Origin of the sequence: Planococcus sp. APC 3906, from assembly GCF_030407685.1 — a bacterium.
Classification (GTDB): domain Bacteria; phylum Bacillota; class Bacilli; order Bacillales_A; family Planococcaceae; genus Planococcus; species Planococcus koreensis.
This window is the reverse complement of sequence record NZ_JASDCW010000002.1, coordinates 55,833-111,649: the sequence shown is the minus strand read 5'-3', so window position 1 is coordinate 111,649 and position 55,817 is coordinate 55,833. Positions and strand designations below refer to the sequence as shown.

At 48.2% G+C, this 55,817-nt stretch carries 59 protein-coding genes and 1 other annotated feature (2 of these 60 cut by a window edge); of the genes, 21 read left to right on the top strand and 38 right to left on the bottom strand.

Features of this window, described 5'->3' with window-relative positions:
• The 4 genes in view from glgA to glgB are tightly spaced (at most 2 nt apart) and all read right to left on the bottom strand, a layout consistent with a single transcriptional unit that may run on beyond the window.
• On the bottom strand, positions 1-1,299 hold the 5' portion of the coding sequence (gene glgA / locus QMA09_RS01940; protein WP_290211812.1) for a glycogen synthase GlgA. 138 nt of this gene lie to the left of the window's left edge; only the first 1,299 of its 1,437 coding nucleotides appear in the window; it begins with the start codon at positions 1,297-1,299; its stop codon lies beyond the left edge, outside the window.
• Entirely contained in the window at positions 1,296-2,318 is a 1,023-nt protein-coding gene (locus QMA09_RS01935) for a GlgC family sugar phosphate nucleotidyltransferase (protein ID WP_290211811.1), read from the bottom strand. The genes glgA and QMA09_RS01935 overlap by 4 nt, the downstream gene beginning before the upstream one ends.
• Positions 2,315-3,463, bottom strand: a complete 1,149-nt coding sequence (locus tag QMA09_RS01930; RefSeq protein ID WP_277751543.1) for a glucose-1-phosphate adenylyltransferase — start codon at positions 3,461-3,463, stop codon at positions 2,315-2,317. The genes QMA09_RS01935 and QMA09_RS01930 overlap by 4 nt, the downstream gene beginning before the upstream one ends.
• A gap of 2 nt (positions 3,464-3,465) precedes the next feature.
• Positions 3,466-5,343, bottom strand: a complete 1,878-nt coding sequence (gene glgB, locus QMA09_RS01925) for a 1,4-alpha-glucan branching protein GlgB (protein ID WP_290211810.1) — start codon at positions 5,341-5,343, stop codon at positions 3,466-3,468.
• Positions 5,344-5,776: 433 nt separating this feature from the next.
• Here glgB and QMA09_RS01920 point away from each other — a divergent pair, with 433 nt between their 5' ends.
• Positions 5,777-6,310, top strand: a complete 534-nt coding sequence (locus QMA09_RS01920; protein ID WP_483313538.1) for an SCO family protein — start codon at positions 5,777-5,779, stop codon at positions 6,308-6,310.
• A 3-nt stretch (positions 6,311-6,313) separates the two neighbouring features.
• Entirely contained in the window at positions 6,314-6,643 is a 330-nt protein-coding gene (locus QMA09_RS01915; RefSeq protein WP_290211808.1) for a hypothetical protein, read from the top strand.
• Positions 6,644-6,731: 88 nt separating this feature from the next.
• Here the strand turns inward: QMA09_RS01915 and QMA09_RS01910 are convergent, their stop codons facing one another.
• The gene (locus QMA09_RS01910; RefSeq protein ID WP_290211807.1) at positions 6,732-7,772 is read right to left on the bottom strand and encodes a lactonase family protein; all 1,041 of its coding nucleotides are present in this window, start codon (positions 7,770-7,772) and stop codon (positions 6,732-6,734) included.
• 314 nt (positions 7,773-8,086) lie between these two features.
• Here QMA09_RS01910 and QMA09_RS01905 point away from each other — a divergent pair, with 314 nt between their 5' ends.
• Positions 8,087-8,995, top strand: a complete 909-nt coding sequence (locus tag QMA09_RS01905) for a proline dehydrogenase family protein (protein ID WP_135503352.1) — start codon at positions 8,087-8,089, stop codon at positions 8,993-8,995.
• Positions 8,996-9,046: 51 nt separating this feature from the next.
• On the opposite strand, the gene QMA09_RS01900 is transcribed toward QMA09_RS01905, so the two are convergent.
• A complete protein-coding gene (locus QMA09_RS01900) occupies positions 9,047-9,985 on the bottom strand; it encodes a ring-cleaving dioxygenase (RefSeq protein WP_290211806.1) in 939 nt (312 codons plus the stop codon).
• Between the two features lie 120 nt (positions 9,986-10,105).
• The gene (locus tag QMA09_RS01895) at positions 10,106-10,750 is read right to left on the bottom strand and encodes a hypothetical protein (RefSeq protein ID WP_135503355.1); all 645 of its coding nucleotides are present in this window, start codon (positions 10,748-10,750) and stop codon (positions 10,106-10,108) included.
• A gap of 191 nt (positions 10,751-10,941) precedes the next feature.
• Between QMA09_RS01895 and QMA09_RS01890 the strand changes: the two genes are divergently transcribed.
• Positions 10,942-11,943, top strand: a complete 1,002-nt coding sequence (locus QMA09_RS01890) for an alpha/beta hydrolase (RefSeq protein ID WP_290211805.1) — start codon at positions 10,942-10,944, stop codon at positions 11,941-11,943.
• A gap of 80 nt (positions 11,944-12,023) precedes the next feature.
• Here the strand turns inward: QMA09_RS01890 and QMA09_RS01885 are convergent, their stop codons facing one another.
• Positions 12,024-12,425 carry an acyl-CoA thioesterase gene (locus QMA09_RS01885; RefSeq protein WP_290211804.1) on the bottom strand — a complete coding sequence of 134 codons (402 nt, stop codon included), beginning with the start codon at positions 12,423-12,425 and terminating at the stop codon, positions 12,024-12,026.
• A 206-nt stretch (positions 12,426-12,631) separates the two neighbouring features.
• Between QMA09_RS01885 and QMA09_RS01880 the strand changes: the two genes are divergently transcribed.
• Positions 12,632-13,885: an MFS transporter gene (locus QMA09_RS01880; protein ID WP_290211803.1), complete on the top strand. Its 1,254-nt coding sequence runs from the start codon at positions 12,632-12,634 to the stop codon at positions 13,883-13,885.
• Positions 13,886-13,922: 37 nt separating this feature from the next.
• Here QMA09_RS01880 and QMA09_RS01875 read toward each other — a convergent pair whose 3' ends face one another.
• The 7 genes from QMA09_RS01875 to QMA09_RS01845 all read right to left on the bottom strand — a co-directional run bounded on the left by QMA09_RS01875 (position 13,923) and on the right by QMA09_RS01845 (position 20,178).
• A complete protein-coding gene (locus QMA09_RS01875) occupies positions 13,923-14,903 on the bottom strand; it encodes a proline dehydrogenase family protein (protein ID WP_290211802.1) in 981 nt (326 codons plus the stop codon).
• Between the two features lie 303 nt (positions 14,904-15,206).
• A complete protein-coding gene (locus QMA09_RS01870; RefSeq protein WP_135503364.1) occupies positions 15,207-15,821 on the bottom strand; it encodes a PH domain-containing protein in 615 nt (204 codons plus the stop codon).
• A gap of 139 nt (positions 15,822-15,960) precedes the next feature.
• Positions 15,961-16,458 carry a TspO/MBR family protein gene (locus QMA09_RS01865; protein ID WP_290211801.1) on the bottom strand — a complete coding sequence of 166 codons (498 nt, stop codon included), beginning with the start codon at positions 16,456-16,458 and terminating at the stop codon, positions 15,961-15,963.
• Between the two features lie 32 nt (positions 16,459-16,490).
• Positions 16,491-17,798: a DUF4139 domain-containing protein gene (locus QMA09_RS01860; protein WP_290211800.1), complete on the bottom strand. Its 1,308-nt coding sequence runs from the start codon at positions 17,796-17,798 to the stop codon at positions 16,491-16,493.
• Positions 17,799-17,949: 151 nt separating this feature from the next.
• Positions 17,950-18,177 carry a hypothetical protein gene (locus QMA09_RS01855; protein ID WP_290211799.1) on the bottom strand — a complete coding sequence of 76 codons (228 nt, stop codon included), beginning with the start codon at positions 18,175-18,177 and terminating at the stop codon, positions 17,950-17,952.
• 7 nt (positions 18,178-18,184) lie between these two features.
• The gene (locus QMA09_RS01850; RefSeq protein ID WP_135503369.1) at positions 18,185-19,849 is read right to left on the bottom strand and encodes a formate--tetrahydrofolate ligase; all 1,665 of its coding nucleotides are present in this window, start codon (positions 19,847-19,849) and stop codon (positions 18,185-18,187) included.
• 182 nt (positions 19,850-20,031) lie between these two features.
• Complete coding sequence (locus QMA09_RS01845) at positions 20,032-20,178, bottom strand: hypothetical protein (protein ID WP_290211798.1); 147 nt, start codon at positions 20,176-20,178, stop codon at positions 20,032-20,034.
• Between the two features lie 163 nt (positions 20,179-20,341).
• Here QMA09_RS01845 and QMA09_RS01840 point away from each other — a divergent pair, with 163 nt between their 5' ends.
• Together QMA09_RS01840 and QMA09_RS01835 are read left to right on the top strand one after the other, a co-directional pair.
• Entirely contained in the window at positions 20,342-20,941 is a 600-nt protein-coding gene (locus QMA09_RS01840) for a bifunctional transcriptional activator/DNA repair enzyme AdaA (protein ID WP_290211797.1), read from the top strand.
• A complete protein-coding gene (locus QMA09_RS01835; RefSeq protein ID WP_290211796.1) occupies positions 20,925-21,452 on the top strand; it encodes a methylated-DNA--[protein]-cysteine S-methyltransferase in 528 nt (175 codons plus the stop codon). Before QMA09_RS01840 ends, QMA09_RS01835 begins: the two co-directional genes overlap by 17 nt.
• Positions 21,453-21,478: 26 nt before the next feature.
• On the opposite strand, the gene QMA09_RS01830 is transcribed toward QMA09_RS01835, so the two are convergent.
• The 3 genes from QMA09_RS01830 to QMA09_RS01820 form a co-directional block, all read right to left on the bottom strand.
• Positions 21,479-22,090: a TetR/AcrR family transcriptional regulator gene (locus QMA09_RS01830; RefSeq protein ID WP_290211920.1), complete on the bottom strand. Its 612-nt coding sequence runs from the start codon at positions 22,088-22,090 to the stop codon at positions 21,479-21,481.
• A gap of 100 nt (positions 22,091-22,190) precedes the next feature.
• Positions 22,191-22,781, bottom strand: coding sequence for a DUF4825 domain-containing protein (locus tag QMA09_RS01825; protein ID WP_290211795.1), 591 nt, complete (start codon positions 22,779-22,781; stop codon positions 22,191-22,193).
• Positions 22,782-22,882: 101 nt separating this feature from the next.
• On the bottom strand, positions 22,883-23,278 hold the full coding sequence (locus QMA09_RS01820) for a hotdog fold thioesterase (protein WP_135503378.1): 396 nt from the start codon (positions 23,276-23,278) through the stop codon (positions 22,883-22,885).
• A 399-nt stretch (positions 23,279-23,677) separates the two neighbouring features.
• On the opposite strand from QMA09_RS01820, the gene QMA09_RS01815 reads away from it, so the two are divergent.
• Positions 23,678-24,934 (top strand): C40 family peptidase, encoded by a 1,257-nt coding sequence (locus QMA09_RS01815; protein ID WP_290211794.1) that lies wholly within the window; start codon positions 23,678-23,680, stop codon positions 24,932-24,934.
• Between the two features lie 86 nt (positions 24,935-25,020).
• Here QMA09_RS01815 and QMA09_RS01810 read toward each other — a convergent pair whose 3' ends face one another.
• Entirely contained in the window at positions 25,021-26,202 is a 1,182-nt protein-coding gene (locus tag QMA09_RS01810) for an acetyl-CoA C-acetyltransferase (protein WP_135503382.1), read from the bottom strand.
• Positions 26,203-26,228: 26 nt separating this feature from the next.
• Entirely contained in the window at positions 26,229-27,731 is a 1,503-nt protein-coding gene (locus QMA09_RS01805; RefSeq protein WP_290211793.1) for a class I adenylate-forming enzyme family protein, read from the bottom strand.
• 314 nt (positions 27,732-28,045) lie between these two features.
• Here QMA09_RS01805 and katA point away from each other — a divergent pair, with 314 nt between their 5' ends.
• The gene (gene katA / locus QMA09_RS01800; RefSeq protein ID WP_290211792.1) at positions 28,046-29,512 is read left to right on the top strand and encodes a catalase KatA; all 1,467 of its coding nucleotides are present in this window, start codon (positions 28,046-28,048) and stop codon (positions 29,510-29,512) included.
• 100 nt (positions 29,513-29,612) lie between these two features.
• Here katA and QMA09_RS01795 read toward each other — a convergent pair whose 3' ends face one another.
• A complete protein-coding gene (locus tag QMA09_RS01795; RefSeq protein ID WP_290211791.1) occupies positions 29,613-31,010 on the bottom strand; it encodes a protoporphyrinogen oxidase in 1,398 nt (465 codons plus the stop codon).
• Positions 31,011-31,168: 158 nt separating this feature from the next.
• Between QMA09_RS01795 and QMA09_RS01790 the strand changes: the two genes are divergently transcribed.
• Positions 31,169-31,729: a nitroreductase family protein gene (locus QMA09_RS01790; RefSeq protein ID WP_241666169.1), complete on the top strand. Its 561-nt coding sequence runs from the start codon at positions 31,169-31,171 to the stop codon at positions 31,727-31,729.
• Between the two features lie 160 nt (positions 31,730-31,889).
• On the opposite strand, the gene QMA09_RS01785 is transcribed toward QMA09_RS01790, so the two are convergent.
• The 5 genes from QMA09_RS01785 to QMA09_RS01765 form a co-directional block, all read right to left on the bottom strand.
• Entirely contained in the window at positions 31,890-32,264 is a 375-nt protein-coding gene (locus tag QMA09_RS01785) for a VOC family protein (protein WP_135503390.1), read from the bottom strand.
• Between the two features lie 158 nt (positions 32,265-32,422).
• The gene (gene coaW / locus QMA09_RS01780; protein WP_135503392.1) at positions 32,423-33,226 is read right to left on the bottom strand and encodes a type II pantothenate kinase; all 804 of its coding nucleotides are present in this window, start codon (positions 33,224-33,226) and stop codon (positions 32,423-32,425) included.
• 194 nt (positions 33,227-33,420) lie between these two features.
• Positions 33,421-34,956 carry a solute symporter family protein gene (locus QMA09_RS01775; RefSeq protein WP_135503394.1) on the bottom strand — a complete coding sequence of 512 codons (1,536 nt, stop codon included), beginning with the start codon at positions 34,954-34,956 and terminating at the stop codon, positions 33,421-33,423.
• Positions 34,953-35,357 carry a DUF485 domain-containing protein gene (locus QMA09_RS01770; protein WP_135503396.1) on the bottom strand — a complete coding sequence of 135 codons (405 nt, stop codon included), beginning with the start codon at positions 35,355-35,357 and terminating at the stop codon, positions 34,953-34,955. The genes QMA09_RS01775 and QMA09_RS01770 overlap by 4 nt, the downstream gene beginning before the upstream one ends.
• A gap of 188 nt (positions 35,358-35,545) precedes the next feature.
• Positions 35,546-36,541 (bottom strand): S8 family peptidase, encoded by a 996-nt coding sequence (locus QMA09_RS01765; protein ID WP_290211790.1) that lies wholly within the window; start codon positions 36,539-36,541, stop codon positions 35,546-35,548.
• Between the two features lie 216 nt (positions 36,542-36,757).
• On the opposite strand from QMA09_RS01765, the gene QMA09_RS01760 reads away from it, so the two are divergent.
• Positions 36,758-37,837 carry a saccharopine dehydrogenase family protein gene (locus QMA09_RS01760; protein ID WP_290211789.1) on the top strand — a complete coding sequence of 360 codons (1,080 nt, stop codon included), beginning with the start codon at positions 36,758-36,760 and terminating at the stop codon, positions 37,835-37,837.
• 72 nt (positions 37,838-37,909) lie between these two features.
• Here QMA09_RS01760 and QMA09_RS01755 read toward each other — a convergent pair whose 3' ends face one another.
• The 3 genes from QMA09_RS01755 to QMA09_RS01745 all read right to left on the bottom strand — a co-directional run bounded on the left by QMA09_RS01755 (position 37,910) and on the right by QMA09_RS01745 (position 39,941).
• Positions 37,910-38,659, bottom strand: coding sequence for an ABC transporter permease (locus QMA09_RS01755; RefSeq protein ID WP_135503402.1), 750 nt, complete (start codon positions 38,657-38,659; stop codon positions 37,910-37,912).
• Positions 38,656-39,387 carry an ABC transporter ATP-binding protein gene (locus QMA09_RS01750; protein WP_290211788.1) on the bottom strand — a complete coding sequence of 244 codons (732 nt, stop codon included), beginning with the start codon at positions 39,385-39,387 and terminating at the stop codon, positions 38,656-38,658. The genes QMA09_RS01755 and QMA09_RS01750 overlap by 4 nt, the downstream gene beginning before the upstream one ends.
• 62 nt (positions 39,388-39,449) lie before the next feature.
• A complete protein-coding gene (locus QMA09_RS01745; RefSeq protein ID WP_290211787.1) occupies positions 39,450-39,941 on the bottom strand; it encodes a ferritin in 492 nt (163 codons plus the stop codon).
• A 265-nt stretch (positions 39,942-40,206) separates the two neighbouring features.
• Here QMA09_RS01745 and QMA09_RS01740 point away from each other — a divergent pair, with 265 nt between their 5' ends.
• Genes QMA09_RS01740 through QMA09_RS01730 form a run of 3 tightly spaced genes read left to right on the top strand, consistent with a single transcriptional unit; the run spans position 40,207 to position 42,627 of the window.
• Positions 40,207-40,968 carry a GTP cyclohydrolase II gene (locus tag QMA09_RS01740; RefSeq protein WP_135503409.1) on the top strand — a complete coding sequence of 254 codons (762 nt, stop codon included), beginning with the start codon at positions 40,207-40,209 and terminating at the stop codon, positions 40,966-40,968.
• Complete coding sequence (gene ribD, locus QMA09_RS01735; RefSeq protein ID WP_290211786.1) at positions 40,955-42,058, top strand: bifunctional diaminohydroxyphosphoribosylaminopyrimidine deaminase/5-amino-6-(5-phosphoribosylamino)uracil reductase RibD; 1,104 nt, start codon at positions 40,955-40,957, stop codon at positions 42,056-42,058. The genes QMA09_RS01740 and ribD overlap by 14 nt, the downstream gene beginning before the upstream one ends.
• Positions 42,055-42,627 carry a 5' nucleotidase, NT5C type gene (locus tag QMA09_RS01730; protein WP_135503413.1) on the top strand — a complete coding sequence of 191 codons (573 nt, stop codon included), beginning with the start codon at positions 42,055-42,057 and terminating at the stop codon, positions 42,625-42,627. Before ribD ends, QMA09_RS01730 begins: the two co-directional genes overlap by 4 nt.
• 42 nt (positions 42,628-42,669) lie before the next feature.
• On the opposite strand, the gene QMA09_RS01725 is transcribed toward QMA09_RS01730, so the two are convergent.
• From QMA09_RS01725 to QMA09_RS01705, 5 genes are all read right to left on the bottom strand, one after another.
• A complete protein-coding gene (locus QMA09_RS01725) occupies positions 42,670-43,035 on the bottom strand; it encodes a nuclear transport factor 2 family protein (protein WP_135503415.1) in 366 nt (121 codons plus the stop codon).
• Between the two features lie 114 nt (positions 43,036-43,149).
• Positions 43,150-43,443: a hypothetical protein gene (locus tag QMA09_RS01720; RefSeq protein WP_290211785.1), complete on the bottom strand. Its 294-nt coding sequence runs from the start codon at positions 43,441-43,443 to the stop codon at positions 43,150-43,152.
• 86 nt (positions 43,444-43,529) lie between these two features.
• Positions 43,530-44,468, bottom strand: a complete 939-nt coding sequence (locus QMA09_RS01715; RefSeq protein ID WP_356778771.1) for an NAD(P)/FAD-dependent oxidoreductase — start codon at positions 44,466-44,468, stop codon at positions 43,530-43,532.
• A 106-nt stretch (positions 44,469-44,574) separates the two neighbouring features.
• On the bottom strand, positions 44,575-45,684 hold the full coding sequence (gene hisC, locus QMA09_RS01710; protein WP_135503421.1) for a histidinol-phosphate transaminase: 1,110 nt from the start codon (positions 45,682-45,684) through the stop codon (positions 44,575-44,577).
• Between the two features lie 117 nt (positions 45,685-45,801).
• Positions 45,802-46,686, bottom strand: coding sequence for a DMT family transporter (locus QMA09_RS01705; protein ID WP_290211784.1), 885 nt, complete (start codon positions 46,684-46,686; stop codon positions 45,802-45,804).
• A 147-nt stretch (positions 46,687-46,833) separates the two neighbouring features.
• Between QMA09_RS01705 and QMA09_RS01700 the strand changes: the two genes are divergently transcribed.
• Complete coding sequence (locus QMA09_RS01700; RefSeq protein WP_135503425.1) at positions 46,834-47,562, top strand: SurA N-terminal domain-containing protein; 729 nt, start codon at positions 46,834-46,836, stop codon at positions 47,560-47,562.
• Between the two features lie 48 nt (positions 47,563-47,610).
• Here the strand turns inward: QMA09_RS01700 and QMA09_RS01695 are convergent, their stop codons facing one another.
• On the bottom strand, positions 47,611-47,889 hold the full coding sequence (locus QMA09_RS01695; protein ID WP_135503427.1) for a DUF6509 family protein: 279 nt from the start codon (positions 47,887-47,889) through the stop codon (positions 47,611-47,613).
• Positions 47,890-48,059: 170 nt separating this feature from the next.
• On the opposite strand from QMA09_RS01695, the gene QMA09_RS01690 reads away from it, so the two are divergent.
• Both QMA09_RS01690 and QMA09_RS01685 read left to right on the top strand, forming a co-directional pair.
• On the top strand, positions 48,060-48,707 hold the full coding sequence (locus QMA09_RS01690) for an SDR family oxidoreductase (protein ID WP_135503429.1): 648 nt from the start codon (positions 48,060-48,062) through the stop codon (positions 48,705-48,707).
• 87 nt (positions 48,708-48,794) lie between these two features.
• Entirely contained in the window at positions 48,795-49,181 is a 387-nt protein-coding gene (locus tag QMA09_RS01685; protein WP_241666170.1) for a nucleotide excision repair endonuclease, read from the top strand.
• 64 nt (positions 49,182-49,245) lie between these two features.
• Here the strand turns inward: QMA09_RS01685 and QMA09_RS01680 are convergent, their stop codons facing one another.
• Complete coding sequence (locus QMA09_RS01680; protein ID WP_290211783.1) at positions 49,246-49,668, bottom strand: GNAT family N-acetyltransferase; 423 nt, start codon at positions 49,666-49,668, stop codon at positions 49,246-49,248.
• A 123-nt stretch (positions 49,669-49,791) separates the two neighbouring features.
• Between QMA09_RS01680 and QMA09_RS01675 the strand changes: the two genes are divergently transcribed.
• The gene (locus QMA09_RS01675; protein ID WP_290211782.1) at positions 49,792-50,646 is read left to right on the top strand and encodes a dimethylarginine dimethylaminohydrolase family protein; all 855 of its coding nucleotides are present in this window, start codon (positions 49,792-49,794) and stop codon (positions 50,644-50,646) included.
• Positions 50,647-50,691: 45 nt separating this feature from the next.
• Here QMA09_RS01675 and QMA09_RS01670 read toward each other — a convergent pair whose 3' ends face one another.
• Complete coding sequence (locus tag QMA09_RS01670) at positions 50,692-51,282, bottom strand: anthranilate synthase component II (RefSeq protein WP_290211781.1); 591 nt, start codon at positions 51,280-51,282, stop codon at positions 50,692-50,694.
• Entirely contained in the window at positions 51,279-52,619 is a 1,341-nt protein-coding gene (trpE, locus tag QMA09_RS01665) for an anthranilate synthase component I (protein ID WP_290211780.1), read from the bottom strand. Before trpE ends, QMA09_RS01670 begins: the two co-directional genes overlap by 4 nt.
• 74 nt (positions 52,620-52,693) lie before the next feature.
• Positions 52,694-52,905 (bottom strand) — a binding site (T-box leader).
• A gap of 209 nt (positions 52,906-53,114) precedes the next feature.
• Here trpE and QMA09_RS01660 point away from each other — a divergent pair.
• The 3 genes in view from QMA09_RS01660 to QMA09_RS01650 are tightly spaced (at most 18 nt apart) and all read left to right on the top strand, a layout consistent with a single transcriptional unit that may run on beyond the window.
• A complete protein-coding gene (locus tag QMA09_RS01660) occupies positions 53,115-54,380 on the top strand; it encodes an ABC transporter substrate-binding protein (RefSeq protein ID WP_290211779.1) in 1,266 nt (421 codons plus the stop codon).
• Between the two features lie 4 nt (positions 54,381-54,384).
• Positions 54,385-55,260, top strand: a complete 876-nt coding sequence (locus QMA09_RS01655; RefSeq protein ID WP_290211778.1) for a carbohydrate ABC transporter permease — start codon at positions 54,385-54,387, stop codon at positions 55,258-55,260.
• A gap of 18 nt (positions 55,261-55,278) precedes the next feature.
• Positions 55,279-55,817 carry the 5' portion of a carbohydrate ABC transporter permease gene (locus tag QMA09_RS01650; RefSeq protein ID WP_290211777.1) on the top strand. The gene runs 271 nt beyond the window's last position, so 539 of the gene's 810 nt are visible here — the first part of the coding sequence; it begins with the start codon at positions 55,279-55,281; its stop codon lies beyond the right edge, outside the window.

Sequence of the window (55,817 nt, the reverse complement as noted above, 5' to 3'; positions counted from 1 at the left end):
AGCAGCTTCAAAGCTTTCATTTGCAGAAAAATCACTTAAAAATCCGTTGCCGGTTTTTGCTGCGGTGTCGTATTCGACTACCGTGTCTTTTAATCCACCTGTTTTATTGGCTACAGGGACAGTGCCGTAGCGCATCGAAATGAGCTGGCTCAGCCCGCATGGCTCGAAATGAGAAGGCATTAGGAACAGGTCGGCTCCGGCGTAAAGAAGATGGGCAAGGTCTTCGTCAAAGCCGATGTATACAGCGGCTTTTTCAGGAAACTCGGCAGCCAGGTTTTTGAAAAGCTGGGCAACTTCTTCATCACCGGATCCCAGTAAGATGAATTGTACATCTCTTTCCTTCAACAGCTTCGGCAGCAGCTCCTGCAGAACGTCCATCCCTTTTTGTTTTGTGAGACGGGAAACGATCGCCAATAACGGGATATCCCCCCTCACCGGAAGATTGAACCGTTTTTGGACGGCGCGCTTATTGACCGCTTTCCCTTCCATCGAAGTTTCGTCGTATTCCATTTCAATCACCAAATCGGTAGCCGGATTGTAGAACTCGGTGTCCAGCCCATTCAAAATGCCGACGAGGCTTTCGCCCTTCTGCTGCAGCAAAGTTTCCAGCCCTTCGCCGTAGCGGGCGGTCAAAATCTCTTCTCGGTAAGTCGGGCTGACTGTCGTCACTTGATCTGCAAACAAAATCCCCGTCTTCAGGATATTGAAATAGCCTTTCCACTCGGCCGTCCCGTCCTCATAATATGCCCCATCCATCTCATACTCCTCAGTCAATACGCTTTTTGGCGAATTCCCTTGGAATTGAAGGTTGTGGATGGTCAATATGGTTTTTATGCTGCTATTCATCGCCGCGTAGCGCGGATCTTTTTTCATCAAGAATGGGATAAGAGCCGTGTGCCAATCATGCAAGTGCAAAATGTCCGTTTGCGCTCGCTGGTTTTCTACGACTGCAAGTACTGCCCGGCTGAAGAACGCAAAACGCGTATGGTCGTCCGGTTGGCGGTAAATCAGATCCCTGTCAAAATAGGCGTCGTTTTCAATGAAAATGTAATCGACTCCCTTCAGCTCATAGCTGAAGGTCCGGCAACGGTGATTTTGCCCTTTGAAAGGCACTTCCACTTCTTCTCCCAACGTGAATTCCTTTTGGTATTCCTGTGGGATCAAACTGTATTTCGGCAAGACGACCGTTACTTCACAGCCAATTTCCACCAGCGCTTTCGGCAAGGCACCCATTACATCTGCCAAGCCTCCCGCTTTTACAAAAGGCACACATTCTGCGGCCGCCATTACAATTTTCATCTGACTTCCTCCTTCAAAATCCGTTCCCCTTTGCGCAGCACAATCGGCTCTTCCGCCGTCCCCTTAAGTACTGTCCCCGCTTCGATAAAGACATTTTTATCAGCGATGACGTAGGCCAAATCGCAATTTTCTTCAATCGTGCATTTCTGCATGATGATGCAATGGTCGGCCTTCGTGTTTTCCTTAATGACGACAGCCCGGCTGATGATGCTGTCGATGACAGTCCCTCTGATTGTCGAACCATTCGCCACTAACGCACGCTTAACAGAAGAACCTTTCATATAGCGCGTAGGCGGTTCATCTTTCACTTTGGTGTAAATCGGGCGTTCCGGAAGAAACAGTGCATTGCGTTTTTCGGGCTCCAGCAAATCCATGGATGCTTTGAAATAACTGTCGATTGAATCAATGACAGCGCAGTAGCCTTCGTATTCATAGACCCCGAATTTATAGCTGCTCTTTTTCCTTCTGACACAATCTTCTACGCTGAACACCTGAGTTTGCCGATAATTTTTCAGTAATTCAATCAGCAGGCTTCTTTTCAGGATATAGCTTCTAAGAGGCTGTCCGTTGCTTACCGCCTCTGTTACATCCGCACCGGACGCAATATGTGATTCCAGCATGTCTTCGTAATCTATTTGGGAAACCGTAAAACAGTTTGTGATCACTGCGTATTCCTGGCGGCTTCTTTCAAAAAAGACCATATGCTCCTCCAGCGCCGCGAATCCCCCGACGCTCATCTGGCCGCTGTCTTTAGTCGAAACCGGCAAGAAGAACAGACCGTCTTTCCGGCGGTCAAGGTCCCAGCTTTTCCCTCTCCCGATATGGTCCATCAATGAAACAAACGGATAGGAAGGGAAAACGCCTACGGATGTGATGCCTGAGTTAACGATGTTGGATAAAGTGAAATCGATGAGCCGGTACCGGCCGGCGAACGGGATGGACGCGGCTGAACGGTACAAGGTCAAGTCTTCCAGACCCGGCAATTTTACAGTGGCATCAATAATTGCTACTAATTTCATACTTCAGCACTCTCCTTCCATTCATCGATCATTTCTTGCGTCAAAAGGATGATTTCTCCTTCAGGATCGCCCATTTCAAAGTTTTTCGGGATTACCAGGTCAGGCGGGATGATCGTTCTAGCCAGTTTGGCGCCAGCGCCGATTACCACACAGTTCATGACGACGCATTCGTAAAGGGATGCACCTTGTTCAATGTGGACTTCCTGGAAAATGATCGACTTTTCGGCTTTGCCTTCAATAACACAGCCTTCGTTGACAAAGACTTCCTGCAATTCCCCTGTTTCCGTCACCACTTGAGGCGGCAATTGCCGATTGGAGGAAAAGATTCGCCAGCCCGGATCATGCAAATTCAAACCTGAATGGGCGTCCAGCAAATCCATATTCGCCTCCCACAGGCTTTCAACAGTCCCGACATCTTTCCAATAGCCTTTAAATGGATATGCGACCAATTTCTCGCCCGCTTCGAGCATCAACGGAATGATATTTTTCCCGAAATCATGGGAAGAGTTTTCATTGCCATCATCAATGGTCAAATATTTCTTCAGCTTTTGCCAATTGAAAATATAGACACCCATCGACGCCAAATTGCTTTCCGGCTCTTTCGGTTTTTCAACAAATTCTGTGACGTTCATATCTTCATCCGTGTTCATGATGCCAAAGCGGCTCGCTTCCCCCCAAGGCACTTCAATGACTGAGATGGTGGCATCCGCTTTATGTGATTTATGGAATTCCAGCATTTTTTGGTAATCCATCTTGTAAATATGGTCACCGGACAGGATGAGGACGTATTCCGGATCTTGCTCCATCAAATACGTGAGATTTTGATAGATGGCATTGGCGGTGCCGTTATACCATTTGATGCCATCCATTTCTGCGTACGGCGTCAACATCGTCACACCGCCATTTCTTCTATCCAAATCCCATGGTGTGCCAAGGCCGATATAGCGGTGCAGCATATGCGGCTGGTACTGGGTAAGGACGCCGACTGTGTGGATCTCCGAGTTGACGCAATTCGATAAAGGAAAATCGATAATCCGGTATTTTCCGCCAAATGGAATCGCCGGCTTCGCGATATTATAGGTCAATGATTTCAAACGGCTTCCCTGGCCGCCAGCCAGCAGCATCGCAACTACTTTGTTTTTCAAATTCATCCACTCCCATCTTTTTTTGTTTTCCAGACACTCATTGTATAAGCGGGCAAGTCGATGGCGATGGAATAATCCTGTCCATCCCATGGTTTTTCGCGGGTATTGTGGACCGTTCCGAGCCGTGGCTCCTTGCCGCCATAAGCGCTGTCATTCGTCGTAAAAACTTGTTCGTACGGGGAATCAACAGGAACTCCCACTTCAAATTTACTGTAGCTGCGGTCCGAGAAATTGCAGACGATGATGCATTCGTCTTCCGGATTCCGCCCCCTGCGGATAAATGCAAGAACGCTTTGCTCATGGTTATGCGGATCCAGCCACAAGAATCCATCCCGATCATCATCAAGCTCATGCATTGCTTTTTCAGTCCGGTAGAACACCAGCAACTCCTTGGTGAACAGCGCTATCTGGCGATGGGCTTTGTAATCGAATAAATACCAATCCAACTCCGGCTGAAATGCCCATTCTTCGCCATGTCCGAACTCTTGACCCATGAACAGCAATTTCTTTCCGGGATGGACTGCCCAAAAACCGAGCAGCAAGCGCAATTGCTGGAATTTCTCTTCCAGGTTCCCTGGAAATTTATGGAGCAAAGATTTTTGTCCATCCACCACTTGGTCGTGCGAAAAGATGGAGATATAGCGTTCCTCATAGTAATAAGTCAACGCAAAACTCAGCATATGGTGGATATCCCCACGTTCAGCGGGCGGGGTCTGCATATAGCCCAGCGTATCGTGCATCCACCCGAAATTCCATTTATAGTGAAAGCCGATGCCGCCATCTTCCACTTCGCCAGTTACTTTCGGATAATGCCAGGCATCTTCGGCAATGAGAAGCGCTGCTGGATGCCGCTCCCGCAAGCGGGTCGTCAACCTCTTCAAAAATGACGCCCCTTCTTCGTTCGGGACCCGGCTTTCGTCATTCGGCACATACAAGAGCTTCATCAGCGCATCCATCCTGAACCCGTCGAACTTGAATTCTTCCAGCCAATAATGTGCGCTTGATAACAGGAAGCTAACGACTTCCCCCCGCCGAACATCGAAGTTCAATGTACCCCATTCCGGGTTGAACCGCCGTTCCTCTCGGGAATCCTCATAGAGAACAGTGCCATTGAACAATGCGAGTCCATGAATATCCTGGCAAAAATGCCCTGGCACCCAGTCCAGAAAAAGACCAACTCCATTTTCCGCACATTTGGAAACGAAAAATTTCAAGTCATCCGCTGATCCATACCGGCTTGTCGGCGCAAAATAGCCGGTTGTCTGATAGCCCCACGATTCATCGAGCGGATGCTCGGTAATCGGCAAGATTTCAATGTGGGTGAAACCCTGCCTTTTGATATAAGGAATCAATTCCCCGGCCAATTCACGATACGTCAGGAATTTACCGTCTTTTGCTTTTTTCCACGTACCGATGTGCAGCTCATAAATCGCCATCGGTTTTTCAAAATGCCCTTTGGACTGGATCGACTTATAATTCAGCGCTGATTTGGACCATTCGTGCTTGGAACTTCCAGCAACTACGGAGCGATTAGCCGGCCTGACTTCCCCGGCGCGGGCAAAAGGATCTGATTTCGTCAAGATTTCCCCTTGAAGGGTTTCGATTTCATATACGTAAACGGCATCTGCCATTCTCCGGGGTATCCGGACCTGCCAAATGCTGGCGTCTCTTGGATGAGGTTCCATCGGATATCGCCCGTCCGCCTCCCCCGCAACAATGCTGCAAAGAACCGAAACACGCTTTACGTCCGGTACCCAGACAGTGAAAACCGTTTCATCCCGATCAGCATGAGACCCAAAATACAAATAAGCGTCCATCATATGCCCATTGTGGAAATCTGCTAATTTTTCATCCGTCAGCTCTGTTTTGCCACTGCCCAAAAAAACACCTCCCAAAACTGGGGCATATTATTCTTCATCGCCATCCCATACAGGACTTTTTCCATTCACTTGCGTTTTTCATTTTTAATCCCAGCAGCCCCTCTCCTGACTACTGCCGGGTATACACGTCTATACCCATCGCACTTTAAATGCACTCCGGAATACAGCAAATATATAGATAATAGTATTCTGCACAATAGGCTATAATTCCTTGTAAAAAATCGGAATTTAAAAAAAGCTTTGAAAATACAGGAGGCAAGGAGCAGATTCCCTTTCACTTTTCGTTCTTAATATTTACACATAAAAAGCATTTCAAGGTCTTGTCCGAATGCGGTTATTGTTCTACCCTTAAGGCATGCGTGTTTAATATAGAAAGGATCTGGATCATTTGAGTAAAAAATTCTGGATTATTGCGTTCTTGCTGCTGCCTCTTATGCTTTCCGGTTGCGGCAATGGCATTGAAGACCCACTTGATTGGGAAATAGAAGATTTCACTTATACAAATCAGGAAAACGAAGAATTCGGCCTTGCAGATTTAGAAGGCGAAGTTTGGCTGGCTGATTTCATCTTCACGAATTGCACGACTGTTTGTTTGCCCATGACTTCGAATATGGTGGAGCTGCAAAAGCAATTCAAAGAAGAGGGCCTCGACATTAAGATCGTTTCTTTCAGCGTAGATCCGCTTGTCGATAAACCGGAAGTATTGAAATCCTACGCTGAAAATTATGGTGCCGATTTTGCATCGTGGAATTTGCTGACCGGCTATACTCCACAGTCCATCGACAAATTCGCCATGGAAAATTTTCGCACCATCGCCAGAAAACCGGAAGATTCCGATCAAGTGCTCCACGGCACGGAATTCTATCTCGTGGATAAAAACGGAGTTGTCATGAAAAGCTATAACGGTGTCAATCCTGTTGTTGAAGATATCATCTCTGACGCAAAAATCCTGCTGGCGGAGGAATAGGCCTTGAACAAGAAAACTTTAGGGGTTGCCGCTATTTTCCTGGTATCCGCAGCCTTGATCGCTTTGCTTTTCTTGCCGCGGGAAAATAATCCATCGCCTGATGAGCGTGTGGTATTGGAACACACATACCGCACATACATCGCACCTTCATGCTTTGAAGAATCAAATCCGACTAATTTCATCGAAGACAGTACACTCCAGCAAGCACGTAAACTCGGCTACCCGCCTGATACCGTATGTACTGAAAAGGCGTTTCAAGGCAATCGTGACAGCTTCTTCATCGATTTCCTGAAAGAGCTGGAAATTTTGGAAAATGACACGCCTGATTGGTAAGAACAAAAGCGGACAGCAAAACGGCTGTCCGCTTTTTTCTGCTGTCAGCCACCAGCGAATCCGCTTATTCAAAGGTGCCTGCACTTTTTTAGCGTGTTCCTGCATACTTTACGCAAACCGGCGCTTTCGTCCGTACCGCTTTTCCATCAAATTTCGGCATTCCCGCATTATCAATCTTCAGCACCGTCAGAGACCCGGATTTTTCGTTTGCCGCAATAAGCCATTCAGCTCCAGGTGCCAAGGCGAAATGGCGCGGCCCTTGACCGCCGGTTTCTGCAAACCCCAATGCATTCAATGTTCCCTCGCCTCCGATCGAGAAAGCGGCAATGCTGTCATGCCCACGGTTTGAAGCATACAGGAACTTGCCATTTTCCGAGACCGCCACTTCAGCGCTTGTATTTTGTCCGTGCCAGCCTTCGGGCAAGAGTGACAGGGTCTGCAGCTTATCAATGCCTGCCCCTTCACTTATTCCATAAACAGCCAGCGTCGAGCTCAGTTCTTCCAACACGTAAAAAACCTTCAGAGATGGGTGGAAAGCTACATGGCGAGGCCCTGCACCAGGCGCCGATTCAATCACGCGCTGGTATTCGAGCTTGCCGTTTTGACGGTCCATTTTATAAATGTGAATCTTGTCGATGCCGAGATCGGGCACCAGAAACAGCTGTGTCCCTGGAATCTGGGAAACGGAATGCGGATGGGCTGCATCCTGCCGGTGTTCATCGGGCCCTGTCCCTTCATGTGCGGCTGAATCTGCCAAAGCGCCGATTACTCCATCCTCATCCAGCGGAAAGACATTTACGTTGCCTCCGGAATAATTAACAGACAGCAGCCATTTGCCTGATTCATCAACAACCGCATGCGCCGGATGGGCACCGTTAGACGGCTGCCGGCTGATTTCCGTCAACGTTTCCGCTACTAGTCCGAAGCGCCACGACACAAGTTCCCCATCGTTCGTTTCGCTGCAGGCAATGAATAGCTCTCCCGCCGGGTGGAACGCCAAGTACGAAGGGCGTTCCACTCCCCGTGCCCCTGTCTTTTCCATCAAACTCCCGTCCGCCGGGTTGAACTGCCACAGCTTGATGCCCGGCTCATCGGCCCTGGAATATGAACCTGTCAAAAAATACTGCATCTATCCGCCCCCTCAAACTGTATATCATTTTAGAATATTCCGTCTTTTTCAAGTATACGGGAACTGCCCGCATCTTTCAATTTCATCCAGGCGATTTAAAGTTAGGAAGAAGGGCGCCCATCGACTATAATAAGAAGTGGGATTCTGTAAACGTTTTCCCATTCCGGCAATGCTGTAAAACGATGCTTTGCCTAATCGGCGAAGAACAAAACAGCGGATTACCAAACTCATGTTTTAAATAAGAAATCATGGCGGCAGCTGCGTCTTTTATTTCGGAAGGCTTCAGGCATCCGAAAAGTATAGGAGGAAAAAAAGTGGGGTTAACTAAAGACTTTTTTATTGCTTTGTCAAAGAACCAGGTTCTGAATAGCGGGGCGAAAAAATGGGGGCTCAAATTGGGCGCCAGCAAAGTGGTCGCAGGCACAGACATCGACAGCATGCTGAAATCGGTCAAAGAATTGAATGCCGACGGAATCAGCGCCACAATCGATAATTTGGGCGAGTTCGTATACAGCCGGGAAGAAGCGCTGGAAGCGAAAAAAAATATCCTCGCAACGTTGGAAGCGATACAACAGCACGGCGTTTCCGCCCATATGTCCGTCAAGCTGACGCAAATCGGCTTGGACGTCGACCCTGGATTTTGCTTGGAAAATATGCGTGAAATCGCTGAAGCGGCTGCACGTTACGCCATTTTCATCAATATTGACATGGAAGATTACAGCCATCTCCAGCCGACACTCGATATCCTCCACACACTGGTGAAGGAATTTGATAACGTCGGCACGGTCATCCAAGCTTATCTGTATCGTTCTGAAAAAGATTTAGAGCTTCTGAAAACGGTTCGCTTGCGCTTAGTCAAAGGCGCTTATAAAGAAATCTCAGAAGTGTCCTACCAAAGCGCGCAGGACATTGACAGCAATTATTTGAAACTGATCAAGATCCGCTTGCAGCAGCCAGGCTTCACGTCGATTGCAACCCACGACCACGTGATCATCGATGAAGTAAAACGGTTTGTTAAAGAACACAACATCCCGCTCGACCGTTTCGAGTTCCAGATGCTTTACGGTTTCCGTACGGAACTTCAAAAGCAATTGGCACAGGAAGGCTACACATTCACCGTCTATGTGCCGTTCGGCGAAGATTGGTACGGCTACTATATGCGCCGTCTGGCAGAGCGTCCACAGAACATCAACCTGGCACTGAAAAGTTTTGTCTCCAAATAAAACAAAGAGCGCGCTTCGGAAGTTCGGCTTCCGAAACGCGCTTTTCTATTTTCAATCCACTTCGCGGATTTCCAGCGGAGCCAGATCCTGCTTCAGCCGATTGCGGTATTGTTCGTATTGTTTAGGCAGCATCAGCTCCTGCCCCATTGCTTCCTGCGTTTCATCCACCGCAAAACCTGGTGGGTCAGTGGCGATTTCAAATAACAGGTCGCCGTATTCACGGAAATAGATGGCATTGAAATAATTCCGGTCTTGTACAGGCGTTACACCAAGGCCATACGCTTCAATTTGATGCTTCCAGTCTAATTGGTCTTTGTCATCTTTCGCACGCCAAGCGATGTGATGGACCGTTCCGACGCCAATCTGCCCGATTCCCACAGGCGCCAATTTCACATCGACGGTATTCCCGAGTTCGGCCGGGGAGCGGAAACGCAGCATGCTGCCGTCTTCACCAATTTTTTGAAGGCCCATCACCGTTTGGAGCAGCTCAGCAGTTTTTTCAGCATTGGACGTATATAAAACAGCCCCAGCGAAACCTTTGACCGCTGTTTCCGGCGTCACTTCACCGAATCGCCAATCGTTCGCCTTGCCTTCCGCGCGTTCCACCAGTTCCAACTGCAAACCGTGCGGATCATTGAAAGCCAAATATTGCTCGCCAAAACGCTCAACTTTTTTAACCGCTACGCCGAATTTAGCCAATCTCTTTTCCCAAAATTCCAAAGCATTCGGTGGAACAGCGTAAGTCGTCACGCCGACTTGCCCGTCGCCGATTTTCCCTTTATAGGCATTTCCCCAAGGGAAAAATGTAATGATGGTCCCCGGCTCGCCTGCAGAATTCCCGAAATAAAGATGATACGTTCCCGGGTCATCAAAATTAATGGTCTTCTTAACCAAACGCAGCCCCAACACACCTGCATAGAAATCAGCATTTTCCTGTGCCTCTCCTACAATCGCGGTGATATGGTGTATGCCTTCCGTCTGTTTTGCCATGAACAACCAGCTCCCTTACTTTTGCTATGGATTTATTTTACCATCCAAATATCTCGAATTCAAGACACTTACTGCCCGCCGCATGTGCCGAAGCAGCCAGCAAGGCGGAGGGCCGCTTTCCTACACATTCTTTCCTTCTTTCTTTAACTCTTCTTTCAGCTCTTTGATTTCTTCTTCCTTTTCTTCCTTTTCTTCCACTTCACGTTCTTTAATCTCTTCCACTTTCTCCATTTCCTGCTGGTATTCTTCTTCCACTTCCGTTGTCGACGGCAGGAAAGGCTCATCGTTGTAATCGGTGCGCCTTCCGTAGCGCAGCATTTCGTAGATGATCATGCCATTATTGGGCTTGCCGTTGGCGGTCTTCATCGGCACTGCATCAAATAGCACAAAATAGAAGACATAGAAGACGAACCGGTTCCAAAACGTCGCGTAATCTTGCAGCATGCCATTTGCGAGCATGGCGTTAATGGTAACGGCTACGGCAACATTGACCAGTATCGGGCTGGCGTATAAGGCGACATAGGAAAAGCGGCTTGTCCTTTTCAGCGAATCGTAGGAGTACCAGCTATATAAATGATAGTACTTTCTAATGTCAAATATCCAAAACTTCATAATTCGCGGGCCTGAGCCGATTGTGAGGCGCGGATTCTGTACACCGACAATGGGGCTGATGACCAAATATCCAATTTCTCTTATAAAAACGACTATCGGTAAAATAATGAATGCTGATATGACCAAGGCTATCAAATCGGTTAATCCGAACATTTTTCTCACTTCCTCTTTTTGCGTTCAATTCTTAATACCCGGCATCTGCAGAATCGAATCTTATCCAAATTATCAAATTAATCATCTATATCAGCTAAGTTAGTACAATCGACCCTATCTTTCCTCCTATACTCCTAGATAAGATAGGATAAATATTTAAAAGCAATATCACTTCATAAAGGATGTGGACTATGGCCCGCCTGCATAAAAATTTAAGCCCACATAAACGGATTATCTCTTTCTCTTTTATTGCGTTGATGCTGGCAATGGTCATTTCAGAATTATTCATGACTTCTTTTGACGCATCTGCTTCAAAAAAACCAATCAGCTCTTCTGTCTACACCGCTCCGCCAAATCTTGCAGCTATTGAAGAAAATGTTTTGGCAGCAGAAAACCTGGTTTATAGCGACCTGGAAGATAGTGTCCTGGACATCTATTATCCGAAAACAATTGATAAAGCGCTTCCTGTCATCCTGTGGATTCACGGAGGCGGATATATCGGCGGCACGAAAGACATGCGCAAGAATTACGGCATGGCATTGGCTAATGCTGGCTATGTAGTGGCCAATATCGATTACGCCCTTGCCCCTAAGCAATTGTATCCTGGACCTATCATTCAAGCGAACGAAGCTCTTGAATATCTGCAAGTGAATGCAGCCCAGTATGGCGGCGACATGTCCCGCATTTTTATCGGCGGCGATTCCGCTGGTGCGCAGATTTCCAGCCAACTGGCGGCAACCATAACCAACCCTGCCTTGGCCTCTGCCGTCAGCATAAATCCTGCGATTGACCCCGACGCACTGCGCGGCACCATACTTTTCTGTGGTTTATACAATATGGAAACAGTCAGGGCCACCGCTTACCCGCGCATTGATCTGTTTTTGAATACTTATACGGGAACCGAACGCTTTGAAGACTTCGGCCGCATCAATGAGTTATCGACGGTCGGCCATGTCACCGCCGCTTACCCGCCTGCATTTATCAGCGCTGGTGATGCTGATCTCCTGGCTTCCCAGTCGGTTGAGCTTGCCGATACTTTGAAGGCAAAAGGCATTGCCGTTGATGAGGTATTTTTCGAGGGCAGCGGAAAAGGGCTTGGCCACCAATACCAATTCACATTACACACCGAAGAGGCACAGGCGACTTTCGAGAAGACGCTGGCATTCCTGTCCGCACAGTCTGAGCCTAAGTAAATACCAAAGGAAAAGGAATCCCCGAGAGCGTGTAAACCGGCTTTCAGGGATTCCTTTTTTAGAGATGATCCAAGACTGCATTAATGCTGTTCTTCGTACCAATGGTTTTCCAATTCCTTGCGGATGCTATCAGGAATGCTTTCAGACTGTTGCTCTTCCAAATTATAATTTACATAGACCACTGTATTTTTTGCGCATAATTCGTTCTTTTGATACAGCTCTTCGTAAAGTTCCAGGCTGCTGTTGCCGATGTTTTTAATCCAGGTTCTGATTTCCACATCTTCTCCGAAGTATATTTGCCCAATGAATTCCAAAGTCGTTTTGACAATGACGAGTTTCCATTTGGCAAAATCGTGATCTGGTGTGAACAGGCTGAATAGTGGATTTCTCGCGGCCTCGAACCAGACCGGGAGAGTTGTGTTGTTGATATGGCCCACCGCATCTGTTTCTGAAACCCGCGGCGTCAAAATTGTGCGATACATGAACATCCTCCTTTTAGCTGATTATGCTTCTAGTCTACCATTAGCAGACCCCAATCGCTTTTCGATGGCTGCGTACTTTCTTCAAATTTCAAGTCTGCATTTTTCGCTTTGGCCTGCCTGCATTGAAATCAGGCATTGATTTACAGGATAGAAAGCCATATATTTAGAGAAGCGAAATATTTACGTATCGAAATGGGTGAAACTTAATGATTCTTTGGGCAAACGAATGGAAAATGAAAATCTTGTCCTTCAACCGCAACGTTAAATTGTTCATGCTGGCGAATGTCCTGCTGCAAAGCGGCTTGGGTGTCTTCATGGTCATGTATAACCTCTACATAAAAGAGCTGGGCATGCCCGAAACGGTGAACGGCAACGTCATATCCATGACTGCCGCAGCCGCGGCAATCATGCTGATTCCAGCAGGCTTCCTCAGCGATAAATTCGGCCGCAAATGGATGCTTCTCGGCGGCGGCGCAGCCGGTGCTGCAACATTGTTCTACCGCAGCTTTGCAGTCGATGAAACACAATTGGTGGCTGCTGCTTTCTTCACAGGCTTATTCATGGCATTCGTGCAGGTATCCGGAATTCCATTCCTCGCCGAGCATTCCAAATCCTCCGAGCGCGTCCATCTGTTCAGTGTCTATTTCGCCTTAATGACATTGGCAAATGTAGCAGGCAGCCTGTTGGGCGGTGCAGTATCGGATATTTTCCAATGGCTTTTGGCAATGAATGCGGTGAATGCCATCCGCTGGTCGCTGTTTGCCGGCGCCCTTCTTTACACGGCTGGGCTTATTCCCTTGCTGCGGTTGGACAACAAGCCGCCCCCTCTGAAAGAAAAAGTGAATACGCGCATCGATATTGACATCGACGATGCTGGTTTAAAGAAAAACCTGGCAGCTGTTTTTCACTTCTCATTTGCCAGCCTGCTAATCGGGCTGGGTTCAGGTTTGGTCGTCCCTTATTTGAACCTCTACTTTGCAAACCGTTTCGATGCTTCAAATTCGTATATCGGCCTTATCCTGGCTTTCGGCTCTGCGATGACCGTCGTGGCGATGCTGATTGGTCCTCTGCTGGTTGCGAAAGTGGGGAAAGTGAAAGCGATGCTCCTCTTTCAGCTGCTGTCTATCCCGTTTCTCATTTTAACTGCCTATACAACTTCGCTGCTGCTGGCGTCCCTCGGCTTTCTGCTGCGCCAAGCATTGATGAATGCCGGGAATCCTATCCAAAGCGCCATTGCAATGGAAGTCGTCCATGATAAATACAAAGGGCTCGCCAACTCCGTCAATCAAGTAGTATTCAATATCGGCTGGGCTACAATGGGGCCGATCGCTGCTGGCTTGGTGATCGCATTTGGATCTTATTGGGGATATGCCTACGCATTCACCATCACTTCCGGTCTCTACCTGATTTCCGCCAGCTATTTTTATTTCATTTTCGGCAAACGAAAACTCCAGGAATAACAAAAAAGGATGGCCCGGTTATGGGCCATCCTTTTCGTTATCTTCTTTTTTTGCTTTTCTTCGTCATACGGCCGAGCAGGAATGCTCCCGCAGCAAGTCCGATCGCTTTGTTGGTGCGTTTGTTGAACACTTGTTTGACAACAAGATTCAAGTTTTGCGGGCGCTCTGCCAGGCGGCGCATGAAATAGCCGTACCAGTCGTCGCCGAATGGCACATAAACACAGAAGTGATAGCCTCTATTCGCCAAGTCCAATTGCATGTCTTTACGGAATCCATAAAGCATCTGGAATTCGAATTTATCGCGCGAAATGCTGTTCTTTTCCACGAAGTCGATAACGTGGTTGATGATGTTGTGATCGTGCGTCGCAATAGATGTGAACTTTCCATTGAGCAAATGATATTCGATCAGCTTGATGAAATTCGCGTCGATTTCCTCTGCAGTCTGGTAAGCATATTCAGCCGGCTCTTTGTAAGCGCCTTTAACGATGCGCAGGCGAAGATCCTTATGCTTTTCAATATCGTCCATTGCCCGGTAGAAGTAAGCTTGGATTACTGTTCCGACGTTGTCGTAATCTTTCAGAAGAGTATCCAGCAAATCGTATGAAGGCTGTAAATGGCCATAATCTTCCATGTCCAAATTGATATGCATATCGTATTTGCTTGCCGCATCGACGATTTCACGTAAATTTTCATAGCAGAAATCATAATCGATATCTAAGCCGATTTGGGTAGGTTTTAAGGAAACATGTGCATCTACTCCATTTGAATGGATGCTTTCAATAACTTCTAAAATGCTGTTTTTCGCTTTGAGCGCTTCTTCTTTTTCAAAAACAAATTCGCCTAAGTTATCAACTGTGCAGCTGATGCCTTTTGCATTTAATTCGCGGATGCTTTTGATCGTTTCTTCGATATCCACTCCCGCTACAACAGTTTGCGCACCTAATTTAAGGCCATATTTCTTAGCCGCACTGGTTAGAAATTGGTTTTTTGACAAACCGATAAATACGTCTTTTAACATAATTTTCCCTCCTGATCCAATTCACCCAAAAGCGCTTTCTATCCAGTGGCATCGGGAATGATTTCCACTTTATTTACTGTTCGCTCTAATCAAATTTAATTGTAATCTTTTTTCTTGGAACCTGCATCAAAAAAATACCGTTTATCTCGAAAAGAGCTATAGCATCGCCATAATTTCATCAAATTTTGACAACGTTCCATGGTATCGCACAGTGTATCATGCGGCCGGCCGCCTCGGCTATTCATCGCTTGAACTAAAAAAGAGCCTTGCCGCCCATTATTGGGCGGAAGCCTCTTTAAAAAATTAATTATTGATGTATTTCTCGAACACATCGCCAAAATCTTTGACATGGTATTGATTGCGAACTGATGACATCCACGTGAATCCGAAGTCGGTGAGTTTGGAATACTGCACATCCAAAGCGACATCGTTCGGACGTGAATTCTGCAGTACAACGACAGCTTTGTCCAAGCTTTCATTGGCCATGGAGATCAGTATCTTGTTTTCATACGTGATTTCCGCAATGCGCAGCAACGATTTATACAGGTCCGTCAATTTCTCGATCTGATTTTTTTGAACGTCGATCTTGAATGGAATTTCGCCAAGTTTAAAGCCGATTTCAACATCCAAATCAATTTTCCCTGCCGTTTCCATAAAGACATCCGAAATAAAATGCTGGGAATACGGGTAGCGCCTCAAGGTGCGTTTTGAAGACATCGCGCTTTCGCCGTCAACATGGATCAACGCGAGGTTTGTAAAGCAGTATTCATCCGCTCTGGTTTTAATCAGGAAAAAGATTTTTTCCTGGTCTTCATGCATGACATAATCGTCAGCGTCCGTCTTGTCATAATCCTGCGGGTCGATGATTTTCCCGACATCCGATAATCCTAATGCGTCTGCAGCCATTTTCTTGAACATGTCTCCATTCCCCTTTTCATGAAAATTAATAATCCTTCTGTAAGAAACTGTATACAATTTTCTCCATTTTATCAAATGCTGGCAAGATACGGAATAATAAAAGCCGCCGGAAGCTTCCTGGCAGCCTTTTCCTTATCGATCATTTATTGAGCTTCCAAATCGAAGCGTTCAAGCCCATTGCGAATGTTACCCACGCGATGTAAGGGACCATGAGATTGCCGGCCGTTTGATCGTATCGGTAAAACTCATATGTCGTCCACGTTATTGCTGCCAGCATCAAAACCATTTCCGCAAGCGCGGTGCCGCGCAACCCCCATTTGAAGAACAGGAATGACCACAGGAAGTTCAGGCCCAATTGCAGATTATAAGGAGCCAATACTTTCTGCGTTTCGTTTTTCAATGCGGCTTTTTCCGCCGCCCGGTATTTTGCAACTCCCATAGAAGTGTACAAAGCAGTCCATGCCAACGGAAAAATCCAAGGCGGCGGGGAAAAAGAAGGCTTTTCCAATTCAGCGTACTCTTCTTGGGTATTGCGGTTTGCAAACGCTCCGGCTAATGAGCCGCCGACGACCGGCACCATTATGCTCATTGCCAGTTTTCCAGGGTTGATCTTGCCATTCACTTTCAGGAATTCCATGCTATTTCCTCCTTCAGTTTTCATCTGGCTCTTTACAGGGTCCCGGGATTTTCTTCGCCGCCTTTGTCCACGACATAGGTGAACTCCACTGCTACCGACTTTTCTGCGCCCACCCACACGCGGAATTCAACGATTCGCGAACTTTTCACCTCGTAATCGTGCGATGAAGATTCCATTTTCCACAAAGGTTCAAAAATTTCATGGTCGATATCGATCTTCACGCCTTCTTGTTTTTTGTTCTTCACTTCGTAGATGCACGTCACAACTTCCAACTTGCCGCGGCGCTCGCGCAGCGCTTCTCGGCTTTCCGACAAAATATCGGCTGCTTGCCCGATTTTCAGCGATACGGTTTCTCCATTCGGCGTGTGCTCCAAAAAATCTTCTCCCGCAAATTCCAGTTCTCCGTCCACGTCCTGCTCAAAAACTTTCATGAGCCCCTTCGGCAGCGGAATGCCCAATCCGTTGGCGCTGCTGTTCTTAAACTGCAGCTTCACGGCCGCCTGTCTGCTATTCCGTTCAACCACATACGCTTTTTTGTAACTCGCACCTTCCATCCGCATGAAATTGATCTGTTTTAATTGGCCATTCAGCAGCGTGACCGGCCGTTCCAGTGTATAGGCATGGTAGTCAGCAAAGCCATGTTCTTCTATTGGCAGGTCAGCGCCCATATTCTTTTGCTGCATGAAACCCGATGCACGGAACAGATGGGGCGTTTCATAACGGTTCACTTCACCGGAAATGAATTTGAGCGCCGCGTCCGGAAAGCTGGTCCCGGTTTCATTGCGCAGCTTGATCCAACCCGAGAGGCTGACCGTTTTGCCGGCGATTTCAGCAACATAAGATGCCTCCCACTCAATGCCTTTCGTCATATAAGAGACTTGGACTTCTTGCTGCAAAGGCATCGGAGCGATCTGGAAAATCAACGAAGGCCTCAGGAAAAGCCCATCCGGCAATGCCGGCAAGACTAAGCCGCCTGGCGGATTGATGAGAATCTCGCCATTATAGGTGCGTTCACCAACGATGCCGTCCGACGTACTCAACAGGCGCATCGCCATTTCTTCTCCCGCTTCCTGGTTGCGGACCGTCACGACCTGCCCAATGTACTTTCCAAGCAGCTTTTGCCCATCAGCCAAGTCATAATCATAATTTTGCTCAAGCACTTGAAGGCCCCGGACCATGACCGAATCCGCCTCGATATGCTCCGCGATATCCATGAACTGGATTTCTGATACCGGTCCGGATGATTCCAGCAGCCGCACTTCTTTCACCAGCCCGAAACCGCCATTGTATACCGTTAGGCGAAGTGATTTTCGTTCTTCTTGCGTTGACTGTATTTTCATAAAAACACATCCTCTCAGCAATTTAAGTCCTTTGAAACCGCACTTCCTATTTTCCATATAGTAGCATATATCCGGATTTTCTATCACATTATTCTGAATGCGGTTTACAGTTTTCTCCTGGAGCGAATAAAGAGCGTACAAAAAGAACGCTTCAGCGATTGAAGCGGTCTTTTAAATAGGTGATGGTGTATTGCCGGCAGCCGTCCGATAATGGGGAGCGTTCGGGATGGACGAGTTCGCCGTACAGCAGATCGCCCAAAAACCGCACCTCTTCACGAAATTCGCGCCCGGTTTCGGCGTCATACACCGATAATTGAATGTAAAGCGAGGATCCGCGGGCGACAAAGTCAATCAATGAAACCATATGTTCGTTGGTCATGCTTCTATTAAAACAGCCCGACTGCTTTGCCGTCTGAATCGACATCCATATTCAAGGCGGCCGGCAGTTTCGGCAAGCCCGGCATCGTCATGATATCGCCCGTCAGGCAAACGAGGAATCCAGCGCCCAGTTTCGGGATGATTTCCCGGATCGTGATGGTGAACCCTTCCGGGCGGCCCAAAAGCTTCGGCTGGTCAGACAGCGAATACTGCGTTTTCGCCATGCAGATCGGCAGCTCGTCCCACCCGTATTTCTTCAGTTCCAGCAATTGTTTTTGTGCTTTATCCGATAATTGGACATCTGTGCCGCCGTAGACTTTCTGGACAATGGCACGCAGCTTTTCTTCCACTTCATCGCTTTCGTTGTAAAGGAATTTAAAGTCCGTTGGGCGCTCCAGCTCTTGTTTCACCAATTTCGCCAGTTCAATTCCGCCTTTTCCGCCTTCGGCCCAGACATTGGTCATGGCAATCGCGACGTTCTGGGCTTCTGCCCATCCCGTAATCTCTGCCAATTCCTCTTCTGAATCGCCGACGAAGCGATTTAACGCCACCACCGGTTCGATGCCGAACTGCCGGATGGTATCAATGTGCTTGGCCAAATTGACCATGCCACGTCGCACCGCGTCCGGATTCGGTTTCGCCAAGTCGCCTTTTGCAATGCCGCCATGCATTTTCAACGCACGCACAGTGGCTACGATGACCACGGCATCCGGATGGAAACCGCCTTTTCTGGATTTGATGTGCATGAACTTCTCTGCACCCAAATCTGCTCCGAAACCAGCTTCCGTGACCACGATATCCGCCAATTGGCGTGCCGTGTTCGTGGCCATCAAGGAATTGCAGCCGTGGGCAATGTTCGCGAACGGCCCGCCGTGGATCAATGCCGGCGTACCTTCGATCGTCTGCACCAAGTTCGGCTTAAAGGCGTCCTTCAGCAACAATGCCAATGCGCCTTCCACTTGAAGATCGCGCACTGTCACCGGCTCCCGCCCATACGTATAGCCAATGACCATCTGCGCGAGCCGCTCTTTCAAGTCGTCCATTGAAGTGGCCAGGCACAGCACAGCCATAATCTCAGAAGCCACGGTGATGTCAAAGCCGTCTTCACGCGGTACGCCTTGAGCCGGCCCACCGAGACCGATTGTCACATGGCGCAGCGCCCGGTCATTCATGTCAAGCGCACGTTTCCACGTAATGCGCCTCGGGTCGATGGACAATTCGTTCCCTTGGTGCAAATGGTTGTCGATAAATGCCGCCAATGCATTATTGGCTGACGTAATGGCGTGGATGTCTCCTGTAAAATGAAGATTGATGTCTTCCATCGGCAGTACCTGTGCAAAACCTCCGCCAGTAGCACCGCCTTTGACGCCCATAACCGGCCCTAGCGATGGTTCGCGCAGCGCCACGACAACCGATTCTTCCAGCTGTTTGAACGCATCTGCCAAACCTACCGTCACAGTCGATTTCCCTTCACCTGCAGGGGTTGGGCTGATCGCCGTCACAAGAACGACCTTCCCAAGAGCTCCCGCCGGAGGCAATGAATTGACATTAATCTTCGCTTTAAAGTTCCCGTAAAGTTCCAGAGCATCCTTTGAAATCCCTGCACGTTCTGCAATCTCCTGAATCGGCAGCATTTTAGCGCCAGCAGCTATCGACAAATCCGTAAATGGCATCCATGTCCCAACTTTCAATTTTTCTTTTTAGTATAACCTGACAACCTGAAAAATAAAATCAACTGCCCAGCAAAAGCGAATGCCTCGCGCAGTTCTGCCAATAAATCCTGCTTTCGTACTATTTTCGGAAGCAAAAATCCCGCACACCGGAATCGGCATGCGGGATTGCATCGTCTAAGGAATTATTTTTGATCTTTTTCGTCTGTTTCGGCTTCTTGCTTTTTACCTTGAGAGAAACGAACTTCTTCCATCGACTCCTGGGCTTGTTCTCTGAATTCATGTTCGAGCACATTGTCTTTCAATTCATCTTTGTTTTTGTCTCTAGCCATGTAATCCCTCCTCTTTGGTGTTAGTCTTTTTATTCCCTAATCACTGCTGATAAAACTGGAAAATCTTTTTTAATTTTATCGGATTTCGCAATCTTGCTTTTTCATCCAACAAATCGCATGGCGCCAACGAATAGGTATATACTGAAGAAGAGGTGAAGACATCATGGCCAAACAGAAATCGACTCTGGTCCCAGACACTTTCTGGAATGCGATTGTGGACAATGATGCTTGTTTTGACGACCAATTTTTCTACGGCGTCCAAACTACGGGCATCTTTTGCCGCCCTTCATGCAAATCACGCCTCCCTAAAAGAGAAAATGTCCGTATTTTTAAAAATGCTTATGTTGCGCTCGATGAAAATTTCCGTCCCTGCAAACGCTGCCGTCCGGATGGATTGAATCTTCCTGCTGAAGAATGGATCAATCAAGTAGCCGGGTGGATTGACGCCCATTTCACCGAGACGGTCGCTTTGGAAACTTTAGCGGAAACGTTCCACGGCAGCCCGTATCATTTGCAGCGGCTGTTTACACAGTTCAAGGGCCAATCGCCTTTGGCTTACGCCCAGCAGAAACGGCTTGAGAAAGCACTTCAGCTTTTGCAGGCCAGCGATTTGCCGATTGCAGAAATCGCTGGCTCTGCTGGATTCGGCAGCACCGCTTACTTCATTACCTTTTTCAAGAACAGTACGGGGCTGACACCTGCCCGGTACCGAAAATCATTTCACTTAACAGGAAGGGGTATGCCCAATGGACACGCTGATTGAATGGTCAGTGCTTGAAAACCGCCACTGGACACTTTATATCGCCAAAACTCTCGACGGGCTTTGCTACGTCGGGTCGCCAGGTGAATCTTTTGAACATTTCAGCGCCTATTTAAAAAAACGCTTCCCCGGCAGCCGCTTAGAAGAGAACAGACAAGCATTGGAACCCTACCGCAAGCAATTGCTCGACTGCCTAAGCGGCGCCGAATCTTCCTTCACCTTGCCAATTGATGCCAAAGGCACACCTTTTCAGCGCGACGTCTGGCAGGCATTGCAGCAAATCCCGTTCGGACGGACCGTTCCATATTCCGAAATCGCCGCGCTCGTGGGCAGACCAACTGCCATACGGGCTGTCGGTACAGCAATCGGCGCGAATCCTGTGCTCATTGCCGTACCATGCCACCGGGTCATCGGCAAAAACGGCGCCATTTCAGGATACCGCGGAGGTTTAGAACTAAAACGATTTTTGCTTGAACTTGAAGCCGGAAAAAACCCCTCAAATCCTTTGATTTGAGGGGTTTCCATTGGAGGCAAACCAGATCATTTCTTCTCAGCGAGCATGCCATTCAAGATAAAGTCGGTATGCATACATGCAAGCTCTGCAACCGATAGCGTACCTGAAGGATTGAACCATTGATAGCTCCAATTGGTGACACCGAGTATTGCGAAAGTCGCGATTCTTGGCTCCAGCCCTGCGCGGAATTCACTGCTTTGAACCCCGTCTTTGACTACCGTCTCGATCTTGTCGCGGAACTCGGCGCGTTTGTGCCTGATTACAGCTGCATTCTCTGGAGTCAAATGCCGGATTTCACGGTAATAGACTTTCCCTATTTCACCTTGCTCCTCGATATCCCGGATAAGCAATTCCACAATCTTCACCAATTTGTCTTTCGCATTTTGCCCGCTTTCCACAATCTTCACCAATTTGTCTTTCGCATTTTGCCCGCTTTCCAGAATCTGATTCTGCCTTGTCAGCAAATCGTCGATATAAGATGCCTGGATATGCATCAACAGTTCTTCTTTGCTTTTAAAATGATAATAGAATGACCCCTTTGTCACTCCGACCCTATCTACAATGTCCTGGATAGACGTTGCACTGAACCCTTTTTCCACAAAGAGGCCGATACTTGCCTGAATCAGTTCCGCTTTCATCACACCACGCCGCCTTTCTCCGAATCCTGCCGAATTTCATCCCATTACCTATCGTGGTACCCTATTAGGCAATAAAAAAACCGCCTGCAATCAGGCGATTTCAGTTTGAAATATAAATGACTGGATGCTTAGCGAAAAATTTTTTGCGCACTGCGGCGGACTCGACCCATTCTTCAATTTCTCTGCGATTATCATCTATGAAAACTTCCACCGCTTCCTGATCCCAGGCCTCGTCGCCTGATGGGAAATCCACAAACTCTTCGGACAGGATCTCTATCATTTCTTCTCTTTCGATGGCGAAAGAAAAATCGTCGATCCGGAATGCGTATGAACTGGAATTTGGCACAAGAAGCGCCAGGTAGACTGCATTGTACAAAAAGTTTTTCTCCATGGCCTTATTGTCATCAAACCAATACGCCAAGATGTCACCTTGCGACAGCGAACCTTTTTTAGTGCCATATGTAATCCGGACCTTCTCACCTTGCAAATTCAATTCCTTTAGCGTTTCAGCACCCGGCAATTCCTGAACAATGCCCAAGACCCTTGAGTTATCCCCTACATAAGTTGCGCTTAATTCCGCCAACTCATTCTCATTCACCGTTTCAATTGTGGTAATTTCAGTTCCAGCTTCAGCTGAACACGCTGTCAGCATGAATAACGCAAGTATCGCTGCCCCTTTCGCCCATTGCATTTCCCGTCCCCCCCTGTCGCCCACTCGCTTACTTTAACTATACGTGCGACTTCCAGAAAAGTTCCAAAAAAACTCAGCGAATTCGGCAAAATGAAAATTCCTTAACGATTTTTTTGCATAATAGCAACTGTGCAACGGGAAACGCAAATCAATTTTTCTTCTTCGTCTACGATTTTAATGTCCCATACCATTGTACTCCGCCCTTTATGGAGCGGGGTCCCTATTGCTGTTACGATTCCAGAAGCTTTCCCCCGAATGTGGTTGGCGTTTATTTCCAGCCCTACAGCAATTTCACTTTCTTGATCGATTAAATTCCACGTACCGACACTTGCTACTGATTCCGCCAGTACGACAGATGCGCCGCCATGAAGCAGGCCGAATGGTTGATGCGTTGACGCATTTACCGGCATTGTGGCAATGACGCGTTCTGCAGAAGTCTCTGTGAATTCTATTCCCAGTGTGCCGATGATCGTCTGTTCATAAGGTTTCAATTCCATCCTTAACACCCTTCCTTTTTTTGGTTATTTTTAAAATACCATACCGTTGATCCTTTTTGCAGAAATGATTACGGCCAATTAAAAATTCATTTTTTAATAATATGATAAAAATAAGAACTTTTTAATCATTTTTTATTGCATTATGTATATTTAATCAGTCCACCTAGATGACCATTTTGAAGACTTCTGATTTATTTTCTACTATATTTAAAAATTAAACTCAAAGACATCTAAATTTGTATTTTTTTTACTCTAAACCCCTATTATCTATTTGTAACACAATTGTAATATTAAATCATATTGCCTATTCTTTCTTATAAATATACAATTAACTAAACTATCAGACACTCGTATATTTTACTATTTTCTGAAACTAAGATGATGGAATGGGGAGAATTAATGAAGAAAATCGCTTTTTCAGTGCTTGCTACAGGTTCTTTAGCCTTATTTTTAGGTGTTACAGATGCAGATGCCAGCTCTTACACAATTAAACCTGGAGACAGCCTTTGGAAAATCGCATCTTCCAACAAGGTATCCGTAGCGGATTTGAAAAAATGGAACGGCTTAAGTTCTGATGCCATCTACGCTAATCAAGTGTTGAAATTAGCGCCTGCAACAACGGCCACTGTTTCAAAAAGCCCGGCCACAGCCCAGAAGCCCCAAACAGCATCGAGTTCCGAATACATAGTGAAATCCGGGGACACACTTTCCCGAATCGCAACTCTACATAAAACGAAAGTCAGCGACATCCAGAAATTAAATGGCCTTACTACACATTTGATTTTCCCGGGACAAAAACTGAAAGTAGCTGGCGCAGCTGCAACGTCTGCTAAACCTGCAGCTCCGGCTCCTGCAATTGCACCAGCTCCGGTTGCTTCTTCATCAACTTATAAAGTTGTTAAAGGCGATACGTTGTCAGGCATTGCAAGCCGCCATAAAGTTTCAGTCGCACAGCTGAAGAGCTGGAACAGCCTTTCTTCAAACACAATCCGGATCGGCCAAGTGCTGAAACTCCAAACGGCTGCTGCTGCAGTCAAGCCGGCACCATCTGCACCTGCAGTTTCTGCACCAGCACCGGCTCCAGTAGCTTCTGCCGGAACATACACGGTCGTCAAAGGCGACACATTGACAGGCATTGCGATTCGTCACGGCATTTCTGTAACACAGATCATGAACTGGAACAGCTTGACGTCGAGCGCCATCCGTGTCGGCCAAAAGTTGAAAGTCCAAAATACAGTAGTCGCTACCCAGCCAACACCAAAGCCGGTTTCAAACCCGGCTCCGGCTCCTTCAGGCACTGTCGGCAACCTGATTTCAATCGCCACTTCCCACTTAGGCACGCCTTATGTATGGGGCGGCGCCGCAGTCGGCGGTTTTGATTGCAGCGGCTATATCTATTACGTATTCAACCAAGCGGGCATTAAAATTCCGCGCACCAACACCACTGGCTACGATGCACGGTCATATGACGTCAGCAACCCACAAGTCGGAGACTTGGTATTCTTTGCAAATACGTATAAGCCGGGAATTTCGCATATGGGGATTTACCTTGGCAATAACAGCTTTATCCACGCTGGCGGGGACCGCGTCCAAATCACCAGCTTGAGCGATTCCTATTGGGGCAAAAAGTTCGACGGCTTCAAACGTTTCTATTAAACTGCATTAAAAATCCGGTATTGCTTCGCTGAAGCAATACCGGATTTTTTCGGTTTATCGAGAAGGCATTCCCGCTATAATGCAGATCAGGTACTTTCAATCACGACAGCAATGCCTTGCCCTCCGCCTATGCACAAGCTCGCTACCGCGTATTTCGCTCCGCGGCGCTTGAGCTCGTAGGCAGCCGACAGCAGGATGCGGGTACCGCTTGTGCCCACCGGATGCCCCAGTGCCACCGCGCCTCCGTTGACATTGACTTTATCACGGGAAAGTCCAAGCTCTTTTTCGACCGCCAAATATTGGGCGGCAAAGGCTTCGTTGATTTCGAACAAATCGATGTCCTCAAGAGACAAGGCGGCACGTTCAAGCGCTTGCTTGATGGCTGGAACCGGACCGATGCCCATGATCGTCGGATCGACTCCCGCTACCCCCCACGAAACGATGCGCGCAATCGGCTCCAAACCGTGGCGGTCGACAGCTGCTTGTCCGGCAATAACGACTGAAGCTGCTCCATCGTTGATGCCTGAGGCATTGCCGGCTGTCACGGTGCCGTCTTTTTTAAATGCCGGACGCAGCTTCCCAAGCACCTCTGTGCTCGCTTCCGGCTTGATGTGTTCATCTTTATCAACCACAACAGTTCCTTTGCGGGTCTTCACTTCGACTCCGACGATTTCTTTTGCAAATACACCATTCTCCGTTGCACGTGCAGCCCGCTGGTGTGATTCAACGGCGAAAGCATCTTGTTCTTCGCGGGAAATCGAGTATTGCTCTGCCAATTTTTCGGCCGTCATTCCCATGCCTGCGCCGGTATATTGGTCTGTCAGCGTGGCGGTCAGCATATCTTCGAATTGCATATTGCCCATTTTCGGACCATTAAATCGCTGGTTGAAGTTCGCATAAGGCGACATCGACATATTTTCTGCGCCTCCGGCCAGGACCATATCAGCCTCGCCGAGCAGAATATTTTGAGCCGCTGTTACGACAGCTTGTGCACCTGAACCGCATAGGCGGTTGAGCGTCAATGCCGGAACTTCTTTCGGAACCCCTGCTTTTAAGCCGATATGGCGCGCCAAGTAAGCGGCGTTGACGCTTGAATGGATGACATTGCCATATACGACGTGGTCGATATCTTCCGCTCTTACATTCGAGCGCTTCAACGCTTCCACTGCTGTCGCGGTTCCCAGTTCCGTGGCGCCGACATTGGCGAATGATCCGCCAAACCCTCCGAATGCTGTTCGCGCCCCATTTACCAAATATACATTTTCCATTTTTTCATTTCCCCTTCCGAATACACTTATTTTGCTTGTTCCGCCGGTTTGCGCAGCGTATGTTTCAGTACTTTTCCTGAAGCGTTTCTTGGCAATTCATCCATGAATTCCACTTCCAGCGGCACTTTGTATTTCGCCAACTGGGTGCCGCAATATGCTTTGACTTCTTCTTCGCTGATGGCCTGCCCCGCTTTTACGACCGCATAAGCTTTCGGCACTTCGCCGTAAACTTCATGCGGCACCCCGACAACCGCCGCCTCCAGCAGCTGCGGAATCTGGTAAAGCACTTCTTCCACTTCCACCGGGTAAACGTTCTCGCCCCCGCGGATAATCATGTCTTTCTTACGGTCCACTATATACAATAAACCCTCTTCATCAAATTTCCCTAAATCCCCACTGTAAAGCCAGCCGTTTTTAATGGCTTGGCGAGTCGCTTCTTCATTGCGCAGATAGCCTTTCATGACTTGCGGGCCTTTAACCGTTATTTCACCCACTTGCCCAGCTGGCAGCGCTTCCCCGAATTCGTCCACCACCTGTATTTCTGTCAGCGGCAGCGCTTCTCCCACCGAACCGATTTTTTCCAATGCCAAATGGTCTTTCAGCGATGAAGCAGCGGGCGCATTTTCTGTTTGCCCGTAGCAATTCTGTACAGCCACTTTCGGAAACGCCTCTTTCAGCTGCTTCACCAGCTCATAAGGCATCGGTGCTGCGCCATAACAGAACAAGCGCAGCGAAGACAAGTCTCTGCTTTTAATATCCGGACGGTTCAAAAGAATGCTGTACATCGCCGGCACCCCGAAGAACATGGTCGGCTGCTCCGACTCCAATGTCTGCAAAGTTTGATCCGGCGAAAATGCTTCTTCGATGACGAGCGAGCCGCCTTTTGCCGTAACCGGTGCTGCGAACACGTGGCTTGCCGCGCAGTGGAACAAAGGCGTTGAAATCAGCATGCGGTCATTAACGGTGACGGACAGCGTCTCCGCCCAGATGTCTGCTGTTGCGCCAAGATTGGCATTGGTCAGCATGACGCCTTTCGGTTTCCCGGTAGTGCCCGATGTGTACATGACCACCGCTGTATCATCGCCAGCCAGTTTGACAGGTTTGAATTCCGGCTGCTCTTCCTCCATTAAACGTTCGAACGCTCCGTCTGTACCGATTTTCAGCACATCTTGAAATTTGTGTTCTGTCTTTTTGATCACTTCTTCTATTTTCTCTTCGTAGATCAGCGCTTTTGCCTGCGAGTTCGAAAAGATATACTCCACTTCGGGTGCAGCCAGTTTTGTGTTGATCGGCATGGCGGTAAACCCTCCCAGCTGAATGCCGAAATAGCATACCAGGAACAAATCGGAATTCAGCGCATACAAAGCGATGATGTCATCTTTTCCGTAGCCTTTTTGCTGGAAATAAGCGGCCACGCTCTTGGCTTTCCTGTAAAACTCACGATACGTCATTTCTCTGCCTTGAAAAGAGGTATAGACTTTATCCGGCTGCGTTTTTGCGTATTCAGCAATGCTTTCTGTCATAAACATGCGCGACATCCCCTTTGGAATCGAATGGCCGCCTGGCTTTTTGATGGCGGGTAAACCGGCTGTAAGTGCTTACAAAATACAGTTTTCAGAAAACTCTTTCTATCCTTTATCTTATCGGCTTTTATTTTGGATTGCAATGGATTGATTGTCTTCGAGTTTAAAATTCAAACCTCAGTTTAAAATATTGTTTTAATCTTTCGCATACCCCTTCTTTATTTATAATGATTATCATTAAGAATTGATTTTAATGTGGAAACTGTTATCATTGGTAAGGTAGTGTTTTACACAAATACAGAGAACGAGGTGTTCGATTCATGAGCCAAGACAAACAAGGTTTAACCACTAATTGGGGCGCCCCAGTCGGAGACAACCAAAACTCACAGACAGCCGGACAACGCGGACCTGTCCTATTGCAAGATGTCCATCTGCTTGAAAAATTAGCCCATTTTAACCGCGAACGTGTTCCTGAGCGTGTCGTCCATGCCAAAGGTGCAGGCGCCCACGGTTATTTTGAAGTGACAAATGACGTAACGAAATATACGAAAGCTGCTTTCTTGTCGGAAGTCGGCAAAAAGACGGACATATTCGCACGCTTTTCCACCGTTGCTGGCGAAACCGGTTCTGCCGACACAGTGCGCGACCCACGTGGATTCTCATTGAAGTTTTACACGGAGGAAGGAAACTACGATCTAGTCGGTAACAACACACCGATTTTCTTCATTCGCGATGCCATTAAATTCCCGGATTTCATCCATACGCAAAAACGCCATCCACAAACCCATCTTAAAAACCCTGACGCTGTGTGGGACTTCTGGTCGTTATCACCGGAATCGCTTCACCAAGTCACTTATTTGATGGGCGACCGCGGCATTCCTGCGACGCTCCGCCATATGCACGGATTCGGCAGCCACACGTTCAAATGGACAAACGCTGAAGGCGAATCGGTATGGGTGAAATACCATATGCTGACGGAACAAGGCATTAAAAACATCACGCAAGACGTAGCTGACAAAATTGCCGGCGAAAATCCGGACTATCATACGGAAGACTTGTTCAACGCAATCGACCAAGGCGACTTCCCAGCTTGGAAAATGTATGTTCAAATCATGCCTTTGGAAGAAGCGGATACATACCGCTTCGACCCGTTCGATGTCACGAAAACGTGGTCGCATAAAGATTACCCATTGATCGAAGTCGGCCGCATGGTCTTGGACCGCAATCCGGAAAACTATTTTGCAGAAGTGGAACAAGCGACATTCTCCCCTGGTACATTGGTTCCCGGTATCGATGTCTCGCCTGATAAAATGCTGCAAGGCCGTTTGTTCGCTTACCACGATGCACACCGCTACCGTGTAGGCGCCAACCACCAGATGCTGCCAATCAATGCACCGAAAAATCAAGTCAATAATTATCAGCGCGACGGCCAGATGAACTTCGGCAAAAATGGTGGGGCTTCTGTCTATTACGAGCCGAACAGCTTCAGCGGCCCCCAGGAAACTGCTGCTGCTAAACCTGCTCCGCTTGCTGTTGAAGGATTCACGGATTCTGTCGCTTACCTGCAAGATGATTTCTATACACAGCCTGGCGATCTTTACCGCCTGCAAAGCCCGGAAGAACAAGATCGTTTGGTTGCGACGTTCGTCGGCAATCTAAGCGCAGTCACGTTAGAAGAAATCAAAATCCGCCAAATCAGCCATCTATATAAAGCCGATGCTGAATTCGGTACGCGCGTTGCTGAAGGATTAGGCCTTAAAGTACCTGCTTTTTCTGAAACGCTATAATCAATTAGCTGAACCATTCTCAATTAGCTGCCGCTTCTCTCAGAAGCGGCAGCTTTTCTATGCAAAAAGGAAGCGGCTCCTTATAGGCCGCTTCCTTTTTTCAATTTTGCTGTTTTAATTGATTTGCAATAGCTTGAGCTACTTCTTTGCCGTTCTGAATGCATGCGCCGATGCCGACCCCATAATAAGAGGAGCCCGCCAAATGGACATTCGGCACCACAGCGGCCATCTTCATTTCCAATGCATCGACCGCAGCTTTATGCGCCATATGGTAATTGGGCATAAGCCCTTTCCAATTGGTCACTTCGACTGTCGTCGGCTGCGCTTCGATCTGCAGGCTTTTGCGAATATCGGACAAGGCCACTTTCACCAATTCCTCTTCAGACAAGGCTGTCAAACCTTCGTAAGCCGGATTCGAACTCTTATAAAAGAGACGGACAAGCAAGTGGTTGCTGCGTGAGGTATGGTTCCATTTCCGGCTGGTCCACGTGCAGGCATTGCATAAAATATCACTGCCTTCCGATACGATAAACCCGGTGCCGTCTTTCGGCAAGTTTTCATCCGCAATATCAAATCCCAGATAGATACTGATTAGCGAGGAATTCGTCAATTTCTGGAATTCCTCATCCAGCTCCTCAAGACCCAACACTTGCTGCGCCACTTGATGCGGTGTTGCGAAGACGACAAAATCAGCTCCAATGACGTTTCCGCCCGCCAGTTCAATCACGTAGCCGTCGCCTTGTTTGACAATAGTAGAGACCGGGTCCTCTTTCACGATTGTGGTAGCATGAAGCGTTTCTTCAAGCCGGTCGATCAACACCGACATCCCTTTATCAAATGAAATGAATTTCTTGTTCGCCGCCCCTTGGAAATGGGCTTTATTGGCCTCGAATCCTTTGATGATGCTGCCGTAATCATTTTTGTAATCCACCAGATAAGGCAGCGTGGTGGCCAGTGTCAAATCGTCCAGGCTGCCGGAATAAACGCCAGACAATACAGGCGCTATCTGCTTCTCCACCAATTCTTCGCCTAGAAACGCCTTTAGAAATTCCCCGAGTGAACTATTGCGTGTGAACGTTTCGTTTTTGCTTTCAAAGTCTTTCAATGCTTCCAGCTTGCCTTGTTCCGATACTAGCGTAGAGCTGAACAACGCTTCTTTGTCCATCGGAATCCCGAAGACACTGTCTGCTGGAATTGCGTGTAATTTGTTATTGGCGTAAAGATATGAAATACCGGTGCCGTTGTAGACGACCCTGTCCTGCAGCCCCAATTCTCCTACAAGCTCCAGAACACTTGCATGGCGCGCGACGATTGAATCCGCTCCGGTTTCCATGATGAACTCGCCATTGTCCACTGTGCGGATTTTCCCGCCCAGCTGCGCCTCCCCTTCAATCAGCACAAGATCCAATTCAAGGTTCTGGTCCTGCTTCAGCTTTTCCAAATAATGCGCGGCTGATAATCCCGTAATGCCGCCCCCGATGATTGCCACTGTCGCCATATCCAATCCACTCCTTACTTATGGTTACTATTCTATCAACAAATCTCTTTAGCCGCAGAACATAATTTGTCTTTTTTGACACGCTTTTATTGCGTTTCCTCCTGCACACTGGTTTGATTAAGATAGAAACATTTAAGTTGATAGAGGAGGACGCGCGCATGATGAACCCTATAGATCAAAACATTATCGGACGCCGGTCAATAAAGAAATTCAAGCCGGATCCGATTGATACCGAAGAAATCATTGATTTGCTGAATGTCGCCAGATGGGCCCCAAACCATACGCTCAATGAACCTTGGCGTTTTCAATTATACACTGGAGCGGGCAAAGAGAAATTCGTTCAGGCTTTCTTGGATGCCATGACCCAAAAGGATGGCACCATTCCGCAGACAGCACTCAACAAAGCACAGTATTTCCGCTCGATTCCGGTGCACGTCGTGGCCATCATGCCAGTAGATCCCCGGCAGCGCCGCTGGGATGAAGATTTCGGCGCAATTTCTTCATTGCTGCAAAATTTTCAGCTTGCGGCGTGGGAACGCGGGATCGGCATGATTTGGCGCTCGAACGACTGGATCTACAATCCGGTCTTCCGCAACGCAATCGGGATTGCGCCAGCTGAAAAAATAGTCGCCACGATGATGATCGGCTACCCGCAGCACGTGCCGGAACAAGGCCAACGCACCGACATCCGCAACAAACTGACGATTATAGACAAATAAAAGAAGGCGTTCAGACGCCTTCTCAGATTAGAGACTAAAGAGGTTTTGGAATGCATTTTCCGATGCCTCTTTTTCCATATAAAAAAGGCTGTAGCCGCCTCGCATCGATTGAGTTTGTCTACAGCCTGAAAGAGCTCTACGAGTCCTTTTTGCGTTGAATTCACTTTTCCATAACCGCAAAATAATTATCTTCATTGTCCGCAAAGTTGAACACTTTGCCTGAAGGCATATCTACAATTCCCCCGACTGTAATGTTCTTCTCTGTAAACTCTTTGAACAGCTTTTCTACATCTTCCGTGAAAAACATCAAAGAAGGCGTACCTAAGTTTAATCCCTGCGACATTTTTTCGACTGTTTCTTTGTCATGCAGAACGATGCTCGTTTCAGCACCCTCAGATGGAGCAATTTCAATCCATCTCATTCCTTGGCTTTTCTCATCGGCGACTACCGCAAACCCTAATTTTTTTGACCAAAAATCCACCGCTTCATCTTGATTGTTGACGTATAACATAACCTGGCCAACTTTACTGATCATTTTTTCAGCTCCTTATTAAGATGATGGAATCGCATTTATTCTATCTTAATTTATATTTCAGAACATTTAAATAGTCTTTGGCTTTTTTTGTTTTTTGACACCTCCTTACTTATCATAAAAAACAAAAAGACCGTCAGCAATGGCTGATGGTCTTTGGTTCATTCCAAACTCTTCATTGCCCCGACTGCTCCGGAAAATTCACCATTCTCCAGAAATAGCGGAATCGAGCCCCTTAAAATCGTGTAGCTTTCCACCACTTGTTTGAGCAGCGCATTTTCAATAAATGAAGAACCGATATAAATAATAGTTGAACTGCTGCATTGGCGCGCTGCCTGGACACTGACCGTGCTGACGGTTTCTCCGACAAGTCCAATGACAGTTGCCAGCAATTCTTCAACAGACAATTCACTGGATATCGAAAAAAGGTCCTGGCCGAAATTGCTCGCTGTCAATTCGCCTGATATCGGCGGCTCTTTGCCTTCGTAAATATGCTTCACTTTTAAATCGATGCGCTCTCTGGACCCATTGCTTGCCAGTCTCACAATTTCATCGAAATCAGTCAAGCCTGTCAGCAAATGGCTCAGACCGATCAATGTACCGCCGCCGATGCCTGTCCCGCCCAGCCGTTCCTGGGTATTGTTCTGAATGCAATGGATAGAAGTCCCGGTGCCTACATTGGTCACCAAATAAGCGTCATCACTGCGCCCCATCTTTTCAAGAAGATACTGCACCCCTAAATGCGTCGCTTCGAATTCAACCATTTCGGCCGTTTCTTTTGTTAAGAAAGAACGGAGAACACCGGATTTTCCGCCAGTTACGCAAATAGCCGCTTGGTCCAGCCCATTTATCCAATCAGCTACCTGTTCCATTTCCGCAATCGGGTATTTTGCAAAGTGAATTTCCCCCGCTTCTGCGTAAGCCACTTTGATCAACGTCCCGCCTGCATCAATTCCAACTATCATTATTGCACCTGCTCCTTCTGGAAATTCCAGCTAATATGAGTTATATCTCAAGAAATTTTACCACAATAATGGTATTCGCGAAATTTTTTTGCCGGAAAACGATGGAAGACGCGCGTTCGAAAGAAAGTGGGCACTTATACACAACAAAACCGCCTGTCCATTGAAGGACAAGCGGCGTCTTTAGATGGGAATGATTATAGCTGTCTGAAGCCGCCTGTGTTTGCGCGGACATTGACTTCGGAGAATTTCTTCTCGTTGGCTTCTTTCGACAACAAGGTGCCGACGACTCCACCCAGGAATCCAAGAGGGATGGAAACGATGGCGGGATTGGTCAGCGGGAAGAGCGGTGTGCCGGTAATAATGGCAACCCCAGCTTCCGGGTTCATGACGCTTGGGCCGATTGATACCAGAACAAGCGCAGACACCAGTCCAGTAAGAATCGCTGAAATCGCTCCAGTCGTATTAAATTTCTTCCAGAAAATCGTGTAGACGATAACCGGTAAATTGGCACTGGCTGCGATACAGAATGCCAACGACACCAAAAATGCTACGTTCAGGCTCTGGGCAAAAATCGCCAGGATAATCGAGAACACCGAAACGCCGACAGATGCATAGCGGGCTGCAAGCATCTGCTGCCGTTCTGTCGCTTGGCCTTTTTTGATGATCTGGCCATAAATATCATGGGCGAACGCGGATGCCCCGGTCAATACCAGGCCAGCCACAACCGCCAGAATTGTCGCAAAAGCCACTGCTGAAATGAACGACATCAGGATATCGCCGCCTAAAGCTTGTGCAAGAAGCGGTGCCGCCATATTGCCGGCAGGGTTGGTGCTGATGATCGTTTCAGAGCCGACGAATGCCGCAGCACCAAAACCAAGGAAAATGGTCATAACATAGAAAATGCCGACTATCCACGTTGCCCACATAACAGAGCTTCGTGCCGTTTTTGCGTCACGCACTGTGAAGAAGCGCATGAGGATGTGAGGCAGTCCAGCTGTACCAAGGACAAGTGCCAGCATGAGCGAAATGGTATCCAACGGAATTTTGTATTTCACACCGGGATTAAGGAACGCTTCTCCATGCGGTGTCGCCGTTTTCACTTGTGCGAACATTTCCAGGATGCTGAAGTCGAAACGCTGCAAGACCAAGAACGACAAGATGACTGTACCAATCATCAGCAGCACTGCTTTGATGATCTGCACCCAGCTTGTCGCGGTCATGCCGCCAAACAGAACGTAGATCGTCATCATAAAGCCAACCAGCAAGACAGCCCATAAATAATCGATGCCGAATAATAATTGGATCAACGCGCCGGCACCGACGAGCTGCGCAATCATATAGAAGATGACAATCGTGATAGAGCTAAGTGCCGCAGCACCGCGCACTTTCTTTGCGTTAAAACGTGCGTTGATCATGTCCGCCAGCGTGTATTTCCCCAAATTGCGCAGGGGTTCCGCTACGACGAACAAAACGACGAGGTAGGCCACTAAATAACCGATTGAAAACAGGAATCCATCAAAGCCGAATAACGCAATCGAACCCGCGATCCCTAAGAATGACGCCGCAGACAGATAATCCCCGGCAATTGCCAGACCGTTTTGCCAACCGGTCAATCCGCCTCCAGCGGTGTAGAAATCACTCGCTGAATTGGTGCGTTTCGCTGCATAATACGTTATGACGAGAGTCATCGCAACGATGACTAAAAAAATGATAATGACGGTTGCGTTCATCGGTTTTCCTCCTCGTCATAATTGAATTCTTTTAATGTATCATGCGCCATTTCATCAAATTTCGATGCGCGTTTCATGTAAACGGTTACGAGAATCCACGTCATTGCGAAAAGGCCGAAGGCGAATACCCACACCCATGAAATATCGCCGATGAAAGGCGCGCTTAGCCAGTCGGTATAGGAAATGACGAGGTTGAATAATAGATACAAGCCTAAAAATAAGACTGTGGTCGAAATCAAAAACGCCTTTTTCTTCTTCATCAATTCCCGGAAACTGGCCGATGCTTCGATTGCTTCAAAATCCGGGATATGGCCCGCTTCTCGTTTATTCGTTGCTATTTTCGCCTTGTCCTGGCCCGTTGCAGGAACCGAAACATTATTTCCCGTTGCCGTTTTCGCCATACTCAACACCCCTTTTTATTTATATTTTCTGAACATACAAACTATTAAAGCACTTAACTTTTACCAAGTCAATGCGTTAAATGGTATAGATGGCATTAAATACCATTCCAATTAATGGAATATAATATGCAAAAAAGCCCGGCTGTTGTGGCCAGCAACCGGGCTCTGATTCATGCTTTTGCTTCTCCTCAATTTCCACGCTGGTTTTCTTGGCCGAACGAGGAATTGAACAGCTTGAACAATTGTTCAAATTTGCTCAGGATATCCAGTGCCAGCAGACCGTTTCCTTCCGCTGTCTTCGGATAGCCGAGCGGCACTGTGCGGCGCACGAGCTGCGCGTATAATTCCGCTTCCGTCAGCTCACGCGCGAATTCCATTTCTGCAATGTTCTTGATCAAGACCAAAGCGCCAGAAATATGGGGTGTTGCCATCGAAGTCCCGGACAATGTCGCATATTGGCTGCCGGGATAAGCAGAGTAGATATTGATGCCAGGTGCAACAATGTCGATTTCGTTGTTCGTATTGCTGAACGGTGCTATTTTCCGGCTAAAGTCGACTGCCCCTACTTGAATGACTTCGCCATATGCGCCCGGATAAGCGAATTCATCGGTCGAGTGGCTGTCGTCCCCTTCATTGCCGGCAGCACAAACAATGGGAATGCCATTGTCGACCGCTCTCTTCACGGCATCGTGTAGTTCAGCCACATTATCAGGGCCGCCTAGCGACATCGAGATAACCGTCGTTTTTTCGCCATTCGGCCCGCGCCAATCAATCGCGTAATGGATACCGTTAATAATGCCCTCATAATCACCGGACCCTTCCCCGTTCAGCACTTTAAGGATCAGCAACTGTGTTTCCGGGGCAACACCCACGATTTTCCCATTCGGGCGCAACGAGGCCGCCACTGTTCCAGCTACATGTGTGCCGTGGCCATTATTATCAGAAAAGTCATTGGCATCGCTATTGAAGTCAGCAGTGAAGTTCCGTCCGCTGATGATTCTGCCCTGAAGATCCGGATGATCCGGTTGGCATCCCGTGTCCAATATCGCTACAACCGTGCCTTTGCCGTGCTGAGCCTGTTCCCAGACCGCAGGTGCTTGGATCATCCGCACACCTTCCGGAATTTGCGGGGCTGCTGCCTCGATTGCTTCCACCCGAAAAGGGATTAAATGAATATCATGCATAAAAGCGCCTCCTTATCATTCATTCTAATTCCGCCTGCTGTCCGCTGCTGCTAATTGGCCTTTCTCCTGCTATTAGTTCTGTTCTATTTTCCCTTGAAATTCCCTTTTTATTTCCCGGGAAACATTTCTGCAGTCTTTTGCACGATGCATAAATAAGCTGCAGAAGAGGTTTTTTAGACACGCTACAAGAATTGTATAGGAAGAGGAGGTTTTAAAATGAATGGAAATTGGCTGATTTACGGGGCATATGGCTATACAGGCGAGCTGATTGTACAGGAAGCGGTGCGCCGGGGGCTGCATCCGGTAATTGCCGGGCGCAATGCTGAGAAACTGGCAGTATTAGCTGCACAATTCCAATTGGAAACACGAACCTTCCCTTTGGATGGCCGGGCGCATGAACATTTGCAGAACATCGATCTTGTGCTGCATTGCGCAGGGCCTTTCAGCGAAACGAGCAAACCGATGATTGAAGCTTGTCTGGCCTCAGGCGCTCATTACTTGGATATTACTGGGGAAATCCCCGTCTTTGAACATACACACGCACAACACGAACGGGCAATTGCTGCTGGCGTCGTCCTTTGTTCCGGGGTTGGCTTCGATGTTATCCCGACAGACTGCACCGCCTTGAAATTGAAAGAAATCCTGCCGGACGCCACGCAACTGGCACTGGGCTTCGACTCGGATTCTGGCATATCTCCAGGCACCTATAAAACCGCGGTCCGGGGTCTTGGCTCTGGCAGCGCTGTGCGCCGGAACGGGAGGCTTACGACAGTGCCACTGGGCAGCCAGCATCGCCGGATCGACTTCGGAAGGGGCACCAAGTCTGCCATCGGTATTCCGTGGGGCGATGTCGCCACCGCCTTTTATACAACCGGAATCCCGGATATTTCGACATGGATTCCGATGCCGCGGGCAGCCGTTTTCGGCGCACGCCTGTCAAATGCCTTGCGCCCAGTACTTGCTTCAGGTCCGGTGCAGCAAAAACTCAGCACTTGGGTGGAGCAAAACGTCAGCGGCCCCGACGAAACGCTGCGCAAAAATTCACCCGCCTTCATATGGGGCGAAGCATCGAATGCAGCCGGCCTCCGGAAATCCGTGCGCATCCAAGTGGCGAATGTTTACGACCTGACCGTCTACGGCGCTTTGGAAACGGTGGGACGCCTATTGAATGGCAGCTTTCCTGCTGGCAGCTCGACGCCGGCCCGCCTATTCGGCTCACAGCTGATAGAAGCTCTTCCCGGTTCCGGGAAATTTGAGATTGACACGTTCTATCCTTCTTCCACCAATAAAAGCTGATGTATACAAAAAACAGACCCTAAGCATGCCCAAGTTTATGGGCACGCCTAAGGTCTGTTCACCTTTGTCTGGTCAGCTTTTTAAAATCTGCATTCTTTTATTGAATAAAGTCGGATAAGACAGGAACCCAAGCATGATGCTAGTCACGGATGCAGTCGTCAACAATAAAAACATGATTAACAGCTGGAATTGGACCGCTTGGATCGGGTCTGCCCCTGCAATGATTTGACCGCTCATCATTCCGGGCAGCTGAACAAGCCCGACAGTCTTTTGGCTTTCAATCGTCGGGATCATGCTGGCTTTGATCGACCGGATCAGCTGCCTATGGATCGCCTGTTTCGGTGTTCCGCCAAGCGACAGGATCAATTCGGTCTGGTCTTGGTGCGATTCCACTTCCGCTGTAAAGCGGTTAAGGAAAAGAATCGACAGTACCATTGAGTTCCCGATGACCATGCCGCTGATCGGGATGATGTATTGCGCCGTAGGCGGGGTGATGTTAAAGCCGATAAGGATGCCTTGCGTCAACACCTCCACGAACACTAACGTAACGGCAACCTTAAGCGTAATGCCTTGGATTGATGCCCCTTTTTTCTGCGCGTTATGGGTGGCTGCAACGACCATTAGCGTGACCATCAGAAAAACATAGATCAAGCTGCTGGAATCGAAGACGAATTTCAAGACATAGCCGACGGCCAGCAATTGGATAATTGAACGCACCGTGGCGACTACCGTATCTTTTTCCAAACCCAGTTTAAAGGTTTTTGACAAAATGAGCGGAATCAGTACGAAAATCAGCGTTAAAGATAAAGTGAAATAACTCATTTCGCTTCCCCCTTCACAAAACGCCTAACTTGGTCATTATGCGGGTCGTTCAGTAATTCACTTTCCCCGGTTTCAATGACCTCGCCATCCATCATCACCCAAGTGTAATCGCCGATCTCGAGTGCCTGTTGGAGGTTATGCGTAATCCAGATGATGGTGGTGCCGTATTTTTCATTTATTTTCACGATCAATTCCTCTATTTCCTTTAACGAGGTGCGGTCCAATGAGGAGGTGATTTCATCCAGCAGCAGCACTTTGGGTTTGTTGACAAGCGTTCGCGCAATCGATACTTTCTGGCGTTGTCCGCCAGACAAGTCTTTCACATTGCGGTTCAGCAAATCTTTTGCCAGGCCGACATCTTCGAGCAACGCTTCCGCTTCTTCAACAGGCAGTTTCTGGTTCTGCAATTCCAATGGCAGATTCAAATTATCGTAAACAGTCCCGCTGACCATCGGCGCACTTTGCAGCGCAATGCCCACCATGCGGCGCAAATCCACGGGATTGAACTGGTTGACCGCTTCACCTTTGATGTACAATTCTCCTTCATCCGGTGACAGCAGGCCATTGCATAATTTCAGCAAAGTCGTCTTTCCGGCACCGGAAGGCCCGACCAGCGTCGTTATTTTCCCTTCAGGAAATGAACCGGTTATGCCTTTCAAAATACGGAAATCCCCAATGCTGAAACCGACATGGTTAAAATGAATAGCCGGCTGGTAATCGATTGTCATGCAAATCACTTCCTTTTCAAAATGAAGCGGCACACAAATTGATGTGTACCGCCGCGTTGTGCCTACAATTTTCGTTCAGCGAATTCATCGTCCATTTTCAGGAAGTATTCGCCGCCTTCTTCAATTTGCTTTATGCGGGTGATGAGATCCCGGAAGGTTTTTTCTTCCTCCGTCTGCTCTTCGATGAACCAATCCAAAAACGATAACGTTGCGTGTTCCTGAAGTTCGCCTGCCAATGTTACAAGCGCATAAATATTGCTCGTCACGTCTTTTTCCTGCGCTAAGGAACTTTCCAATACATCCAGTGCGCTTTCGAAATGATTTTTAGGTTCATTCAATGCTTGAAGCACCGGCTTTTCGTCCATCGCCGCTAAGTAATGGTAGAACTTCATCGCATGTTGATGCTCTTCCTGTGATTGAACTAAATAGAAATTGGCGAATCCGTGGTACCCTTTTTTCGAAAAGTAAGCAGCCATGGCCGTATATGTGTGAGCGGCCTGTAATTCGTTATTGAACTGATCGTTTAACGCCAAAGTCAATTTTGCTGGTAACATGTGTATTCCTCCTCTTCCTTATTTATAATCATTCTAATATAGATAATATAACACATCGCTTTCGTGCCTGCCAAGTAATTGAGAATTTATTAATTTAATTGAGAATGAAAATCATTTAAACAGTTATTTACTTTAATTATTAACGATAATAATTATCATTTGTAGAAAAACGGAATAAAAAAGGAGCTTATAACTTACTTTTAGTAAGTAGTTAGAGTATAATAACCATTAGATGTATAGAAGCGTATTTTAAGGGGGAAATCCGATGACGTCAATGAAACTCGAACCGGCAGTATTGTCGGTATTAAAAGATAAAATCCAATTGATCAAAATGGACGAAGAAGCGATTTACTTGGTAGGCCCGATCCGCTTGCCGGTCAGCCTCAATGGCGCCACCGTTGAATTCCAGTGGTACAGCTGGCTGAAGCACGATGAAGTGACAGAGGATTATGGCAGCATCATTGAAAAATTATCTTCTTCCAACTTGGCTGAATACCAGCAGTCGAGCGTGCTTGTTTACGGTGATTTTAAAAACAGCGAAGATGCGCTGATCCGCATGCATTCGATTTGCCACACCGGCGATATTTTCGGCAGCAAGCGCTGCGACTGCGGCTTCCAGCTGAAGCAGTCGATGCAGCAGATCACCGACCACGGTTCAGGCGCCTTGTTTTACCTGGCGAACCATGAAGGGCGCGGCATCGGCCTGTTCAGCAAGGCGATGGCGTATGTCCTGCAGGAGAACGGCTACGATACAGTCGAAGCGAATGAAAGCCTGGGCTTTGTCGACGATTCCCGGAATTACGAAGACGCCATTGCCGTATTGAAGCAATTGCGCACAAAACCGGTTACGTTGATGACCAATAACCCGAAAAAACTGACGGCACTTGAAAATTCCGATTTGGCGATTGCCGGAAGAGTGGCTCTTTGGGGCGACAAATCGGAATACAACGAGAAGTACCTGCAGACAAAAATCAGCCGATCCGGCCATTTGGAAGAATTGGAGGACGAAGCACATGCCGCAAGATGATTTTTACATGGCGCTTGCCATCAATAATGCCAAATCGATGAAAGGCCAGACAGAGCCGAATCCGCTCGTCGGATCGGTCATCGTCAACGGCGGCCGCGTTGTCGGCATCGGCGCCCACTTAAAAGCGGGGGAACCGCATGCCGAAATCCACGCCCTGCGCATGGCCGGCGATGCCGCACGCGGCGGCACCATCTATGTCACATTGGAACCTTGTTCGCATCACGGCCGCACCGGGCCATGCGCGGAAGCGATCGTAAACGCCGGATTGAAAAAAGTGGTGATTGCCACACTGGATCCGAATCCGTTGGTTTCCGGCAACGGCGTGGCGATACTCGAACGCGCCGGAATCGACGTAAGGGTTGGCGTATGCGAAGAAGAAGCGCGCCAAATGAATGAAGTGTTCAATCTTTTCATCACCGAAAAACGGCCCTTTATCACATTAAAGGCGGCTTCGACTTTAGATGGCAAAATCGCTACCCGCTCGCTCGATTCAAAATGGATCACGTCAGAAGAAGCGCGCCTGGATGTCCATCAGCTGCGGAGCGAAAACCAAGCGATTCTTGTCGGTGTCGGAACTGTCGTCGAAGATGATCCTGAACTGACGGCACGCATACCGGATGGGCGCAACCCGCTCCGGATTGTCTTGGATTCGTCGCTGAGGATTTCCCTCGACTCGAAAATTGTGGCAGACGGCCTTGCTGAGACTTGGATTTTCACTGCCCAAAAAGTGGATCCTGAGAAAAAAGCCGTATTGGAACAGCTTGGAATTTCCGTTTTCGAAACAAGCGGCTTGAAACAAGTCGATGTCCGCGATGTTGTCCGCATCTTAGGCGAAAAATCCATTTCTTCGTTGTTCATTGAAGGCGGCGGCACGGTCAATGCGGCTTTTCTTGAAGCCGGCTTGGTAGACAAAACGGTCTTTTACTTTGCACCGAAACTGATCGGCGGCAAACAGGCGCCCACGTTCATCGAGGGCATGGGTTATGATTTGATGAAAGACGCCGTCGAGTTGGAACGCGGTGAATTTGTTAAAATCGGCAAAGACTTTAAGTTTACAGGCTACCCTGTCAAAAAGGAGCAAAACTTATGAAATTCGGATTTGATATCGACGATACATTGATCAATTTGCGGGAATACGCTTTTGGGCTTTACCAGGAAAAGCTTGGCCGGAAAGTCGACGCATCCCATTTCCACGAACTTGACCGTGTGGAAATCCATACGCTCTTCGGCATGACCGATGAAGAAGGCCATCATATGTGGAATAGCGTGCTGGAGGAATTGTATTATACGGAATGCCCGATTTACCCGGGAGCAGTTGAATTGCTTCAAAAACTGGAACGCCAAGGGCATGAAATCTATTACTTGACCGCCCGCCCTGGAAAACATGCAGAACGCACAAAAACGTGGATGAAGCAGCAGGGCTTTCCGGTTGCAGACAGCCGTTTTTATTGCGGCATGAAAGATGCTGAGAAAGTCCACATCATCGAAAAGCTCGAACTCGATTATTATTTTGATGACAAGCCTGCGGTTGTGGAACATTTAACACGCGGCTCGCTGACCGTAGTGATGAAAGATCAATCCTATAATCGCCACTTGGCGCATCCCCGCATTGCGCATTGGGATGAGCTGGAGCCTCTCCTGTCAAAAAACCGAAACTGAAAACAAAAATCCCTCGCCTGATTTCTTCCAGGCGAGGGATTTTCAAATTTTATCTTCCTCGCTTAACCCGCTGCTGCCGAAAGCATCGTCCAGCGTATCGTAGCGCGCAATTTCACATACTTTGTTATTTTTTATCTCCATATACGTATAGATGACCACTTCGCCGCGTTCGTCATCCCACGTGCCTACCTGCTCATAAATCACTTTATCCCTTTTTGCGTAACGGTTTCGGGTGACCAAGTGGATATGCGAGTTTTCCACCCATTGCTTCAATGTGTCGTGCCCTACCGCACTGCCTGCCGGACCGATCATTTCGATATTGTGGTCAGAAACCGCCAATACGCCATCAACATCCTTGGCATTTACCCGTTCGACCCACTTGTCAGCCGTCTCAATGATGTTCTGCATGCCTTGTCTCCTCCATCCCGTTTTTTCGCACTATTTTCTGAATTTTAACATAAATTCGTGTTTTCAGCAGTAAATTAATGAGCAAAAAGAAAAAGCCGCAGATTTCTCCAGGCTCTAATAATGCGTATTCTTCAACTTTTTAAAGGTTTTCACAAAATGGCCCGGATCTTCGTGGACTCTATATGTGATGACCCCTCTATGGGTATGCAGATACAGCAGTTTCGCATCTTGCGAAAAGGATTTATAGGAAACATCCCAGACGTTCGGCAGTTTGAAGACCGACGCCGAAGCGACCACTTCATCTTCAAACAATTGAAGATGGTATTCCCGCTGGATGATCCGCATCTCCCCCGCTTCGATAAACCGTTCCGTATCGATGTAAACGATTGATGACAATAACCCCGGCATGCCGATCCGCCTCCTCGGGTGTTCGTTTTATAAATTTTAACGCAACTGTCCTGCGCCATGCAATCAAATCGGGTCATCCGTGCGAATCAGACGTCATCCTCTTCATGGAACTCAGTGTCGAAATATTCATTGGTCAAGTCGCCATTTATGCCGATGGCAGCGGCGCTTCCTTCACCGGCCGCAATGATGAGCTGCGAAGGGACGATCAGAGACGCGTCGCCCGCGGAATAGACGTTCCAGACGTTAGTGCGGCCATAGCCGTCCGTCAGGATGCCGCCGTGGGCATTCAAGCGGCAGCCGAGCTTTTTGGCAAAAGGCGTAGCATGGCTCCAGCGCGGCGTGACAAATCCGCCGCGCCGGTCAATCAAGGTGCCGTCTTCAAGCCGCACGCTGCGCAATTGCCCTTCTTCACCTTCAAGGCCATCGATCACGTCTTCGTAGACGACGATCCCTTTCGCCTCCAGCTTGTCGCGGTCTTCCAGCTCCAAGCGCCCTTCCCCGTCTGTAAACACCACCAAGTCCCTGCTCCATGTAAAGACTTTTTTCGCCAGTTCAAATACGTTCTTATCCGCGATGACCGCAAGCGGCTGATCCCGAAGTTCCCAGCCGTCGCAATACGGGCAGCTGAACAAGCTGGTGCCATAATAATTTTCAATATCCGGTATATTGGGCAGCTCTTCTTTCAGTCCCGTTGCGAGCAGGACTTTGATGCTGTGGTAAACTTCCCCTTTTGCCGTCGTCAATACATAATGGGTATCGGTCACATGTTCGATATCGGCAATCCGGTCTTTCTTCAACTCGACACAATCGTATTTAGCGACTTCTTCATACGCCAGCCGCTTGAATTCCGATGGCTGGATGCCGTCCCGGGTGATAAAGCCGTGGGATGCACGGGTCACCAGGTTCCGGCCGTGATTGTCATCGAAAATCAATGTCTTCCTCCGCGATCTTCCCAGCACCAAAGCAGCGTTCAAGCCCGCGGGCCCGCCGCCGATTATTACACAATCGTATCGCATGTCAGCCATCCTCCATAACTTGCTTTATCCCATAAATTTTCCCGCTATGGAGGGCCCGTAAACGTCGTCCAGCCGAAAAACAGCGCTGAACCCAAATGGATTCAGCGCTGCCGATTTATGCCTGTTTGGCCAATAAGCCATTCAATACTTCAATGAAGAATTCGTTTTCTTCCGGCGTGCCGACCGAAACGCGGATAAATTCCGGCAAGCCCCATGTTTTGCCGTAGCGGACAATGACGCCTTGCGCCATGAGGGCTTTATAGATTTCCTCGCCGTTCGGGCCGACTTCCACCAAAACGAAGTTCGCTTCGCTTTCCGTATACTTCAAACCCAGTTCTTTAAACGTTTTATAGAAGAGCTCGCGCCCTGCTTTATTGGCTTCACGAGATGCTTTTACGTGTTCCGTATCCGTGATTGCAGCTGTAGCGGCTGTTTGCGCTAATGCATTGACGTTAAATGGCTCTTTCACTTTCAGCACCGATTGGATGATTTCTTCCGGTGCGATGCCGAAGCCCACGCGCAGTCCCGCAATGCCGTAAATTTTCGAGAACGTCTGCAGCACGATGACCGGGTATCCGGCTTTGGCGAATTCAACACCTTCTGTGTATTCCGGCACATCAGCGAAGTGGCTGTAAGCCCCGTCAATAACAACCAGGATATCATTCACCGAGTTGAGCACTTTTTCGATATCCGCTTTGGCCATGATTGTGCCCGTCGGATTGTTCGGCGTACAGATATAAATGATTTTGGTTTTATTCGTAACAGCAGCTAAAATGGCATCCACGTCAAACTCAAAGTTCTCTGCGAATGGCACCGGCACCACTTTTGCCCCCATGATGTGCGCCCCAAAATCGTATTCACTGAATGAAGGCGACGGCACGATGATTTCGTCCCCTTGTTCCAAAAACGCTTCCGAAACGAGCGTGATCAATTCGTCTGCACCGTTTGTCGGAATGATTTGCGACGTTGTTACACCGTATTGTTCGGCAATGGCTGTTTTTAAAGCCGTCGCATCAGCATCGGGGTAACGGTTCAATTCCGACAAGCTCTTTTTGATCGCTTCTACTGCCTTCGGAGAAGGGCCAAGCGGATTTTCATTTGATGCCAATTTAATGACGCGGTCCAAGCCCAATTCTTTCTGTACTTCCCAAATTGGTTTGCCCGGCGAATAAGGCTGGATTGTATCCAAAGTTTTACGCGGTAAGATGTTTTTTCTGATTTCCATATGAGCGCCTCCCGATGATGGTTTCCATTGTTTGAATGTTTATTTAAATACAATTATAACTATACCAGTCATTGGGCTTTTGCGGCACCTGAAATTACTTCCATGCCATTCAAGAAGCTACGGCAGCACTTGCCTGCGAGGGCGCTTATTGACTAAGTAGATGCTGAGAATGATTAAACATAGCCCCACTGCGAGTGTATTGGTAACTTCTTCACCCATGAATACCGCACCAGCCAGGACGGCAATAAGCGGCACCAAAAATGTGAAGGCCGCCACCTTGCTGGCCTCGCCATTATTCATCAAGTGAAAATAGATGACAAAGGCAATCGGCACACCCAATGTCGCACCGAACCCGAGTCCGATGAAATAAGGCAGGTTCCACATGATTTCCGAACCATCCTCAAAAAAGCTTCCTATAGCGAGCAGCACTGCACCGCCAATCAGAAATTGCATGGACACCATCCACATCGAATCAACCCGCTTGCCCACCTTTTTCACATAGATGACGCCGAGCGCCCAACTGAGCGCCGCCGCCAGCGCCATGATGATGCCAACCATTGATATAGCGCCAGTTAAGCTGTCCGCGCTAATTGCCAATATGCCGAAAAAGCCGACCAGAAGTCCAGAAAATTTCAAGATGGTCATGTTTTCCCCCAGCCAGAGCCAAGCAAAAATACCGATCAGGACTGGCTGGCAGTAGACCACGACCGAAAACAGTCCTCCCGGCAAGTATTCCAGCCCTGCAGTTTGCAATCCGTAGAAGAGCACCGCATTGAACAAAGCGGAAATGCAATATGCCGGCCAATTTTCCCGCCACCTTAAGCGTTTCCATGCAGGCAGCAAGACAATAGCCAAAAGCAGTCCGCCTAAAAAAGAGCGTGCTCCAGCAAATAAAATCGGTGGGGTGTAGTCGAGCGCCATTTTGTAGATCGACCAGCTGACACCCCAAATGAGCACCAGAAAAACCAATAAAAAGGTGGCGCGGTTGAAATATCTGCTCACTTCACTATCTCCAATCAACTGATTTCTAATGCTGTTTCCATTATACAGAATGTGCCGTCCCTCTTGGCGGCAATGCCGAACTATTTGTAACCTGCTGTGAAATATGGTTAACTGTAACGAGACAAAGTGAAGAGGAGTTTTTCCTATATGATCAAGAAAATGAAATTCGTATTTGCGCCCCTGCTGCTAGCAGCCGTGCTTGGCGCATGTTCAGATAATGAAGAAGCTGCACCGAAAGAAGATACAGCAAAAGCATCAGAAGAGCAGGCAGCTGCGGGAGAAGAGACAAAGCTTGACCTGCCAGCAGAAGAAGATGTTGTGGTTGTGGTCAACGACGAAGAAGTGTTGGGCAATGTCTATAATAGCGTGGCGCGCCAGCTAGAAACTTCAATGGCGACGCAAGGCACTGACGTGAAAGAAGAAGAAAATGCCAAAATGGTGAAAGATCAAGCCATCGATGTCATTGTCGGCAATAAACTGATTTTGCAGGATGCTGCAGATAAAGGGCATAAAGCAGATGATGCCGTAGTCAAAGAACGCCTTGAAGAGCTTAAGGGACAATTTGAAAGCGAAGACGCCATGAATGAGGCACTTAAAGAAAGCGGCTATTCGATGGAAGATATCGAACAACAGCTCAGCGAACAGATTACGTATGAAGCATATGTTGCCGAAGAATTGAAAACTGAAGAAATCACGGATGAGGAATTGAAAGCGGCCTACGACCAATTCAAATCGACATCAGAACAGGAAGCTCCGCCTTTCGAAGAAATGGAGCCAATGATTCGCCAGTCGCTTGAACAGGAAAAATCTCAGGAAGCTGTTGCTAAACGCATTGATGAATTGAAAAAAGATGCAAAAATTGATGTGAAAATCTAATGATCAAGCCCCCCGGCCAAATTGGCCGGGGGGCTTTTCATTGTGTTTTTATAGTTTTTCTTGGCAGAACGCAAGAACTTCTTGCTCTTCGTCTTCTTCAAGAGCGAATTCCAAAATTTCTTTGGAAAGTTTATCCACAAAATTATAATGTGCAATACGCGCGCCATTGTCGTCAACCGCTAAGATTACACGCAGCTCAAGGCCGCCAGCCGTATACAGTTCGTCGTCTTCATCCACTTCAACATCTACCAAAAATTCATACCGGTTTCCCACCATAATGCCGGTCGGATCTTGTATTGCATGAAAACTAAAATTTGAAAATTCCATTCTAAACACCTCCATTTCCTTATTTTAGCCTGTCTGCAGTTTTTTGGATAGCATAAGCCGAAAAAACGGGATGCCGCTTTTCACCATTCCCTCACAAAATGTCCGTTTACCTTAAGTTCTCAAGGGAATACTCATAAAAGACATAGTTTACAGAAGGAGTGGAAATAAACATGAAAGTATTGGTAATTGGAGCAAATGGCCAAGTAGGCCGCCACATTGTAAAAGAATTATCTGATTCTTCGCATGACGCCATTGCGCTTGTCCGAAAAGAAGAGCAAGCTGCGCATCTTAAAGAACTGGGAGCTGCGGATGTAGTCATCGGCGACCTGGAAAAAGATTTCAGCTCGGCATTCGACAACGCGGACGCAGTCATTTTTGCAGCAGGGTCCGGCCCTTCGACAGGTGCGGATAAAACCCTCACAATCGATTTATGGGGCGCTGCCAAAGCAGCAAAATACGCAGAAGATAAAGGCGTGAAGCGCTTTGTTCAGCTCGGCTCAATGGGTTCGGCAGATCCGGATTCAGGCGGCGAGGAAATGAAGCCCTATCTGGTGGCTAAACGCACCGCAGACGACCTTCTTCAGGCAACCAGCCTGGATTACACGATCGTCCGCCCAGGCGCGTTATCCGATGAAAATAAAACAGCGCACATTGAAGTGTCCGCTGACGGATTCACGTCAATCGGCGATCGCTCGATTCCGCGTGCCGACGTCGCGCACATCCTTGTGGAAGTACTGGATCGCCCAAACACCTACCGCAAAACATTTGAAGTGCTCCAAGGCAGCAACGAAGCTGGCGCAGAACTCGATTCCCTCTAAACATCAGCCGGCACAGGCGCAGAAAACAGCCAATGGATTTCTGCGCCTTTTTGTGGTATTATAGGCATTACGATAATAGAGGACGTGATAAATATGATTAATATTCAACCACCAAAAGCGGATGTGACAATCACACAACGCAAACAGGAAATCATCGGCGACGAGGCTGTCGTCAAACCGCTTTACGGGTTTATCGACCTGCATGAGATTCCGCGCGACAAAGGCGGCATCATCCAGTTCTTTAACCACAGCGGCGATTTATTGTTTGTCGGCAAAGCCCGCAAACTTCGCCAACGTGTTAAAAAGCATTTTGAAGACAGCGTGTCACCATTGAAAAACCATCGCGATGAAGTTTACCGCATCACGGTATCCATCGTTGAAGACCCAATGGAACGCGACATCTACGAAACATATTTGATCAACACGCAGAAAGCGAAATACAACGTTGATAAAGTGTTTTATCAAGAACAATAGCCTGTTTCAAACCCCAGCATCGATTTGATGCTGGGGTTTGTTTTTTCTATAGGCCAAACCTTTTTCAGTCCGCCAGCCGCTTCTCGAAATAATGCTGGCTGTGCCCTTCCGGATGGTCATGCAGCACACCGAACTCCCGGAATCCTTGTTTTATATAGAATTCAGGCGCCTGAAAACTGAACGTATCGACTACCAATAGCCGGTACTGGCGCTCACGGGAATATTGCTCGATTGCCCGCATCAATTGTTCGGCAATCCGCTGGCCGCGGCATTGCGGGTCCACCCACAAGAAATCGATGTGCATATGGCCCCAATATGCCGTTCCCGTGACGCCTCCCAGGATCTCACCCCCGCTTCCGCGGACAACAAACCCGATTGGCCCGCCAAGTGCACGCGCATGTTCGCCCAGCTTCTGCATATTATGCTCAATTACTTTCGAGCGGATAAAGTCCCGCTCTTCCTGTCCATTTGACTGGATGATTTCCATTTCCAATTCCCCCTTGATCGCCTTTTGCAGATTCCCTTCCCATTATATCTCCGATTCATGTTTTAAGCTTTATTTCAAAAGGGAATGGTACTTTATCAAAGAGCTTTTTGGGAGGAACCCGTTATGTCATCTCATGCAAAAGAAACCCCTTCTGCCTGGTGCAGAAGCGAATATGATCCGCTGCGCCTCGTGCTGCTTTGCCCGCCTAAATACATGGAAATCAAGGAAATCATCAACGATGTTCAAAAGCGCTACCAGCAGGAGAACATAGATGTCGAAACGGCGATGCACCAGCACCGCCAGTTTGTTGCGGCGCTGCAGGAAAACGGAGTGGAAACTGTGATGCTCGAACCTTCCGATCATTTCCCCGAACAAGTTTTTACACGCGACATCGGGTTTACGATAGAAGATACAGTGTTCATCGGCGACATGGCCGCATCTATCCGCCAAGGCGAAGAAGAAGAATTGCAGAAATGGCTGGCCAAACGCCAGATCCGTTTCCAATCTCTCGGCAGCCACCGTGTAGAAGGCGGCGATGTCCTCATCGACCAAGATACGATTTTTGTCGGCATCAGCAGCCGCACGTCAGAAAAGACGATTCAGGAGCTCGAACAAAAGCTCCCTTCGTTCCAAGTCATTCCTGTCCATTTCGACGAACGTTATTTGCATTTGGATTGTGTCTTCAATATCTTGTCGCCGACTGAGGCGTTGATTTTTCCGGAAGCGCTGAGCAGCGAGACCGTTTCCATGCTTGCCGAACGATACACCTTGATCCCTGTCAACCGCGAAGAACAATTTGCGCTTGGCACGAATGTTTTGTCGATTGGCAGCCGGCGTGTTTTCAGCCAGCCGCAGAACCTCGAAGTAAACGCCCAATTGCGGCAGCACGGCTTCCACGTTATCGAAAATGATTTTTCCGAAATCATCAAATCCGGCGGTGCGTTTCGCTGCTGCACCATGCCTGTCATCCGAAAATAAATAAAAGGCGATCCGGGAAGAAAATTTCCGGATCGCCTTTTTGTTTTATTGGATAGCGGTTTTTTCTGCAATCTTTGCCAAAAATGCTTTTACTAAGTCTGCACCAGCGGGTGTGCCGATTGACTCCGGATGAAATTGAAAACCGTAAACCGGCTGGCTCCTATGCTTGATGGCCATGATGCAGCCATCATCAAGCGCGGTTGCTTGGACCTCGAGGCAGTCGGGCACTGTCTCTGCCTGCAAAGCCAGTGAATGATAGCGCATCACAGGGAGCGGCTCCGTAAGACCGCTGAAGAGGCCCTTTCCGTTATGTTCGATGTCTGACACTTTTCCGTGCCTGATTGCTGGCGCCTCAGCGACTTCCCCGCCAAAAGCGGCTCCGATCAGCTGATGCCCCAGGCATACTCCGAGAATCGGAATCGATTTATAGGCTTCCCGGATAAGCTGGATCGATTCCGGCAGTGCGTCCGGGTGTCCCGGCCCAGGTGACAAGATAATCGCGTCCGGTTGTTTGGCGATGATTTCTTCGGTGCTGAGCACGCCGTAGCGTACAACCTCGACCGCTTGGCCCGCTTCAGCGACCGCCTGGTAAATGTTATAGGTAAATGAGTCAAAATGATCGATCAACAGAATCATCCGAACACCTCCGTCAAGGATCGCGCTTTATGAAGCGTTTCTTCGTATTCCGATTGCGGATCGGAATCATGGACAATGCCGGCACCCGCCTGGACATGGACGTTTTCATCCTTGACGACGAATGTGCGGATTGCGAGCGCGACATCCAAATTCCCGTTGAAGCCGATGTAGCCGACCGCTCCGCCGTAAACGCCCCTGCGTTCCTTTTCAAATTGCTGGATCAATTGCATCGCCCGGACTTTCGGAGCTCCCGATACCGTGCCCGCAGGCAGGCAGGAGACGAGTGCATCAAGCGGATGCATTGCGTTGTTCAGCTCCCCGGTGACTTCTGAAACAAGGTGCATGACGTGCTGATATCGCTCAATTGCCATGTATTTCGGAATCTTCACCGAGCCGACTGCCGCCACTTTGCCCACATCATTGCGGCTCAGGTCGACAAGCATCCGGTGCTCTGCCTGCTCTTTTTCATCATTGGCCAGCTCTTCAGCAAGCGCTGCGTCTTCCACTTCCGTACGGCCGCGTTTGCGCGTCCCTGCAATCGGGTTCGTAATCATATGGCCGCCTCGGACCGTCAGCAAGCTTTCCGGCGAGGCACCGACGACTGCATAGCCATCGAAATCAATAAAGAATTGGTAAGGAGACGGGTTCTGCTTGCGCAGCTTGCGGTATAGCTGGAAGGCATTTCCCGCATACGCCGCAGACAAGCGCTGCGACAGCACCACTTGAAAGATATCTCCTTTGCGGATATGCATTTTCGCCTGCTCAACCTGCTTGCGGAATGCTTCGGCACTGATTTTCGAACTGAAAGCCAACGGCGGCTGATGCATTTCCGCTTCTTCCGTTTCCGGCTCGCGCAGCTGCGCTTCAATCTCTTCGACTTTATCTTCAAATGAAATGATCGTGGCATCATGCTTTACATGGTCGAAAACGATGATCGTTTCATAAAGCTGGAGATGGATATCAGGCATCTGCAAACTATTCTCGACAGCTGCCTCGACCGGTTCGTAGACGCCGATTGCGTCGTAGCCGATATAGCCGAGTGCGCCTCCCGTAAACGGCAATCCCTCGACAGCAGCTTCCCGCACCGGCATAAGGCTTTTCAAAAGTTCCAGCGGCTTCCCGGCGTGCAAGGTTTCCTTGCCGGACCTGAAATCCACTTCCCTCAATGTTTCCCCTTCCCCGATATAAGCCTTGGAAGGGTCTGCCCCAATAAATGAATAGCGGCCTGTAGCCGTTGTTTTCAGCGAACTTTCCAGCAGGCATTTGCGCGGCCCTTCTAAACGGTTGAACACCGCAATCGGCGTCAATGAATCTCCTTCGATCTTTTTCATTTTCATCTCTGCTCATCTCCTCTGCTTGTCAATCTTCTTCGTGGCTAAAACAAAAAAGCCCTCAGCAAGGGAAACCCCTTGCTGAGGGCGGATTAACCGCGGTGCCACCTCATGTCAAAGCTGAACCAGCTTTTCCTCTGACCCCAGTAACGCGGGGGAAACGGGCCTCCCTACTCCAACTTCAAGGGGCCACTCATAAGTCCATTCACATGCGTGCCCCGCCAGTTTCCACCTGACACTGGCTCTCTTTGAGAGGCTTTCACATGCTACTCTTCTTATTCGGCGATTTACTCAACTATGCTCAACTCAGCTGTACTCCGGCGATGCCGCTTCCGGCACCTTCTGCCTTAATCCGTACAAAAAGGTTGACCTCATCTTATGAAATCCAGCCGCTTTTGTCAACTGAAAGCAAAATAATAGGATAATTCTGTTTCTGCAAGCCGTTTTAAGGTAATCTAATAATAAGCGAGTCCATTAACTAAATGAGGGGGCAACAAGAAGATGAAAAAACATTGGTTTTTAGCAACCGCATTTTTAACTTTACTGCTGATCCTATCCGGATGTGCCGGGGAAAGCGGCGGGGATGGAGCCGAAAGCGGCGGAGACTCTGGCGATAAGACAAAAATCAGCTTTATTCATTGGCGCGGCGAAGATAAAGCGGTCCTTGATGAAATCATTACTGAATTTGAAAGCGCTAATCCGGATATCGCGGTGGAAATGAACATTTATCCATCCGATCAATACCAAGGCACTGCCCAGCGGATGCTAGCGGACGGCGCAACCGGAGATGTCTTCACATCATTCCCTGGAGCCCAGTTCGAATCGATTCAAAGCGCCGGCCTGTTTGAAGATTTAAGCGGCGAAGAGTTCGTTGCTAACTTTGACGAAAACCTTATTTCAGTTGGACAAAAAGACGGCAAGCAATACGCGGTCCCTTACCAGCTCGTTTTCAATATGCCGGTCTACAACAAAGGCATGTTCGATGAGCTGGGCTTGGAAGCTCCGAAAAGCTGGACTGAGTTCCAGGAGACGGCTGATACCTTGCTTGAAAACGGGATCACGCCGATTGCTTTCCCCGGTGCGGACATTGGTCCGAACCAGTTCATGAACAGCATGATGATGAACAATGCTCCTGATGAAGAGATTTTCGCCAAATTGCAAAGCGGCGAAGAGTCATTGACCAATGAATGGTGGGTCAAAACGCTGGAAGACTTCAAATTATTGGCTGACAAAGGCTATATCCAGGAAAATGCCTTAGGCACCAACGCGGATGCTGCCATGTCGATGGTAGCCAATGAAGAAGCTGCCATGATTGCGACCGGCTCTTACCATATGGCTTCCCTCTTAAAACTGAACCCTGACTTGCAATTGGATTTGCTGGCGCCTATTACAGTAGAAGAAAGCGAAATGGTCTACGAAGGCATCAACACTGCGACTTTCATGCTTGCAGTCAATAGCAAGTCTGAGAAAAAAGAACAAGCGAAGAAATTCATCGAGTTCCTGAGCCAGCCTGAGATTGCCTCTAAATACGCAAACGAAACTGGCCAGCATTTGACAGTTACTGACGTCACGTACGAATCAGAGGCTTTGAAAAATACCGCTTATTGGATCGACGAAAAGAAAACACGATTCCAGCCGCGCTTTTTGATCACCAACGCGCAAATCGAAGCAGCTGTACTCAGCTCGATTGAAAATGTCCTGGGCGGAGAAGAACCTGCAGCTGCAGCCGAAGCTGCCCAAAAAATCGTAGACGAAAACAGGGAATGAGATTATGAGAACACCTAAATCCATCTATCTATTTTTCTTGCCTGGCCTCCTCTTATACAGCGTCTTTTTCCTGTATCCGACGGTCAGCGCGTTATTCTATTCTTTCACCAATTGGGACGGCTTCAGCGATGCCTTCCAGTTTGTCGGCATCGACAATTACCAGCGCGCGTTCACAGCGGATTCGATTTTCCGGAAAACCATCGGCAATAACTTGAAATTCATGTTTGTCGTCGTTATTTTCCAGACGATTGTCGCATTGGCATTTGCCTTAATCATGTTGAAAAATACAAAAACCACCATTTTCCTGCGGGCGTTGTATTTTTTCCCGACAATCTTGTCATCGGTGTCCGTGGCTTTCATTTGGGCGTTCATCTACGACCCTTCCCTTGGAATCCTGAACCGCGGCCTGTCGGTGATCGGCCTCGATTTTCTGGCGCAAAACTGGCTCGGGAATGCCAATATCGCCATCTACTCGCTGGCAATTACACAGGTCTGGTTCCACGCGGGCCAGATGCTGATCATTTTCGTTGCCGGCTTGCAGGCGATCCCACAGGAAATGTATGAAGTGGCAAAAATCGAAGGAGCCAGCAAATGGCAGACGTTCCGCAAAGTCACTTGGCCGCTGCTGGCGCCTTCCGCAACCATCGTCGTCGCCTATACGACCATCCAATCATTCAAAGCGTTTGACTTGGTGTTTGCGATGACCGGCGGCGGACCGAATTATTCGACGGAAATCATCGCGACCTATATCTACAGCGTTGCATTCGAAGGCTATCAATTTGGCTACGCCAGCGCCATTTCCGTTATTTTCATGATCATCATCGCTTTTATCACGTTTCTGCAATTCAAAGCATTGCGATCGGATCGGGTCTCTTATTAATGAAAGGAGGAAAACAGTGTGCTTTTCCGAAGGTTTTCCCTCATCGTCTATGCTTTATTAATTTTGATTCCGTTGTTGGTCGTAATGCTGACGTCAGTCAAAACACTTCAAGAAACATTCGCCAACCCGCTCGGCTTTCCTGAAGGCGGCATCAAGTTTGATAATTACATTGCGATTTTCCAAGAACAGACGATGGCTGGCTATTTCTTGAACAGTACGATTGTGACACTTTTCTCTGTCACGCTGACCTTGCTTTTCGCGTCGATGATCGCTTATGGCATCACCCGGCTCAATAGCTGGATCGGCAACGCCTTATTCGTCTTGTTCACGCTCGGCATGATGGTGCCTGCGCAAGTCATCATGGTGCCGCTGTATTCGCTGATGCTCGATTTCGGATTGACGAACAGCCTGGTGGGATTGATTTTGGTCAACATCTCATCCACGCTGCCGATAGCGGTATTCATCCTCACCGGCTTCATGAAAACGTTGCCGAAGGAATTATTTGAAGCTGCCACCATCGACGGCGCAGGCAATTGGCAGATGTATGCGAAAGTCGC

Excerpts from the sequence above, each read along its gene's own strand:
- ribD (WP_290211786.1), top strand. The coding sequence starts at position 40,955 with ATGCCGCAAGATGATTTTTACATGGCGCTTGCCATCAATAATGCCAAA.
- QMA09_RS01865 (WP_290211801.1), bottom strand. The coding sequence starts at position 16,458 with ATGGAATTCCTGAAAGTGAATGGCAAGATCAACCCTGGAAAACTGGCA.
- QMA09_RS01885 (WP_290211804.1), bottom strand. The coding sequence starts at position 12,425 with ATGTATCGCACAATTTTGACGCCGCGGGTTTCAGAAACAGATGCGGTG.
- QMA09_RS01805 (WP_290211793.1), bottom strand. The coding sequence starts at position 27,731 with ATGTTTATGACAGAAAGCATTGCTGAATACGCAAAAACGCAGCCGGAT.
- QMA09_RS01850 (WP_135503369.1), bottom strand. The coding sequence starts at position 19,849 with ATGCCATTTACGGATTTGTCGATAGCTGCTGGCGCTAAAATGCTGCCG.
- katA (WP_290211792.1), top strand. The coding sequence starts at position 28,046 with ATGAGCCAAGACAAACAAGGTTTAACCACTAATTGGGGCGCCCCAGTC.
- QMA09_RS01880 (WP_290211803.1), top strand. The coding sequence starts at position 12,632 with ATGATTCTTTGGGCAAACGAATGGAAAATGAAAATCTTGTCCTTCAAC.
- QMA09_RS01695 (WP_135503427.1), bottom strand. The coding sequence starts at position 47,889 with ATGGAATTTTCAAATTTTAGTTTTCATGCAATACAAGATCCGACCGGC.
- QMA09_RS01765 (WP_290211790.1), bottom strand. The coding sequence starts at position 36,541 with ATGCATGATATTCATTTAATCCCTTTTCGGGTGGAAGCAATCGAGGCA.
- QMA09_RS01715 (WP_356778771.1), bottom strand. The coding sequence starts at position 44,468 with ATGGCTGACATGCGATACGATTGTGTAATAATCGGCGGCGGGCCCGCG.
- QMA09_RS01750 (WP_290211788.1), bottom strand. The coding sequence starts at position 39,387 with ATGACAATCGATTACCAGCCGGCTATTCATTTTAACCATGTCGGTTTC.
- QMA09_RS01825 (WP_290211795.1), bottom strand. The coding sequence starts at position 22,781 with ATGCAATGGGCGAAAGGGGCAGCGATACTTGCGTTATTCATGCTGACA.
- QMA09_RS01810 (WP_135503382.1), bottom strand. The coding sequence starts at position 26,202 with ATGGAAAATGTATATTTGGTAAATGGGGCGCGAACAGCATTCGGAGGG.
- QMA09_RS01935 (WP_290211811.1), bottom strand. The coding sequence starts at position 2,318 with ATGAAATTAGTAGCAATTATTGATGCCACTGTAAAATTGCCGGGTCTG.
- QMA09_RS01725 (WP_135503415.1), bottom strand. The coding sequence starts at position 43,035 with ATGCAGAACATCATTGAGACGGCTGACAAGTGGGTCGAACGGGTAAAT.
- QMA09_RS01910 (WP_290211807.1), bottom strand. The coding sequence starts at position 7,772 with ATGCAGTATTTTTTGACAGGTTCATATTCCAGGGCCGATGAGCCGGGC.
- trpE (WP_290211780.1), bottom strand. The coding sequence starts at position 52,619 with ATGAAAATGAAAAAGATCGAAGGAGATTCATTGACGCCGATTGCGGTG.
- hisC (WP_135503421.1), bottom strand. The coding sequence starts at position 45,684 with ATGGAAATCAGAAAAAACATCTTACCGCGTAAAACTTTGGATACAATC.
- QMA09_RS01775 (WP_135503394.1), bottom strand. The coding sequence starts at position 34,956 with ATGAACGCAACCGTCATTATCATTTTTTTAGTCATCGTTGCGATGACT.
- QMA09_RS01920 (WP_483313538.1), top strand. The coding sequence starts at position 5,777 with ATGCTTTCCGGTTGCGGCAATGGCATTGAAGACCCACTTGATTGGGAA.
- QMA09_RS01730 (WP_135503413.1), top strand. The coding sequence starts at position 42,055 with ATGAAATTCGGATTTGATATCGACGATACATTGATCAATTTGCGGGAA.
- QMA09_RS01900 (WP_290211806.1), bottom strand. The coding sequence starts at position 9,985 with ATGGCAAAACAGACGGAAGGCATACACCATATCACCGCGATTGTAGGA.
- QMA09_RS01770 (WP_135503396.1), bottom strand. The coding sequence starts at position 35,357 with ATGGCGAAAACGGCAACGGGAAATAATGTTTCGGTTCCTGCAACGGGC.
- QMA09_RS01790 (WP_241666169.1), top strand. The coding sequence starts at position 31,169 with ATGATGAACCCTATAGATCAAAACATTATCGGACGCCGGTCAATAAAG.
- QMA09_RS01670 (WP_290211781.1), bottom strand. The coding sequence starts at position 51,282 with ATGATTCTGTTGATCGATCATTTTGACTCATTTACCTATAACATTTAC.
- QMA09_RS01795 (WP_290211791.1), bottom strand. The coding sequence starts at position 31,010 with ATGGCGACAGTGGCAATCATCGGGGGCGGCATTACGGGATTATCAGCC.
- QMA09_RS01815 (WP_290211794.1), top strand. The coding sequence starts at position 23,678 with ATGAAGAAAATCGCTTTTTCAGTGCTTGCTACAGGTTCTTTAGCCTTA.
- coaW (WP_135503392.1), bottom strand. The coding sequence starts at position 33,226 with ATGATAGTTGGAATTGATGCAGGCGGGACGTTGATCAAAGTGGCTTAC.
- QMA09_RS01820 (WP_135503378.1), bottom strand. The coding sequence starts at position 23,278 with ATGGAATTGAAACCTTATGAACAGACGATCATCGGCACACTGGGAATA.
- QMA09_RS01740 (WP_135503409.1), top strand. The coding sequence starts at position 40,207 with ATGACGTCAATGAAACTCGAACCGGCAGTATTGTCGGTATTAAAAGAT.
- QMA09_RS01875 (WP_290211802.1), bottom strand. The coding sequence starts at position 14,903 with ATGTTAAAAGACGTATTTATCGGTTTGTCAAAAAACCAATTTCTAACC.
- QMA09_RS01845 (WP_290211798.1), bottom strand. The coding sequence starts at position 20,178 with ATGGCTAGAGACAAAAACAAAGATGAATTGAAAGACAATGTGCTCGAA.
- QMA09_RS01870 (WP_135503364.1), bottom strand. The coding sequence starts at position 15,821 with ATGTTCAAGAAAATGGCTGCAGACGCATTAGGATTATCGGATGTCGGG.
- QMA09_RS01745 (WP_290211787.1), bottom strand. The coding sequence starts at position 39,941 with ATGTTACCAGCAAAATTGACTTTGGCGTTAAACGATCAGTTCAATAAC.
- QMA09_RS01690 (WP_135503429.1), top strand. The coding sequence starts at position 48,060 with ATGAAAGTATTGGTAATTGGAGCAAATGGCCAAGTAGGCCGCCACATT.
- QMA09_RS01760 (WP_290211789.1), top strand. The coding sequence starts at position 36,758 with ATGAATGGAAATTGGCTGATTTACGGGGCATATGGCTATACAGGCGAG.
- QMA09_RS01895 (WP_135503355.1), bottom strand. The coding sequence starts at position 10,750 with ATGTTCGGATTAACCGATTTGATAGCCTTGGTCATATCAGCATTCATT.
- QMA09_RS01675 (WP_290211782.1), top strand. The coding sequence starts at position 49,792 with ATGTCATCTCATGCAAAAGAAACCCCTTCTGCCTGGTGCAGAAGCGAA.
- QMA09_RS01855 (WP_290211799.1), bottom strand. The coding sequence starts at position 18,177 with ATGACCAACGAACATATGGTTTCATTGATTGACTTTGTCGCCCGCGGA.
- QMA09_RS01700 (WP_135503425.1), top strand. The coding sequence starts at position 46,834 with ATGATCAAGAAAATGAAATTCGTATTTGCGCCCCTGCTGCTAGCAGCC.
- QMA09_RS01660 (WP_290211779.1), top strand. The coding sequence starts at position 53,115 with ATGAAAAAACATTGGTTTTTAGCAACCGCATTTTTAACTTTACTGCTG.
- QMA09_RS01720 (WP_290211785.1), bottom strand. The coding sequence starts at position 43,443 with ATGCCGGGGTTATTGTCATCAATCGTTTACATCGATACGGAACGGTTT.
- QMA09_RS01655 (WP_290211778.1), top strand. The coding sequence starts at position 54,385 with ATGAGAACACCTAAATCCATCTATCTATTTTTCTTGCCTGGCCTCCTC.
- QMA09_RS01785 (WP_135503390.1), bottom strand. The coding sequence starts at position 32,264 with ATGATCAGTAAAGTTGGCCAGGTTATGTTATACGTCAACAATCAAGAT.
- QMA09_RS01840 (WP_290211797.1), top strand. The coding sequence starts at position 20,342 with ATGGCCAAACAGAAATCGACTCTGGTCCCAGACACTTTCTGGAATGCG.
- QMA09_RS01830 (WP_290211920.1), bottom strand. The coding sequence starts at position 22,090 with ATGAAAGCGGAACTGATTCAGGCAAGTATCGGCCTCTTTGTGGAAAAA.
- QMA09_RS01755 (WP_135503402.1), bottom strand. The coding sequence starts at position 38,659 with ATGAGTTATTTCACTTTATCTTTAACGCTGATTTTCGTACTGATTCCG.
- QMA09_RS01860 (WP_290211800.1), bottom strand. The coding sequence starts at position 17,798 with ATGAAAATACAGTCAACGCAAGAAGAACGAAAATCACTTCGCCTAACG.
- QMA09_RS01890 (WP_290211805.1), top strand. The coding sequence starts at position 10,942 with ATGGCCCGCCTGCATAAAAATTTAAGCCCACATAAACGGATTATCTCT.
- QMA09_RS01680 (WP_290211783.1), bottom strand. The coding sequence starts at position 49,668 with ATGGAAATCATCCAGTCAAATGGACAGGAAGAGCGGGACTTTATCCGC.
- QMA09_RS01835 (WP_290211796.1), top strand. The coding sequence starts at position 20,925 with ATGGACACGCTGATTGAATGGTCAGTGCTTGAAAACCGCCACTGGACA.